The organism is Pseudomonas sp. LBUM1671, from assembly GCF_059695685.1.
The window spans coordinates 5290001-5347031 of sequence record NZ_CP166782.1; the positions used below are offsets into that span (position 1 = coordinate 5290001).

Annotated in this window: 54 protein-coding genes and 1 rRNA gene (2 of these 55 cut by a window edge); 31 read left to right on the forward strand and 24 right to left on the reverse strand. The window is 59.4% G+C overall.

The genetic code is table 11. The features are described 5' to 3' along the window. The 7 genes from ACA060_RS24445 to ACA060_RS24475 form a co-directional block, all read right to left on the reverse strand. Nucleotides 1–716, reverse strand: a 16S ribosomal RNA gene (locus ACA060_RS24445) (it extends 823 nt beyond the left edge of the window). A 543-nt stretch (nt 717–1259) separates the two neighbouring features. Next, nucleotides 1260–1880, reverse strand: a complete 621-nt coding sequence (gene msrQ, locus ACA060_RS24450; protein ID WP_109634857.1) for a protein-methionine-sulfoxide reductase heme-binding subunit MsrQ — start codon at nt 1878–1880, stop codon at nt 1260–1262. Then, nucleotides 1880–2893, reverse strand: a complete 1014-nt coding sequence (msrP, locus tag ACA060_RS24455) for a protein-methionine-sulfoxide reductase catalytic subunit MsrP (RefSeq protein WP_497313711.1) — start codon at nt 2891–2893, stop codon at nt 1880–1882. The genes msrQ and msrP overlap by 1 nt, the downstream gene beginning before the upstream one ends. A 63-nt stretch (nt 2894–2956) precedes the next feature. Further along, nucleotides 2957–3814 carry a CDP-diacylglycerol--serine O-phosphatidyltransferase gene (gene pssA, locus ACA060_RS24460; RefSeq protein ID WP_497313713.1) on the reverse strand — a complete coding sequence of 286 codons (858 nt, stop codon included), beginning with the start codon at nt 3812–3814 and terminating at the stop codon, nt 2957–2959. A gap of 144 nt (nt 3815–3958) precedes the next feature. Next, nucleotides 3959–4975: a ketol-acid reductoisomerase gene (ilvC, locus tag ACA060_RS24465; protein WP_007948647.1), complete on the reverse strand. Its 1017-nt coding sequence runs from the start codon at nt 4973–4975 to the stop codon at nt 3959–3961. 48 nt (nt 4976–5023) lie between these two features. Beyond that, nucleotides 5024–5515 (reverse strand): acetolactate synthase small subunit, encoded by a 492-nt coding sequence (ilvN, locus tag ACA060_RS24470; protein ID WP_003205610.1) that lies wholly within the window; start codon nt 5513–5515, stop codon nt 5024–5026. Nucleotides 5516–5517: 2 nt separating this feature from the next. Beyond that, on the reverse strand, nt 5518–7242 hold the full coding sequence (locus ACA060_RS24475; RefSeq protein ID WP_109636224.1) for an acetolactate synthase 3 large subunit: 1725 nt from the start codon (nt 7240–7242) through the stop codon (nt 5518–5520). Between the two features lie 399 nt (nt 7243–7641). On the opposite strand from ACA060_RS24475, the gene ACA060_RS24480 reads away from it, so the two are divergent. After that, a complete protein-coding gene (locus ACA060_RS24480) occupies nt 7642–8055 on the forward strand; it encodes a DUF4124 domain-containing protein (protein ID WP_497313716.1) in 414 nt (137 codons plus the stop codon). An 18-nt stretch (nt 8056–8073) separates the two neighbouring features. Here ACA060_RS24480 and ACA060_RS24485 read toward each other — a convergent pair whose 3' ends face one another. From ACA060_RS24485 to mrcB, 3 genes are read right to left on the reverse strand one after another with little or no spacing between them, the layout of a single operon-like run. Next, nucleotides 8074–8409 carry a YqcC family protein gene (locus ACA060_RS24485; RefSeq protein WP_497313718.1) on the reverse strand — a complete coding sequence of 112 codons (336 nt, stop codon included), beginning with the start codon at nt 8407–8409 and terminating at the stop codon, nt 8074–8076. After that, on the reverse strand, nt 8409–9143 hold the full coding sequence (locus ACA060_RS24490) for a tetratricopeptide repeat protein (RefSeq protein WP_497313720.1): 735 nt from the start codon (nt 9141–9143) through the stop codon (nt 8409–8411). The genes ACA060_RS24485 and ACA060_RS24490 overlap by 1 nt, the downstream gene beginning before the upstream one ends. A 16-nt stretch (nt 9144–9159) precedes the next feature. Then, nucleotides 9160–11484, reverse strand: coding sequence for a penicillin-binding protein 1B (gene mrcB / locus ACA060_RS24495; protein ID WP_497313722.1), 2325 nt, complete (start codon nt 11482–11484; stop codon nt 9160–9162). Between the two features lie 118 nt (nt 11485–11602). Between mrcB and ACA060_RS24500 the strand changes: the two genes are divergently transcribed. The 3 genes from ACA060_RS24500 to ACA060_RS24510 all read left to right on the forward strand — a co-directional run bounded on the left by ACA060_RS24500 (nt 11603) and on the right by ACA060_RS24510 (nt 14109). Continuing rightward, a complete protein-coding gene (locus ACA060_RS24500; RefSeq protein ID WP_497313724.1) occupies nt 11603–13159 on the forward strand; it encodes a bifunctional aminoglycoside phosphotransferase/ATP-binding protein in 1557 nt (518 codons plus the stop codon). Nucleotides 13160–13250: 91 nt separating this feature from the next. Next, complete coding sequence (locus ACA060_RS24505; RefSeq protein WP_109634870.1) at nt 13251–13595, forward strand: pentapeptide repeat-containing protein; 345 nt, start codon at nt 13251–13253, stop codon at nt 13593–13595. A gap of 241 nt (nt 13596–13836) precedes the next feature. Beyond that, complete coding sequence (locus ACA060_RS24510; RefSeq protein WP_010467623.1) at nt 13837–14109, forward strand: TfoX/Sxy family protein; 273 nt, start codon at nt 13837–13839, stop codon at nt 14107–14109. Between the two features lie 266 nt (nt 14110–14375). Here the strand turns inward: ACA060_RS24510 and ACA060_RS24515 are convergent, their stop codons facing one another. The 4 genes from ACA060_RS24515 to ACA060_RS24530 are packed head-to-tail and all read right to left on the reverse strand — an operon-like array spanning nt 14376 to nt 17920. Continuing rightward, nucleotides 14376–15227, reverse strand: a complete 852-nt coding sequence (locus ACA060_RS24515; RefSeq protein WP_497313726.1) for a ChaN family lipoprotein — start codon at nt 15225–15227, stop codon at nt 14376–14378. 19 nt (nt 15228–15246) lie between these two features. After that, complete coding sequence (locus tag ACA060_RS24520) at nt 15247–16014, reverse strand: heme ABC transporter ATP-binding protein (RefSeq protein ID WP_497313728.1); 768 nt, start codon at nt 16012–16014, stop codon at nt 15247–15249. Next, the gene (locus ACA060_RS24525; RefSeq protein ID WP_178082361.1) at nt 16014–16997 is read right to left on the reverse strand and encodes a FecCD family ABC transporter permease; all 984 of its coding nucleotides are present in this window, start codon (nt 16995–16997) and stop codon (nt 16014–16016) included. Before ACA060_RS24525 ends, ACA060_RS24520 begins: the two co-directional genes overlap by 1 nt. Nucleotides 16998–17047: 50 nt before the next feature. Next, nucleotides 17048–17920 (reverse strand): heme/hemin ABC transporter substrate-binding protein, encoded by an 873-nt coding sequence (locus tag ACA060_RS24530; RefSeq protein ID WP_497313730.1) that lies wholly within the window; start codon nt 17918–17920, stop codon nt 17048–17050. A 165-nt stretch (nt 17921–18085) separates the two neighbouring features. Between ACA060_RS24530 and ACA060_RS24535 the strand changes: the two genes are divergently transcribed. After that, nucleotides 18086–18403, forward strand: coding sequence for a Rieske (2Fe-2S) protein (locus ACA060_RS24535; protein WP_497313732.1), 318 nt, complete (start codon nt 18086–18088; stop codon nt 18401–18403). Here the strand turns inward: ACA060_RS24535 and sfsA are convergent. Next, on the reverse strand, nt 18400–19113 hold the full coding sequence (sfsA, locus tag ACA060_RS24540; RefSeq protein ID WP_497313734.1) for a DNA/RNA nuclease SfsA: 714 nt from the start codon (nt 19111–19113) through the stop codon (nt 18400–18402). The two genes, ACA060_RS24535 and sfsA, sit on opposite strands and share 4 nt — an antisense overlap. Next, nucleotides 19113–20285, reverse strand: coding sequence for a pyridoxal phosphate-dependent aminotransferase (locus ACA060_RS24545; protein ID WP_497313736.1), 1173 nt, complete (start codon nt 20283–20285; stop codon nt 19113–19115). Before ACA060_RS24545 ends, sfsA begins: the two co-directional genes overlap by 1 nt. A 334-nt stretch (nt 20286–20619) precedes the next feature. Here ACA060_RS24545 and dksA point away from each other — a divergent pair, with 334 nt between their 5' ends. The 15 genes from dksA to ACA060_RS24620 all read left to right on the forward strand — a co-directional run bounded on the left by dksA (nt 20620) and on the right by ACA060_RS24620 (nt 40837). Beyond that, nucleotides 20620–21060: an RNA polymerase-binding protein DksA gene (gene dksA, locus ACA060_RS24550; protein WP_109634884.1), complete on the forward strand. Its 441-nt coding sequence runs from the start codon at nt 20620–20622 to the stop codon at nt 21058–21060. Between the two features lie 289 nt (nt 21061–21349). Further along, complete coding sequence (gene gluQRS, locus ACA060_RS24555) at nt 21350–22237, forward strand: tRNA glutamyl-Q(34) synthetase GluQRS (RefSeq protein ID WP_497313738.1); 888 nt, start codon at nt 21350–21352, stop codon at nt 22235–22237. Nucleotides 22238–22313: 76 nt separating this feature from the next. Then, the gene (locus ACA060_RS24560; protein WP_003176118.1) at nt 22314–22490 is read left to right on the forward strand and encodes a hypothetical protein; all 177 of its coding nucleotides are present in this window, start codon (nt 22314–22316) and stop codon (nt 22488–22490) included. Next, entirely contained in the window at nt 22474–25428 is a 2955-nt protein-coding gene (locus ACA060_RS24565) for a sensor histidine kinase (protein ID WP_162556248.1), read from the forward strand. Before ACA060_RS24560 ends, ACA060_RS24565 begins: the two co-directional genes overlap by 17 nt. Nucleotides 25429–25450: 22 nt before the next feature. Next, a complete protein-coding gene (locus ACA060_RS24570; RefSeq protein ID WP_109634889.1) occupies nt 25451–26887 on the forward strand; it encodes a sigma-54-dependent transcriptional regulator in 1437 nt (478 codons plus the stop codon). Nucleotides 26888–27790: 903 nt separating this feature from the next. Beyond that, nucleotides 27791–29191 (forward strand): polynucleotide adenylyltransferase PcnB, encoded by a 1401-nt coding sequence (locus ACA060_RS24575; RefSeq protein ID WP_109634893.1) that lies wholly within the window; start codon nt 27791–27793, stop codon nt 29189–29191. Nucleotides 29192–29194: 3 nt separating this feature from the next. Next, complete coding sequence (gene folK, locus ACA060_RS24580) at nt 29195–29680, forward strand: 2-amino-4-hydroxy-6-hydroxymethyldihydropteridine diphosphokinase (RefSeq protein WP_497313741.1); 486 nt, start codon at nt 29195–29197, stop codon at nt 29678–29680. A 366-nt stretch (nt 29681–30046) separates the two neighbouring features. Continuing rightward, the gene (gene panB, locus ACA060_RS24585) at nt 30047–30847 is read left to right on the forward strand and encodes a 3-methyl-2-oxobutanoate hydroxymethyltransferase (protein WP_497313743.1); all 801 of its coding nucleotides are present in this window, start codon (nt 30047–30049) and stop codon (nt 30845–30847) included. Then, nucleotides 30844–31704, forward strand: coding sequence for a pantoate--beta-alanine ligase (gene panC / locus ACA060_RS24590; protein ID WP_109634898.1), 861 nt, complete (start codon nt 30844–30846; stop codon nt 31702–31704). The genes panB and panC overlap by 4 nt, the downstream gene beginning before the upstream one ends. Nucleotides 31705–31898: 194 nt before the next feature. Continuing rightward, complete coding sequence (panD, locus tag ACA060_RS24595) at nt 31899–32279, forward strand: aspartate 1-decarboxylase (RefSeq protein ID WP_003228271.1); 381 nt, start codon at nt 31899–31901, stop codon at nt 32277–32279. Nucleotides 32280–32504: 225 nt separating this feature from the next. Next, complete coding sequence (gene pgi / locus ACA060_RS24600) at nt 32505–34169, forward strand: glucose-6-phosphate isomerase (RefSeq protein ID WP_109634900.1); 1665 nt, start codon at nt 32505–32507, stop codon at nt 34167–34169. A gap of 194 nt (nt 34170–34363) precedes the next feature. Next, complete coding sequence (gene acs, locus ACA060_RS24605; RefSeq protein ID WP_497313746.1) at nt 34364–36301, forward strand: acetate--CoA ligase; 1938 nt, start codon at nt 34364–34366, stop codon at nt 36299–36301. Between the two features lie 175 nt (nt 36302–36476). Continuing rightward, nucleotides 36477–37493: a class I SAM-dependent rRNA methyltransferase gene (locus tag ACA060_RS24610; RefSeq protein WP_497313748.1), complete on the forward strand. Its 1017-nt coding sequence runs from the start codon at nt 36477–36479 to the stop codon at nt 37491–37493. 93 nt (nt 37494–37586) lie between these two features. Beyond that, nucleotides 37587–40541, forward strand: a complete 2955-nt coding sequence (locus ACA060_RS24615; protein ID WP_497313750.1) for a DUF748 domain-containing protein — start codon at nt 37587–37589, stop codon at nt 40539–40541. Further along, nucleotides 40541–40837, forward strand: coding sequence for a DUF2845 domain-containing protein (locus ACA060_RS24620; protein WP_497313752.1), 297 nt, complete (start codon nt 40541–40543; stop codon nt 40835–40837). Before ACA060_RS24615 ends, ACA060_RS24620 begins: the two co-directional genes overlap by 1 nt. A 283-nt stretch (nt 40838–41120) precedes the next feature. On the opposite strand, the gene ACA060_RS24625 is transcribed toward ACA060_RS24620, so the two are convergent. Then, complete coding sequence (locus ACA060_RS24625; RefSeq protein WP_109634911.1) at nt 41121–41474, reverse strand: BON domain-containing protein; 354 nt, start codon at nt 41472–41474, stop codon at nt 41121–41123. A 311-nt stretch (nt 41475–41785) separates the two neighbouring features. After that, nucleotides 41786–42193: a pilin gene (locus ACA060_RS24630; RefSeq protein WP_010467585.1), complete on the reverse strand. Its 408-nt coding sequence runs from the start codon at nt 42191–42193 to the stop codon at nt 41786–41788. 225 nt (nt 42194–42418) lie between these two features. Here ACA060_RS24630 and pilB point away from each other — a divergent pair, with 225 nt between their 5' ends. Genes pilB through yacG form a run of 5 tightly spaced genes read left to right on the forward strand, consistent with a single transcriptional unit; the run spans nt 42419 to nt 47030 of the window. Continuing rightward, on the forward strand, nt 42419–44119 hold the full coding sequence (pilB, locus tag ACA060_RS24635) for a type IV-A pilus assembly ATPase PilB (protein WP_497313755.1): 1701 nt from the start codon (nt 42419–42421) through the stop codon (nt 44117–44119). Between the two features lie 2 nt (nt 44120–44121). Beyond that, complete coding sequence (locus tag ACA060_RS24640) at nt 44122–45339, forward strand: type II secretion system F family protein (RefSeq protein ID WP_109634915.1); 1218 nt, start codon at nt 44122–44124, stop codon at nt 45337–45339. A 1-nt stretch (nt 45340) separates the two neighbouring features. After that, on the forward strand, nt 45341–46213 hold the full coding sequence (locus ACA060_RS24645) for a prepilin peptidase (RefSeq protein WP_497313757.1): 873 nt from the start codon (nt 45341–45343) through the stop codon (nt 46211–46213). Continuing rightward, complete coding sequence (gene coaE / locus ACA060_RS24650) at nt 46210–46833, forward strand: dephospho-CoA kinase (RefSeq protein WP_109634918.1); 624 nt, start codon at nt 46210–46212, stop codon at nt 46831–46833. Before ACA060_RS24645 ends, coaE begins: the two co-directional genes overlap by 4 nt. Then, entirely contained in the window at nt 46830–47030 is a 201-nt protein-coding gene (gene yacG, locus ACA060_RS24655) for a DNA gyrase inhibitor YacG (RefSeq protein ID WP_307338417.1), read from the forward strand. Before coaE ends, yacG begins: the two co-directional genes overlap by 4 nt. Nucleotide 47031: 1 nt before the next feature. Here the strand turns inward: yacG and ACA060_RS24660 are convergent, their stop codons facing one another. Further along, complete coding sequence (locus ACA060_RS24660; RefSeq protein WP_497313760.1) at nt 47032–47247, reverse strand: hypothetical protein; 216 nt, start codon at nt 47245–47247, stop codon at nt 47032–47034. 63 nt (nt 47248–47310) lie between these two features. Next, nucleotides 47311–48000 (reverse strand): energy-coupling factor ABC transporter permease, encoded by a 690-nt coding sequence (locus tag ACA060_RS24665; RefSeq protein WP_109634921.1) that lies wholly within the window; start codon nt 47998–48000, stop codon nt 47311–47313. 643 nt (nt 48001–48643) lie between these two features. Here ACA060_RS24665 and ACA060_RS24670 point away from each other — a divergent pair. Continuing rightward, on the forward strand, nt 48644–48877 hold the full coding sequence (locus tag ACA060_RS24670; RefSeq protein ID WP_497313762.1) for a DUF2790 domain-containing protein: 234 nt from the start codon (nt 48644–48646) through the stop codon (nt 48875–48877). An 8-nt stretch (nt 48878–48885) separates the two neighbouring features. Here the strand turns inward: ACA060_RS24670 and ACA060_RS24675 are convergent, their stop codons facing one another. The 4 genes from ACA060_RS24675 to ACA060_RS24690 all read right to left on the reverse strand — a co-directional run bounded on the left by ACA060_RS24675 (nt 48886) and on the right by ACA060_RS24690 (nt 53505). Continuing rightward, nucleotides 48886–50154 carry an OprD family porin gene (locus tag ACA060_RS24675; RefSeq protein ID WP_497313764.1) on the reverse strand — a complete coding sequence of 423 codons (1269 nt, stop codon included), beginning with the start codon at nt 50152–50154 and terminating at the stop codon, nt 48886–48888. Nucleotides 50155–50171: 17 nt separating this feature from the next. Further along, the gene (locus ACA060_RS24680) at nt 50172–51392 is read right to left on the reverse strand and encodes a benzoate/H(+) symporter BenE family transporter (protein ID WP_497313766.1); all 1221 of its coding nucleotides are present in this window, start codon (nt 51390–51392) and stop codon (nt 50172–50174) included. Next, the gene (locus ACA060_RS24685) at nt 51389–52756 is read right to left on the reverse strand and encodes an aromatic acid/H+ symport family MFS transporter (RefSeq protein ID WP_497313768.1); all 1368 of its coding nucleotides are present in this window, start codon (nt 52754–52756) and stop codon (nt 51389–51391) included. The genes ACA060_RS24680 and ACA060_RS24685 overlap by 4 nt, the downstream gene beginning before the upstream one ends. 281 nt (nt 52757–53037) lie before the next feature. Beyond that, a complete protein-coding gene (locus ACA060_RS24690; RefSeq protein WP_497313770.1) occupies nt 53038–53505 on the reverse strand; it encodes an FAD/FMN-containing dehydrogenase in 468 nt (155 codons plus the stop codon). 129 nt (nt 53506–53634) lie between these two features. On the opposite strand from ACA060_RS24690, the gene ACA060_RS24695 reads away from it, so the two are divergent. From ACA060_RS24695 to ACA060_RS24715, 5 genes are all read left to right on the forward strand, one after another. Beyond that, complete coding sequence (locus ACA060_RS24695) at nt 53635–54261, forward strand: DUF1780 domain-containing protein (protein ID WP_007970534.1); 627 nt, start codon at nt 53635–53637, stop codon at nt 54259–54261. Further along, nucleotides 54258–54785, forward strand: a complete 528-nt coding sequence (locus ACA060_RS24700; protein ID WP_497313772.1) for an MOSC domain-containing protein — start codon at nt 54258–54260, stop codon at nt 54783–54785. Before ACA060_RS24695 ends, ACA060_RS24700 begins: the two co-directional genes overlap by 4 nt. Before the next feature lie 52 nt (nt 54786–54837). Next, nucleotides 54838–55011, forward strand: coding sequence for a DUF3094 domain-containing protein (locus ACA060_RS24705; RefSeq protein WP_096820886.1), 174 nt, complete (start codon nt 54838–54840; stop codon nt 55009–55011). Nucleotides 55012–55071: 60 nt separating this feature from the next. Then, complete coding sequence (locus ACA060_RS24710) at nt 55072–56370, forward strand: NAD(P)/FAD-dependent oxidoreductase (RefSeq protein ID WP_109634933.1); 1299 nt, start codon at nt 55072–55074, stop codon at nt 56368–56370. 319 nt (nt 56371–56689) lie between these two features. Next, nucleotides 56690–57031: the 5' portion of an HvfA family oxazolone/thioamide-modified RiPP metallophore gene (locus ACA060_RS24715; RefSeq protein ID WP_010467563.1), read on the forward strand. It continues 57 nt past the right edge of the window; only the first 342 of its 399 coding nucleotides appear in the window; its start codon is at nt 56690–56692; its stop codon lies beyond the right edge, outside the window.

A 57031-nucleotide genomic window follows, 5' to 3' on the forward strand; every position in this document is an offset into this window, starting at 1 on the left:
GGTGTTCCTTCCTATATCTACGCATTTCACCGCTACACAGGAAATTCCACCACCCTCTACCATACTCTAGCTTGTCAGTTTTGAATGCAGTTCCCAGGTTGAGCCCGGGGATTTCACATCCAACTTAACAAACCACCTACGCGCGCTTTACGCCCAGTAATTCCGATTAACGCTTGCACCCTCTGTATTACCGCGGCTGCTGGCACAGAGTTAGCCGGTGCTTATTCTGTCGGTAACGTCAAAACACTTACGTATTAGGTAAATGCCCTTCCTCCCAACTTAAAGTGCTTTACAATCCGAAGACCTTCTTCACACACGCGGCATGGCTGGATCAGGCTTTCGCCCATTGTCCAATATTCCCCACTGCTGCCTCCCGTAGGAGTCTGGACCGTGTCTCAGTTCCAGTGTGACTGATCATCCTCTCAGACCAGTTACGGATCGTCGCCTTGGTGAGCCATTACCTCACCAACTAGCTAATCCGACCTAGGCTCATCTGATAGCGCAAGGCCCGAAGGTCCCCTGCTTTCTCCCGTAGGACGTATGCGGTATTAGCGTCCGTTTCCGAGCGTTATCCCCCACTACCAGGCAGATTCCTAGGCATTACTCACCCGTCCGCCGCTCGCCACCAGGTACAAGTACCCGTGCTGCCGCTCGACTTGCATGTGTTAGGCCTGCCGCCAGCGTTCAATCTGAGCCATGATCAAACTCTTCAGTTCAAACATCTTTGGGTTTTTAAGAAACCCTAAACTTGGCTCAGCAATCGTTGGTTACATCTTTGATTTCTCGCGGAGTAACTTGTGATGCTGATAATCTTGTTGACTATCAGTCTGACTCCACAAGCACCCACACGAATTGCTTGATTCAGTTGTTAAAGAGCGGTTGGTTAAGATCTTTCGTCTCAACCGAGGCGCGCATTCTACAGCAGCCTCTGTTGCTGTCAAGCGGTTATTTTCAGAAGTTTCAAAGTTTCCTTTGCAACTTCAACCACTTGCGCTTCCGATCTCTCGTTAGCGGGAGGCGAATTCTACAGCGTTACTCGCTGCTGTCAACACCTCTTTTTCTCCGCTTTCGACCGAGAAGATCGAACCGTCAATCAAGCCACACAAACCCGCTTGATCAACTCCTTCTGGGCTTCGATGACCTGAAGCAACCCGCTGTCGAAAACTGCGTAACTCTTTGTTTACCAAGGAGTTTTCCGTTTCGACTGCGCCGGAAGTGGGGCGAATTATAGACTTCCAGAATCTGCCGTCAACACCTATTTACGCTTTTCTTGCAGAAGGTACCTTTTTAGCTATTAAGCGCGGGATTCGGCGAGCAATCGGGGGAATGCGCAGCACTAATAGCAGCGCGCCTATAGAGGCATAGACAGACCATTCCTTCAAATCCGCTCGAACGATCCAAAGCATATGCAGCAAGCCGAGCCCGAGAATCACATAAGCCAGCCGATGCAACTTCTTCCAACGCACACCCAAGCGTCGCTGACTATAACGATTGGAGGTCACCGCCAATGCCAACAAACCAAGAAATCCCAACGTCCCGACAATGATGTACGGCCGCTTGCGCAACTCGACACCCAGCTGCGACCAGTCAAATCCAAGAATGAACGCTGTATAGCCGCTCAAATGCAGAACCACATAAGCGAAACACCACAGCCCCAGTTGCCGGCGTACAGCGATCCATCCCGCCCAACCGGTAAGTTTCTGCAGAGGCGTCATGCTTAAGGTTATCAATAGCAGGACAAGCGTCCCCAACCCGAGACGGTCAACCAGCACCTTGCCCGGGTCGGGGCCCAGCACATCCTGCCAAGCCTGATACAACCAAAGCAGCGGCCAGATCGCAGCCGCTATAAAGACGCCCACTCGCCAAAACAGATAACGCATCAGTAGTTCTTCCGCAGATCGAGCCCTGTATAGAGAGAAGCGACTTCATCCGAGTAGCCGTTGAACATCTGCGTATCCCGAACATTGGGCTTGAACAGACCGCTCGGCAACCGCCGCTCCCGCGCCTGGGTCCAGCGCGGGTGATCGACCGTAGGGTTCACGTTCGCATAAAAGCCGTACTCATCCGCGGCAATGCTCTGCCAGGTGGTTTTCGGCTGTTCACTGACCAGACTGATCCGCACGATGGATTTGATGCTCTTGAAGCCGTACTTCCAAGGCACCACCAACCGTAGCGGCGCCCCGTTCTGATTCGGCAATTCGCGCCCATACATGCCCACCGCAAGAATCGCCAGCGGATTCATCGCCTCATCCAACCGCAGCCCCTCTACATAGGGCCACTCGATCAAGGCAAAGCCGGAGCGCTGACCTGGCATGCTCTTGGGATCTTGCAGCGTTTCGAAACGGATGAACTTCGCCTTGGACGTAGGTTCGACCTCCTTCAGCAAAGCCGAGAGAGGAAAACCGATCCACGGAATGACCATCGACCAGGCCTCAACACAGCGAAGACGATAAATCCGCTCCTCCAATTGATAAGGCTTCATGAAGTCTTCCAGCGCATACCGCCCCGGCTTACCCACCTCCCCGTCTACTACCACGGTCCAAGGTTCAGTCTTCAACGAACCGGCATTGGCAGCAGGGTCGCCTTTATCAGTGCCGAACTCATAGAAGTTGTTGTAGTGGGTCGCATCCTTGAATGGCGTGATCGCCTCATCCTTGACGTTGACCGCCCCCCACTTGGTAGAAGGAAGCTTTTCGGCAAACCAGGAAGGTGCCTTGCCAGGCTCGACATCGGCGTAACGAGCGGCTTCGTCAGCACTGGCCCAACGCGGCAGACTGCTCACAGCCAGACCGGCTACGGCAGCACCCAATAGATTGCGTCGAGAAAGATAGAAGGATTCAGGCGTGACGTCCGACTCGTGGCAGTCAGACGCTTTGGGGACTTTGATCAGCATGGCAACTCCGCAGCATTGGAGGACAGATGCACCAATAGACTGCGGAGTATGAGGGAAATTACATCACTCGGCTTTTTTGTGCCGACGAAGATGCAACAGGTATTGCACCGGACCGGACGCCGCGTAAGCGAGGAAAACCAGCAGCAGAATGCGCGGTGGATCACTGAAGACCACGGCAAACACCAGCACCACCGCCAGGATCGCGACAAAAGGCACTCGTCCCTTCAAGTCCAGCTCCTTGAAGCTGTTGTACTTGATGTTGCTGACCATCAGCATGCCGGCGGCGGCCACCATCAGCGCAACCAGGAAGGACATCTTGGACCCCTGAATGCCGTAATCGCTGAACGCCCAGACAATCCCCGCGACCACACCCGCGGCAGCCGGGCTGGCCAGACCGATGAAGTAGCGTTTGTCCGCAGTGCCGACTTGCGTATTGAAGCGGGCCAGACGCAATGCCGCGCCAGCAACATAGATGAAGGCAACCATCCAGCCGACCTTGTCCATGTCGCCCAAGGCCCAACCAAACGCCAGCAATGCCGGCGCGACACCAAAGGCGACCATGTCCGACAGCGAGTCGTACTCGGCGCCGAAGGCACTCTGGGTATTAGTCATACGGGCGACTCGACCATCGAGGCCGTCGAGCACCATGGCGACGAAAATCGCGATAGCGGCAAACGCGAAATACTTGCTCGCGCCAACCGAATCACCGGCACTCAAGGCGCTCTGGGCGCTCATCGAACTTATGATGGAATAAAACCCTGCGAACAGGTTCGCAGTGGTGAACAGATTCGGCAGAAGATAGATACCACGATGCCGGACTTTACGACCTTCAGCGTCGTGCCCTTCCTCGATGTGCTCATCGATGGGCAGCAGGCTTTCGGCGTCAGAAGCCTTGTTTGGCTCTTCGGGACGTTCGCTCATGGACATTACCTTGCAACGGGGTGGAAAGTTTCGACAGGTGTCTGGGACGACGGTTCGGCCGCAAACGATGCAGCTTTATACCAGAACCGGCCACCCAAACGAAAAAACGCGGCCTAAGCCGCGTTTTTCGTACAAGTGCGCGACTTAGTTTTTAGCTTTGTCGACGATCTTGTTGGCACCGATCCACGGCATCATGGAGCGCAGTTGCTCGCCGATGATTTCGATACCGTGAGCGGCGTTGTTACGACGCTTGGCGGTCATCGAAGGATAGCCGGTCGCGCCTTCGCTGATGAACATCTTGGCGTATTCGCCGTCCTGAATACGTTTCAGGGCGTTGCGCATGGCCTGACGGGATTCGGCGTTGATCACTTCCGGACCGGTCACGTACTCGCCGTACTCAGCGTTGTTGGAGATCGAGTAGTTCATGTTGGCGATGCCGCCTTCGTACATGAGGTCAACGATCAGCTTCAGTTCGTGCAGGCATTCGAAGTAAGCCATTTCCGGCGCGTAGCCAGCTTCAACCAGGGTTTCGAAACCGGCTTTGACCAGTTCAACGGTACCGCCGCACAGAACGGCTTGTTCGCCGAACAGGTCGGTTTCGGTCTCGTCCTTGAAGGTGGTTTCGATGATGCCGGTACGACCGCCACCCACGCCTGCGGCGTAGGACAGTGCAACGTTTTTGGCGTTGCCCGAAGCATCCTGGTAGATAGCGATCAGGTCAGGGATACCGCCGCCTTTGACGAACTCGGAACGCACGGTGTGGCCCGGTGCTTTCGGCGCGATCATGATCACGTCGAGGTCAGCGCGCGGAACAACCTGGTTGTAGTGGATCGCGAAGCCGTGGGAGAAGGCCAGGGTGGCGCCTTTCTTGATGTTCGGCTCGATTTCGTTCTTGTACAGGGCAGACTGGAACTCGTCCGGGGTCAGGATCATGACCAGGTCGGCCGCAGCAACAGCGGAAGCAACGTCGGTCACTTTCAGGCCGTGGGCTTCGGCTTTGGCAACAGTGGCCGAACCTTTACGCAGACCGACAGTCACGTCAACGCCGGAGTCTTTCAGGTTGCACGCTTGAGCGTGGCCTTGGGAACCGTAACCAATGATGGCAACTTTCTTGCCCTGGATGATCGACAGGTCGCAGTCTTTTTCGTAATAAACTTTCATGAAATTCCCCTATATATCCAGGCCGTTCAGGCCGTTCGCTAATTTGGTTTAGATGCTGAGTACTTTGTCGCCGCGAGCGATGCCGGTCACGCCGCTACGGACGGTTTCCAGGATCGAGGCGGTGCCAATGGACTGAATGAAGCTGTCGAGCTTGTCGCTGGTACCGGTCAATTGAACGGTATACACGCTAGCGCTGACATCGACGATCTGCCCACGGTAAATATCGGTGGTGCGCTTGATCTCGGCGCGCTGGGCGCCGGTGGCCTTGACCTTGACCAACATCAGTTCGCGCTCGATGTGAGCACTCTCCGACAGGTCGACCAGTTTGACCACTTCGATCAGCTTGTTCAGGTTCTTGGTGATCTGCTCGATGATTTCATCGTGGCCGACAGTGGTCAGCGTCAGACGCGACAAGGTCGGGTCTTCGGTAGGGGCCACGGTCAGGCTTTCGATGTTGTAGTTGCGCTGCGAGAACAGGCCGACTACACGAGACAGAGCACCGGGTTCGTTTTCCAGAAGCAGGGAAATAATATGTCGCATGATTAAGTACGCTCCGTCTTGCTCAGCCACATATCGCGCATGGAGCCGTCTTTGATCTGCATCGGGTAGACGTGCTCACCGGCGTCGACCTTGATGTCGATGAACACCAGACGATCCTTCATCGCGAACGCTTGCTCCATCATCGGCTTCAAATCCTTCAAGTCCGTGATGCGCATCCCCACGTGACCGTAGGCTTCGGCCAACTTGACGAAGTCCGGCAACGATTCCATGTAGGAGTGCGAGTGACGCGCGCCGTAGCTCATGTCCTGCCACTGACGGACCATGCCGAGCACGCCGTTGTTGAGCAGGATGATCTTCACCGGCAGGTCATGCTGCAGGCAAGTGGACAGCTCCTGGATGTTCATCTGGATGCTGCCTTCACCAGTCACGCAAGCCACGTCCGCTTCCGGGAAGCTCAGTTTCACGCCCATTGCTGCCGGGAAACCGAAGCCCATCGTGCCCAGGCCGCCGGAGTTGATCCAGCGATTAGGCTTGTTGAAGCGGTAGTACTGCGCCGCGAACATCTGGTGCTGACCCACGTCGGACGCAATGTAGGCGTCGCCCTTGGTCACTTCGTGCAGGGTTTCGATAACGGTCTGCGGCTTGATGATGCTGCCGTCCCCTTTGTTGTAAGGGAACATGTCGCGATCACCGCGCCACTCTTCAACCTGCTTCCACCAGGCAGCAACCGAGTCCTTGTTCGGGGTCTCGCCGATTTCCTTGAAGGTAGCGACCATTTCGGTCAAGACGCTTTCCACCGGGCCGACGATAGGAACGTCGGCCTTGATGGTCTTGGAGATCGAAGCCGGGTCGATATCGATGTGGATGATCTTGGCGCTTGGGCAGAACTTCGATGCACCGTTGATAACACGGTCATCGAAACGTGCGCCCACGGCCATGATCACGTCCGCATGGTGCATCGCCAGGTTGGCGGTGTAGCTGCCGTGCATACCAAGCATGCCGAGGAACTGACGGTCGCTGCCCGGATAGGCGCCGAGGCCCATCAAGGTATTGGTGACCGGCACGTTCAGCAGTTGCGCCAATTCGGTCAACGGCGCGGAGCCGTTGCCCAGAATGACGCCGCCGCCGGCATAGATGATCGGCCGCTTGGCCGCCAACAGCATTTCCACCGCTTTGCGGATCTGGCCCGAGTGACCACGAACCGCCGGGCTGTAGGAACGCAGCTTGGCTTTTTTCGGGAAGATGTATTCGAACTTCTCGGCCGGGTTGGTCATGTCTTTCGGGATGTCGACAACGACAGGACCAGGACGACCGGATTGCGCGAGGTAGAACGCCTTTTTCATGATCTCCGGGATTTCCGAAGCATGCTTGATCATGAAACTGTGTTTCACGATCGGCCGGGAGATACCGATCATGTCGGTTTCCTGGAAGGCATCGGTACCGACCATGGTGCTAGGCACCTGGGCGGTCAGGATCACCATCGGGATCGAGTCCATGTACGCAGTAGCAATACCGGTAATGACGTTGGTCGCGCCGGGACCGGAGGTCACCAGTACGACGCCGGCCTTGCCGGTAGCGCGCGCATAGCCGTCAGCCATGTGAGTGGCAGCCTGCTCATGACGAACGAGAATGTGTTGAACGGCTGGTTCTTTGAACAGCGCGTCATAGATATGCAATGCGGCACCACCCGGGTACCCATAGATATATTTAACGCCTTCGTCACGCAAAAAGCGGACGAGCATCTCACCGCCAGATAAAAGCTCCACGTTGTTCACCTCTAAAACGCCAGAATACCGCCCACATCAAAGAGGACGGGTCTTAATAGGTTTACTTCTCAGCAGAGCATGAGCGACGGTGGTCGCCGACTACGTCAGCACTGACTGAGCAAGTATTGGGATCGTCCCAAGTGTTGCGGGGCTTTCCCACCCAGCGCGAGGTAACGCGTTGCGGGTGTAACAGGTCGGCGCGGATGTGCGCCTCATGATCTGCTGAGTGGGCCTGCTTCTGGCAGTCCCTCTACAGCGGACTTTGGATTCTTCTGTTTCGTCCCCTGCAAGTCAAGCCGTCTATGTGCTTTATTGAAGTAAGCACATGAGAAAGCAAGAAAAAACCGCTAAACCGCAACTGTGTTAGCTTCAATTGCGCAACTCTGGCAAGGAAATGGCATGCGAACGTTCTTAATGGTCAGTCTGCTGATCAGCCCTTTGTGTATGGCCGGTCAGATCTATAAATGGGTCGACGCTCAAGGTGTAACCCACTTCGACGCGCAACCGCCGCAAGGCCAGGAGGCGACCACGGTGCTGACGCCCTCCCCGCCTGCCGGCAAACCCGCCGCGCCAAAGCGCAGCACCGCGATTGGCGATCAACAGGCCATCGACAACACAGTGAAAAAGCAGGTCGCAGAGCAGCAAGCCCAGCTAAAGATATTCTGCGAGCAGGCGCGAACGAACCTGGCCCAACTGCAGAACAATCCGCGATTGCGGGAGGATGTCGACGGTGAGAGGCGCCGTCTGACCGATGAGCAACGTCAGGAGCGCACGACCGAAGCACAGAAACAGATTGCGGATAACTGCCAGTAGAACCTGGCAGTTTCCGTTTCAGCGAGAGGCGGTGATGAGCAGGTCGAACTCTTTGAGCAAGACCTGCAAATAGCGATCTTTGCCCTGGACATTGCGGGCGGCGAAGACCATTTCGGCCATCTCCTGAATCCCCGACGCGTTGGGCAGCGGCAGATCCTGTTCGAGGATGATCTTCATCTTCGGCAGGAAGATCCATTGCAGCCACTGCTCGAAATCCAGTGTATCCACCGAAAATGGCTCAACGCTGGACAACGCTTCCGCAGAGGGTGAAACCTCGTCCCACCAGCCCTGAACCCGCAACTCACGCTCGATCAACAGCAGTTGCTCGGCAATTTTCGGAAAACGTGCGTCCATCACGACGAAACCTTGGCCTTCTGACGGGCCAGTGCAGCACCTGAGGAATCACCCTGTTTCTCACGCGCCTGGGCGATCAATTCCCACAGGCTGGCCTGAAGCGCCGGACGACCACTTGCGAACGTCAGGCCACGACGGGCGAATTGTTCAGCCTGGGGTGCATCGCCTTGGGCCATGCGTACCTGAGCCAGTCGATAAAGCACTTGCGGCTCACGCGGCGCAACACGCTGGGCGCGCTCGAGACTGGAGGACGCACCATTGAGGTCGCCGCCGGCCTGTTGCTGCTGAGCCGTGGTCAACAACGCGAGTACCGGACCGTCCAGTTGCTCGTCGGCAGACAAGCCCCCGGAGCTCGCCGAAGGAATCCCGCTCGGCGTCGACGGCATGCTGTAGCTGCCCTGATTGACCGGTGCCGACTGCACCGGCGAGGTATCGATCGGGCCTGGGGTAATCGGACCCGGCGTAATCGGCCCGGTGCTGATCGGGGCCGATGCCACTGCGCCGCCACCCGGGACCATCACGACGACACCGGTGTCACCTTGCGGAATCGCCTGAGTCTGAGCTTGCACAGGGCGTTTTGAGGTCGTCTGACGGAAACCGCCATTTGCCGACACTCGCTCACTGTTGGAGACAGCGCTGCCGGAATCCACAACCGGGATCGAACCGCGCTGTACGGAGGAGCAACCGCTGAGCAAAGCCACGGCGGTAACCGCTGGAATCAACCACTTGTTCACTTGAAACCCTCTTTGCTTAATTCATCCAGCCCTTGACCCAATCCATCACCGTTTCGCCGGATGCAGGGCTTTCGCCACCGCACGCAGCACCGGGAGGCGGTTCGCTGCCGCGAATATACGGCATCTGCACAGCGCCTGGGCAGCTGCCTTCGGAACCTTGCCCGGTCCGCGAATCCACCCAAGCTTGAACAACATTATCCGGCTGCGGCATGTCCAACGGCAGCGGATCGGCCTTGCGCATGAAACTGGTCCAGACCTGCAATGCACCGGTGGCACCGGTGAACGGCGTCTTGCCGTTGTCATCGCGCCCCAGCCACACCACCGCCAGCAAATCCTGGCTGAAACCGGCGAACCAGCTGTCTCGCGAGTCGTTACTGGTACCGGTTTTACCCGCCAGCGTCAGGGTTTTCGGCAGCACGTTATAAACCGAACTGCCGGTCCCTTCACGCATGACCCGCTGCATGGCGCTCTGGATCAAGTAAATGGAGGCCGGGTCGAAACGTTGCTCGATCTGGAACGGATAACGCTTGAGCGGCTCGCCTTCGGCGGTGAGTACGCTACGAATCCCGCGCATCGGTGTATTGAAGCCACCGTTGGCCAGCGTCTGGTACATGGTCGCCACTTCGATCGGCGTCAGACCACCGGCCCCCAGCAGCATCGAAGGGAACGCCGGGAACTCGCGACTGACGCCCAGGCGTGCCAGTGTCTTCAGGACATTCGGCACGCCCACCGCCAACCCGAGACGCGCCGTCGACAGGTTGTAGGAATGGGCCAGTCCCTGGTACAGGAACACCGTACCGTGGGAACGGCGATCATAGTTCTGGGGTTTCCAGACCTGACCGTCCGCGCCTTTGACCGAAAAGGATTCGTCCGACAACCAACTGGTCAGCGTGTACTGGCTCGGTTTCTCAAGGGCTGTCAGATAAACCGCAGGCTTGATCAGCGAGCCGATCGGTCGCACCGCATCAAGCGCCCGGTTGAAACCGGCAAAACTCGCCTGACGACTACCGATCATGGCCTGGACTTCACCGGTTTCCGGGTTGGTCACGACCATCGCCGCTTCAACCTCATCGGACCCCTTGCGCCCGGACAGGCGTTTAAAGGTGTCGTTGACCGAAGCTTCGGCTTTCATCTGCAGGATCGGGTCGAAACTGGTGAAGATCCGCAGGCCTTCTTCGGTCAAGTCTTCGTCGCGGTAGTCTTCGCGCAACTGGCGTTTAACCAGGTCGAGGAAGCCCGGGAAAGAACTGTCCGCCAGCTTGCCGCGCGTCGTCACGCCCAGCGGCATTTTCTTCGCGGCGGCGACCTGCTCGGCGGTGGCCACGCCTTGCTGCTCAAGCACATCGAGCACCAGATTGCGTCGCTCCATCGCCCGTTCCGGGTTGCGACGCGGATTGTAATAAGACGGCCCCTTGACCATCCCCACCAGCATTGCGACTTGATGCAGTTTCAGCTCGGACAATGGCTGCCCGAAGAAGAACTGGCTGGCCAGGCCGAAACCGTGCACCGCGCGCTGGCCATCCTGACCGACGAACACTTCATTGAGGTACGCCTCAAGAATTTCCCGTTTGTCGTAATGCAGCTCAAGCAGCATCGCCATCATGGCTTCGGTGAGTTTTCGGGTCAGGCTGCGTTCGCTGGTCAGGTAGAAATTCTTTACCAACTGTTGGGTCAGCGTACTGCCGCCCTGGGTCATCTTGCCGCCGGAGGTGTTGACCCACACGGCGCGGGCAATCGACTTGGGCGACACGCCCCAGTGGCTATAGAAATCCCGGTCTTCCACCGCCACCAAGGTTTCCAGCAGATACGGCGGAACCTGATCAATCTTGATCAGAATGCGATCTTCGAGGTTTTTCGGGTAGATCCCGCCAATCAGCAGTGGCTCCAGCCGCACGACCGAAAGCTTCGAACCGTTGGTCGCCGAAAGTTCGGCTACATAGTCGCCGGAGAACCGCACGCGCACCGGCTGAGCGCTCTCCAAACCTTCATAGAACTGGAAGCCACGGGTATTCAAGTCGACGGTGTTGCCGTTGACCGCCGCTGCGCCGGGGCCGTTGCTCACCGCTTCACGGCGATAGCCCAAGGCGTCGAGCTCGGTCAGGAAGTCTTCCTTGCTCAGCTTCTGGCCGGTGAACAGCTCGAGCGGGCGCGCATACACCTTGGCCGGGATGGTCCAGCGCTTGCCGGAGAACTTCTCCTGGACCACGGCGTCGAGGTACACCGCGACCCCGGCGAGCACCACGAGGCCGACCAGACTGAGTTTAAGGGCCCAGCCCAGCCAAGGGCTCAAGCCCTTGGAAGGTGGTTTTTTTGGGGTACGGGGGGATCGAGTACGAGTCATGGCGGCGGATTATACGCACTTTATTCATACTCAACAGGAGCCCTCCGAGGTTTGCGTCAGGCGGACTTGCAGCCATAATGGCGGCCGTGAATTTTCCCCAGTCTTTGAAGGATCGCCTGTGAGCCAGTCCCTGATCGCCGCCCTGCAAAACCCGGCCCTCTACCCGCATCCGGTAGACGGATTCCAGGTCATCGAGACCCATATTTCCTGGGTCATCCTCACAGGTCCCTTTGCCTATAAAGTGAAGAAGCCCGTGAATTTCGGCTTCCTCGACTTCACCAGCCTCGATGCGCGCGAGCATTTCTGCGGCGAAGAGCTGCGCCTCAACCAACGCCTGACCAACGATTTGTATCTGGAAGTGTTGCCGATCACCGGCAGCGCAGAAGCACCGCAACTGGGCGGCGACGGTCCGGTGGTCGATTTCGCGCTGAAGATGCGTCAGTTCCCACAGAGCCAGTTGCTCAGCACCTTGCAAGCCAACGGCGAATTGACCACCGCGCACATCGACGAGATGGCCGCGCAGATCGCCCAATTCCACCTCACCGCACCGAAAGTGCCTGGCGAACACGAAGCCGGCACCCCGGACAGCGTGATGGCGCCGGTACGCCAGAACTTCGAACAGATCCGCCCGTTCCTCAGCGACAAGGCCGACCTGCTGCAACTTGATGCCCTGCAAGCCTGGGCCGAAAGCAGCTTCGAACGCCTCAAGCCGCTGTTTGCCCAGCGCAAGGCAGAAGGCTTCATCCGCGAATGCCACGGCGATATCCACCTGGGCAACGCCACCGTCATCGACGGCAAGGTCGTGATCTTCGACTGCATCGAGTTCAACGAACCGTTCCGCTTCACCGACGTGTATGCCGACACCGGTTTCCTGGCTATGGACCTGGAAGACCGTGGCCTGAAAAGCCTGGCACGTCGCTTCATCAGCCAGTACCTGGAACTGACCGGCGACTATCAGGGCCTTGAGCTGCTGAACTTCTATAAAGCCTACCGCGCTCTGGTTCGCGCCAAGGTCAGCCTGTTCAGCATGCCGGCCGAGGCCGACCCGGTGCAACGCGCCACCACCCTGCGCCAGTACCGCAACTACGCCAACCTGGCGGAAAGCTACAGCACCATCCCGTCGCGCTTCATGGCCATTACCCACGGCGTATCCGCTGTCGGCAAGAGCCACGTGGCCATGCGTCTGGTGGAAGCGTTGGGCGCCATTCGCCTGCGTTCCGATGTTGAACGCAAGCGCCTGTTCGGCGAGCAAACCGTCCCGAATGACCCGCAGGCCGGCATTTATAGTGCCGATGCCAGTGCCGCCACTTACAGCCGCCTGCATGAGATTGCCGCGGTCATCCTGCGCGCTGGTTTCCCGGTGGTCATCGATGCGACGTACCTCAAGCGCGACCAGCGAGACGGCGCAGCGAAAATCGCCGAGGCTACCGGTGCACCGTTTCTGATCCTCGATTGCAATGCGCCACAAGCGGTCATCGAGAGCTGGCTGGCCTTGCGTCAGGCAGACAAGAAGGATCCGTCCGACGCCAACCTCGCCGTTATCGCCGCCCAGCAAGCGAGCCGTGAGCCCCTGACACCAGCAGAGATTCTGTGCAGCAAACGCGTCCAGACCAATGAAAGCGGGACGCTCGATACCGTCGTTGCGCAGATCCGCCAGCGTATGCCAGGCCTGTAAAAAACTATTTCAGCCGTGGAGCCTTTGCCGGCTTCACGGCTGTCAAATAGTGGCACTATACTGGCGTCATAAAACCATCAGGTGATGCGACATGAGCCAGCCGAAACTTCTCGACACCCCGCTTTATGCCTTGCTGCACAAAGACGACATCACAGGCTTCAATGCCGAACGCGCCAGTCATGCCTCGGTCGACATGGTAGGCGGCGATTTCCGTGGCCTGGACCTGCGTGAGCTGAACGCCGATGGCGTCGACTTCACCGATGCCTATTTCCGCTCCGCCGATTTGCGCGGCATCGACTTCCGCAACTCATGCCTGGAAGGCGCGAGCCTGGCTCACGCACAGATCTCCGGCGCCTACTTTCCGCCGGAACTGAGTGCTGACGAGATTTTGATGTCGATGAATTTCGGGACACGCCTGCGTTACCGCACCCGCTAAAAACGACGTTCTACCGGACAAGTCCAGCGCCCCCGCTTTGCGCTGGACGCCGGTTTTTCTGTCCGGAAGTTGATTCCTCCGCACTTCCCTACCTCTCCCTCAGACGTTCACGCAGCTCTTTGAGCTGCGCTTCTTAGAAGCTTTTGCGTCGAAACCGACCAAACAATCACGCTTTTCCTACTGATGGCTACACTCCTGAGAGGCTCGCCCACGCACCGTTCGGCCGTCGCAAGGAGGCTTGATGAATGATGAACTGCAACACCTGAAGAATCTTGGCAAGACGTCGGCACAGTGGCTGCATGCCGTGGGCATCCACAGCGCGTCGGACTTGCGCCGCCTGGGAGCGGTGGATGCTTATCGGGCCGTGCGTACGCGCGGGTTCCGGGCGTCCAAGGTGTTGTTGTATGCGATCGAAGGCGCGCTGATGGACGTGCACTGGAACGACATTCCAGCCGATCGCAAAGAAGCCTTGAACAAACAACTGGAAGCCATCTCGTCCCGCCACAAGAACTGAACAGGCAGATTCACTTCAGGATTTAGTGCTCTGGGCACAATGATCATGGGCTCTTGAGCAAGAAAACAGAGGACTGCAAAGAAATCAAAAAAACAGCGGTTGACTTGGTAATGAGAATCGCTATGATTATCACAACTGGTCGCGAGACTGGTCGATATTTGAAAAGCCCTTGGTTCGGACTCTCAGATATCTCCTCATCAGGCTAATCACGGTTATTTGACCCGGCTCTTGCCGGGTCTTTTTTTGCCTGTGGAAAAGTCGCCCGTTTACTTGCCGAACTGCTTACGCATTTGTGCGCAGTAATCCTGCGCCGGTGTGGCGGGTGTGTACCAGACGAAATCAGCCATGGCCGGCGTGACCTCGCCACCCTGCTCCGCCAGCATCAGAACCGTGGGGGCTTCAGGCTCTCCAAGATCAAGCACGTGGATCGGCACGCCAACATCCTTGCGCGCGTGGTAGGCGCCAGCCAACAGCAGCGAAGGCATCGGAGCCGACAGCAAGCGCTCGGCCATCCGCCGATCACGTTGCTGCTGGACCGCCAGCATCGCGGGCATCTGCGATGTTGGCAGCAGGCCGCAATGGGAGTCATTGATCTGCGCCAGCAACTCATCCTTGACTGACGAGGCGTTGGAACGCGAACCGCTTACTGTCGGCGGTTTGCAATAAACAGTACGGACTTCATGATTGTCCAGGTTGGCCGCCAACAGCGGGTAGGGTTGAGTCAGGACAAAGCGCACGATCGGCCCGTAAAGATTCCAGTCCCAGCCCGACTGCCAGTTGAGCGCGCCGGACAGATCTGCAGGTAGCGTCGAGGCACGGCGCACTTCATCGATGCGCGGTTGTTGATCCGGCGTAAGCATTTCCAGCAGCAGACTGCCTTGGGGTCGACGCTCACCCAGCGACTGCAACAACCACAATTGAAGTTGATGGTGATCAGGGTTGTCATGCTGCTCGCCGACGATCAGCCGTGACGACTCGGCAAGTCGTTCAACCAACTCATGGGGCGTCAGGATCTGGCCGCTGCGCAGGTCCTGAATCTCACCGACAACCGGAGGCGGCACCGAGACGTGCTGGCAGGCACTCAACAACAATACCGCCAGTAGCAAAATCCCTCGCATACTCACCTCAATGTCATTTTCAACGGGCGATGATCAGCGGATGCCCACGTTCCGGGTGCTGCTGCACCAAAACCTCCAGCCCGAACACGGCCTTGAGGGGTTCCGGACGCAAGACCTGCTCCGGCGTATCAAGCGCCACCGGTCGCCCACCTTCGAGTAGCAACAGGCGATCACAATAGCGCGCCGCCAGGTTCAGATCATGCAGGATCACCAGCACCGCCGCGCCGTGATCGGCGAATTCACGCACCGCTTGCAGGGTGGTGTGCTGGTGCAGCGGATCGAGCATCGAGGTCGGCTCATCGAGCAACAGCGTTTGCCCCGCTTCGCCCGGCCAGAGCTGCGCCAGCACCCGCGCCAGATGCACCCGCTGACGCTCGCCGCCGGACAGCGCCAGATAACTTCGACCACTCAGGTGTCCCGCATCGGCAGCGTGCAAGGCGGCGGCGACGATCTCGTCATCCCGCACTCGTCCGCTCTGGTGCGGCAAACGGCCCATGCCGACTACTTCTTCGACACGAAAGGCGAAGTCCAACGTCGACACCTGCGGCAATACCGCCAGCCGCTGGGCTCGCTGCGCGCCGGGCCAATGCCTCAACTCGCGATCATCGAGCCAGACGCTGCCGTGGTCAGCCTTCAACTCGCCACACAAGGCGCCGAGCAAGGTGCTTTTGCCGGCACCGTTGGGGCCCAGCACGCCAAGGACTTCGCCCGGATTGAGTTCAAGTGTGATGTCCGTCAGAACGATCTTGGTGCCTCGACGGATTTGCAGGCTCTGGGTTCGCAACATCAGGCTCGCCCTCTGAGCAGTAAATACAGGAAGAACGGCGCACCGATGAAGGCCGTAACGATCCCGATCGGCAGCTCCGCCGGCGCCAGCGCTAACCGCGCCACCAGATCGGCAAATAGAAGAAGACTGGCACCCGCCAGCACCGAGGCCGGCAACAACACTCGATGATCAGGGCCGGCCAGCAGGCGCACCAGATGCGGCACTACCAGGCCGACAAACCCGATCATCCCCGCCGCCGCCACGGCCGCGCCAACGCCCAGCGCAGTGCAAAATACCAGTTCGCGCTTGAGCCCTTCGACGTCAATGCCCAAGTGACCGGCCTCCGATTCGCCGAGCAACAACGCGTTCAAGGCCTTGGCCCGACGCGGCAACCAGAGTGCCACACCGGCGCTCACCAACAGTAACGGCCAAAGGCGCGAATAGCTGGCGCCGTTGAGGCTGCCCAGGTTCCAGAACGTCAGTGTGCGCAAGGTCGCGTCGTCGGCCAGATAGGTGAACAAGCCGACCGCTGAACCCGCCAGCGCAGTCAATGCAATGCCGGCCAGAAGCATGGTTGCCACGTTCGTCTGCCCGTTACGCCGCCCTAGCCGATAGACCAGCGCCGTCACGCCCAGCCCGCCGAGAAATGCGCATACCGACAACAGATAAGGTCCGAACGATTCAGGCAGTCCGCCAAACACCGAACCGCCGACAATCGCGATAGCGGCGCCCAACGCTGCACCACTCGACACCCCGACCAACCCCGGATCAGCCAGAGGGTTACGAAACAATCCCTGCATCGCCACGCCGGACAATGCCAGCACGCCACCCACCGCCAGGCCCAACAAGGTTCGAGGCAGGCGGATTTGCCCGAGGATCAGCTCGGCCTGTTCCAGTCCATCGGGTGCAATGGGCACGCCGATCATGCGCAACGCCGCACGCAAGGTATCGAATAACGGCAGGCTCACCGGCCCCAGCGCCAACGACAACCAGATCGCCAGCAAACACAGCAGGCTCAAGCCAATGAACAAGGCACGGGGTTTAACCAGAATGGTCATTGGGTGGCTTTACCGGGGTAGAAACCTTCAGACAGCGTTTTCAACGCATCGGGCAAACGCGGTCCCAATCCACCCACCAACAAGGTCGGATCAAGCTCCATGACGCGCCCGTCCCTGGCCGCGCGGGTCGCGGACAGAATCGGGTTTTCCTTGAACAACGCCGCACGCGCGGCATCGCCGGTCAGCGCTCGGTCCGCAAACACCAAGACGTCCGGGTCAAGACTGACCAGCGATTCAACAGAAAAGGGTTTGTAGCCGGTGTGCGTGGCCAGATTGTGCCCGCCCGCCTGCTGGATCAACCAATCGGCAGCGGTGTCCTTGCCGGCGATGAGCGGTTTGCCGCCCGCATGGCCGAGCAGCATCAGCACGCCCGGCGATTTTTCCTTCAACTGCGCGCGAGTGACCCGGACCTTCTGCAGCTCAAGTTGCTGCTGATAGGACTGGAGCAACTGCGCAGCCTTATCTTCAGCCCCGAGCAACTTGCCCAGATGCGCCAGGTTGCCCTGCAACGTCGGCAGATCGGGCTTGGCCGAGAACAGCTCAACCTGCACGCCCGCGCTACGAACCTGCGACAGCACCGGCGGCGGCCCCATTTCCTCGGTGCCGATCAGAATCTTTGGGCGTAAGCTCAAGATGCCCTCCGCCGACAGTTGCCGCTGATAACCGATGCTCGGCAGCGCCTTCAACGATTCCGGATGCTGACTGGTGGTATCGACGCCGACCAGTTTCGACTCGCCGCCCAGCGCGCTCACCCACTCCGACAGAGCGCCACCGGCACTAACCCAACGCTGTGGCAGCTCGGCCGCTGCGGCGTGGTGGCTGACGAAGAGTCCGACACACAGCGCAGCAACGCGGGTACTCAGGCGCATAAACAGCTTCCTTTTAAGTTTCCCCAGGCATCGAGATGACAGGCCAAGTATCCTCGGCATCCGGCACCTGCGCCCGATGGGCGAAGCGGCCATTTGATAATTGTTTGCATTTGAACGTCAAGCTCGGACATATCCGGTCACGAGCCGCCGGAATTGAGGATAGACATGAAGTGGCTTTGCACAGGTGCCGAATTGGCTGACAACAGCAGTCGCGGATTCGACGTGGACGGTCAGAAACTCTTCGCCGTGCGCCGGGGCGGCCAAGTGTACGTTTACATCAATCGCTGCCCGCACCGGGGCGTCGAGCTGGAATGGAAACCCGACCAGTTTCTCGACCCCAGCAACAGCCTGATCCAGTGCGCCACCCACGGCGCACTGTTCCTGATCGAAGACGGCGAATGCGTCGCCGGCCCGTGCGCCGGGCAATCTTTGACCACCGTTGCCAGCCGCGAAGACGAACAAGGGATCTGGATCAGCCTTTAGCCGTTCAGCAGCACTTCCAGACGTCGATCGACCACCATTTCTTCGTGGGTCAATCGCACACCATATGCCAGCACCTCGACTCCGCACGCCACTGCCTCACGCAAGGCCGCCGCGTAGGCCGAATCGATCTCTTCTGCCGGACGCACCGCTTCAATGCCGGTCAGGTTGACGCAATACAACTGCACCGCGCGAATCCCGTCCCGGGCCAGATGCGCCAGCTCCCGCAAATGCTTGGCGCCACGTTGCGTCACCGCATCGGGAAACGCCGCCACCGATGACCCGTCGAAGCCCAGGGTTACGCTTTTGACTTCCACATACGCCGGCCCGCCCGGGTAATCGAGACGAAAATCGATGCGGCTGCTTTCCTGTCCGTAGGCCACTTCGGTTTTCAACCCGGTAAAGCCGTTCAGTTCGGTAATCACACCCGCCCGCAACGCTTCTTCGATTAGCCCGTTGGCGCGTCCAGTGTTTACGCAAAACTGCCGGCCCTGCGGGGTTTCACCGATTTCCCAAGTGCCAGGCAACTTGCGTTTCGGGTCGTTGGAGCGACTGAACCAGACCTGCCCGCCCTCCACCTGGCAATTGAGCATCGAGCCGGTGTTGGGGCAGTGAATTGTCAGCAACTCGCCGTCAACGGTTTCGATATCGGCAAGAAAACGCTTGTAACGTCGGATCAGACGACCTTCTTCGAGGAGAGGAGAAAAACGCATCAGCCTTGCCAGCTCCGCAATCCACGAGCGATCCGCTCAACCGCTTCTTCCAGGCGCGGCAGGCTTTGAGTGTAGGCAAAACGCACATGATGCCCGGCCTGATAGCGCCCGAAGTCCAGCCCCGGGGTAATTGCCACGTACTCGGTTTCAAGGAAATGTCGGCAGAATGCGAAGGCATCACCGCCGAACTTGCTGATATCGGCGTACAAATAGAACGCGCCTTCAGGCTCAACGGCGATCCCGAAGCCCAGCTCCCGCAGGGCCGGCAACAGGAAATCCCGACGACGACCGAATTCGGCGCGACGCTCCTCCAGGATACTGATCGTGGCCGGTTCAAAGCAGGCCAATGCGGCATGCTGGGCCATGCTCGGGGCGCTGATGTAGAGGTTTTGCGCGAGTTTTTCCAGCTCGCCGACCGCCGCTTCAGGCGCGACCAGCCATCCCAACCGCCAACCAGTCATGCCGAAATACTTGGAAAAACTATTCAAGACGAAGGCGCTGTCATCGACTTCCAGCACACTGGCGGCATCGGTGCCGTAAGTCAGGCCATGGTAGATCTCGTCCACCACCAGATGACCGTGGCGCGCCTTGATCGCCGCCGACAAGCCGGCCAGCTCGTCGCGGGTCAGGATGGTTCCGGTCGGGTTGGCGGGCGAGGCCACCAAGGCGCCGACGCTGTCTTGATCCCAATGGCGCGCCACCAAGTCCGGCGTGAGCTGATAACGCACATCCGGGCCGACCGGCACCAATTGCGCAGCGCCTTCGACCAAGCGCAGGAAGTGCCGGTTGCACGGGTAACCCGGGTCCGCCAGCAGCCAGTGTTTGCCAGGGTCGACCAGCAAGGCGCTGGCCAGCAACAGCGCGCCCGAACCGCCAGGCGTGATGAGGATTCGCTGCGGATCAATGCTCAAACTGTAACGCTGTTGATAGAAATTCGAGATCGCTTCACGCAACTCGGGGATGCCGCGCGCAGCGGTGTAACGGGTCTTCCCCGCCGTCAGTGCGGCCTGGCCGGCCTGGATGATCGGTTCGGCGGTGGTGAAGTCCGGTTCGCCGATTTCCAGGTGGATCACATCGTGACCCGCAGCCTGCAGTTCATTGGCCCGCGCCAGCAGCGCCATGACGTGGAAAGGTTCGATCGCGCGACTGCGGGCACTGTAGGACTGAGCCATTAGCCTTCCTTACAACGGAGAAAAGAATCGATTCTACCCAAGCGCCGGAACGAGCGAGAACCTAAAGCGGTCAGAGCCGATATATCCCTGACCACAAACGACTCAAGCGTGTACCCCAGGTTTGACTAAAATCAATAATTGATCAGGCCTCCAACGCCGCCAGACAAGGCTTTGCAATCATTTGCAAGCCCTTGGGGCCACTACCTCGACATCCGGGAGTAGCGCGCCCCGATTTGATCTGGTAAGTTCGCCCGCTTGCAGCCGCAGGGCCGGCAGGTGTCGGTGATGGAGCAATCCTGCGCAATGGATTACAAGAGTAGAGGCGGTCCATTTCATGCCCACCCAAGCAAAGCAGCAAAATACGTCGATCAGCGGCTTCGAACCCTACAAAGAAGTAAAGGGCGAGGAGTACATGGGCAAACCCATGCGCGCTCACTTCACCAAGATCCTGAATAAGTGGAAACAGGACTTGATGCAGGAAGTCGACCGTACGGTTGATCACATGAAAGACGAAGCGGCCAACTTCCCGGACCCGGCAGACCGTGCCAGCCAGGAAGAAGAGTTCAGCCTTGAACTGCGAGCCCGCGACCGCGAGCGCAAGTTGATCAAGAAGATCGACAAGACGCTGCAGCTGATCGAAGACGAAGAATATGGCTGGTGCGAGTCCTGCGGCGTCGAGATCGGCGTCAAGCGACTGGAAGCCCGTCCTACCGCCGACATGTGCGTTGACTGCAAGACCCTGGCGGAAATCAAGGAAAAGCAAGTCGGCAAGTAATGTCGCCTTGAACGAACAACGGAGCGTGCGAACGCTCCGTTTTTGTTTCTGAAATTCGCCCCAGCAAAAAACCTGAGGGAGGGAGCCTTTGTGGCGAGGGGATTTATCCCCGTTGGGTCGCGTAGCGGCCCCAAACGCTGCAATCGAGAGGCGTCAGAAAAAACGCATCCACCGGGTTTGCGACTGCTCCGCAGCCGAACGGGGCGGTGCGACGTTTCGATAAATCCCCTCACCACAAAGGCTCGCTCCCACAGCGACTTGCGTACGCCGGACAACATAGATCGCCTTTATGACCGCCACCACCTACATCGGTCGCTTCGCCCCCACGCCCAGCGGCCACTTGCACTTCGGTTCGCTGGTCGCCGCGCTGGCCTCGTACCTCGACGCGCGTGCGGTGGGCGGTCGCTGGTTAATGCGCATGGAAGACCTCGATCCGCCACGGGAAGAACCCGGCGCTCAGACGGCCATTCTCAAGGCGCTAGAGAGCTACGGCTTCGAATGGGACGGCGAAATGGTCCGCCAGAGCGATCGGCACGAGGCTTACGCTGAAGTACTCAATCGCCTGTTCAATCAAGGCCTCGCTTACGCCTGCACCTGCTCGCGCAAACAATTGGAGCCATATCACGGCATCTACCCGGGCCTGTGCCGAAACGCCGGCCATGGCACTGAAGACGCGGCGATTCGCCTGCGTGTACCCGAGCTCGACTACCACTTCATCGACCGCGTGCAAGGCGAATTCCGCCAGCATCTGGGCCGGGAAGTCGGCGATTTTGTGATCCGCCGCCGTGACGGGCTCTACGCCTATCAACTGGCCGTGGTGCTGGACGATGCCTGGCAAGGCATCACCGATATCGTGCGCGGCGCCGATCTGCTGGACTCCACACCGCGCCAGCTCTACCTGCAAGAACTGCTTGGCTTGCGGCAACCGCGCTATCTGCACATCCCGCTGATTACCCAGCCCGATGGCAACAAGCTCGGCAAATCCTACCGCTCGCCGCCATTGACCGCCGATCAGGCCACACCGTTGTTACTGCGTGCGTTACGCGCACTCGGGCAAAACCCGGGCAAGGAACTGGCCTATGCGTCACCACGAGAAGTGCTGGATTGGGGCATCGCCCACTGGGATGCGTTATTAATCCCGCGCACACTCACCCTGCCCGAAGCGCAACTACAGTGATCACACTTGCAGTGGCGCGCCCATCCGTTACCATCGCCGCACGTTTTCGGGCACACGCCTAAAAAGAGAGGCCGGGATGTACATCTATCGCTTGGTCCTGCTCCTGGTAGTGGGGATTTATCTGTTCTCCCCGGCCATCATGGATTGGTGGATCGACGCCACTGGCGCCTGGTATCGCCCTTATCTGCTCTGGCTGATTCTGATCGTCGTGACCTTCATCCTGCAGAGCCAAAAAGATGCCGATGAGCTTTAGCCTGACCCAGATGATCCTGATCAGCGCCGCCTACCTGGCGGTGCTGTTCGGCGTGGCCTGGATCAGCGAACGGGGCATGATCCCCCGGGCGATCATTCGCCACCCGCTGACGTACACCCTGTCGCTGGGCGTGTATGCCAGCGCCTGGGCGTTTTACGGCACGGTGGGCCTGGCCTATCAGTATGGCTATGGCTTTCTGTCCAGCTACCTGGGGGTTTCCGGGGCATTTTTGCTGGCACCGGTGTTGCTGTACCCGATCCTGAAAATCACCCGCACCTATCAACTGTCGTCCCTCGCCGACCTGTTCGCCTTCCGTTTCCGCAGCACCTGGGCCGGGGCACTGACGACGATTTTCATGCTGATCGGCGTGCTGCCGTTGCTGGCGCTGCAGATTCAGGCGGTCGCCGACTCCATCGGCATCCTCACGCGCGAGCCGGTGCAGCACCGCGTGGCCCTGAGTTTCTGCGCACTGATTACCCTGTTCACGATCTTCTTCGGCTCGCGCCACATCGCCACCCGCGAGAAGCATGAGGGCCTGGTGTTCGCGATTGCTTTCGAGTCGGTGATCAAGCTGATCGCCATCGGCGGCGTCGGCCTCTATGCCCTTTATGGGGTATTCGATGGCCCGCAACAGCTGGAGCTGTGGCTGCTGCAAAACCAGACCGCCCTCGCCGCTTTGCACACGCCGTTGCAGGAAGGCCCATGGCGCACGCTGCTGCTGGTGTTCTTCGCTTCGGCGATCGTGATGCCGCACATGTACCACATGACCTTTACCGAAAACCTCAACCCGCGCTCGCTGGTCAGCGCGAGCTGGGGTCTGCCGTTGTTCCTGCTGCTGATGAGCCTGGCGGTGCCGCTGATCCTCTGGGCCGGCCTGAAACTTGGCGCCACGACCAATCCGGAATATTTCACGCTGGGCATCGGCATCGCCGCCAACAGCAAAGCCCTGGCATTACTCGCCTATATCGGTGGATTGTCGGCCGCCAGCGGGCTGATCATCGTCACCACCCTGGCGCTGTCCGGGATGGCGCTGAACCACTTGGTGCTGCCGCTCTATCAACCACCGGCCGAAGGCAACATCTATCGCTGGCTGAAGTGGACCCGCCGCGCACTGATCGTTGCGATCATCATGGCCGGTTACGGCTTCTACCTGTTGCTGGGCGCCGAACAGGACCTGGCCAACCTCGGCATCGTCGCGTTTGTCGCCACGCTGCAATTCCTGCCGGGCGTGTTGTCGGTGCTGTATTGGCCGACCGCCAACCGTCGTGGATTCATCGCCGGTTTGCTGGCGGGGATTCTGGTGTGGCTGGTGACCATGCTGTTGCCGCTGGTCGGCAATCTGCAGGGCTTTTACATTCCGCTGCTGAACATGATCTACGTGCTGGACGACACCAGTTGGCACATGGCCGCAATCGCATCCCTGGCCGCCAACGTGCTGATGTTCACCCTGATCTCGCTATTCACCAACGCCAGCCCCGAAGAGGCCAGCGCTGCCGAAGCCTGCGCCGTGGACAACGTGCGCCGGCCGCAACGCCGCGAGCTGCACGCTGCCTCGCCTCAGGAATTCGCTACGCAACTGGCCAAACCATTGGGCGCGAAAGCCGCACAAAAAGAAGTCGAACAGGCACTGCGCGATCTTTATCTGCCGTTCGACGAGCGCCGGCCGTACGCCTTGCGCCGTTTGCGTGACCGTATCGAAGCCAACCTGTCCGGCCTGATGGGCCCGAGTGTGGCGCAAGACATGGTCGAAACCTTCCTGCCGTACAAGGCCGGCGGCGAAAACTACGTCACCGAAGACATCCATTTCATCGAAAGCCGCCTTGAGGACTATCACTCGCGCCTCACCGGCCTTGCCGCCGAACTCGATGCCCTGCGCCGCTATCACCGCCAGACCTTGCAGGAATTGCCGATGGGCGTGTGCTCGCTGGCCAAGGATCAGGAAATCCTCATGTGGAACAAAGCCATGGAGGAGCTGACCGGGATTGCCGCGCAGCGTGTGGTCGGTTCACGCCTGAGCACCATCGCCGATCCGTGGAAAGAACTGCTGCAAGGCTTCATCAATCTGCCGGACGAGCATTTGCACAAGCAGCACCTGGCGCTTGATGGCCAGACGCGCTGGCTGAACCTGCACAAAGCGGCGATCGATGAACCGCTCGCGCCGGGTAACAGTGGCCTGGTGCTGCTGGTGGAAGACCTGACCGAAACCCAGATGCTCGAAGACAAACTGGTGCATTCCGAGCGCCTGGCCAGCATCGGCCGCCTCGCCGCGGGGGTGGCCCATGAAATCGGCAACCCGATCACCGGCATCGCGTGCCTGGCGCAGAACCTGCGCGAAGAGCGTGAAGACGATGGCGAGCTGAAGGAAATCAGCGGGCAGATCCTCGAGCAGACCAAGCGCGTGTCACGCATCGTTCAGTCGCTGATGAGCTTCGCCCACGCCGGCAGCCATCAGCACAGCGACGAGCCCGTCTGTCTGGCCGAAGTGGCCCAGGATGCCATCGGTCTGCTGGCCCTGAACCGACGCAATTTCGAAGTGCAGTTCTATAATCTGTGCGACCCCGATCACTGGGTCGAAGGCGATCCGCAGCGCCTCGCCCAGGTCTTGATCAACCTGCTCTCAAACGCCCGTGACGCCTCGCCTCCCGGCAGTGCGGTACGGGTCAAAAGCGAAGCCGGCGAACACACGGTCGATCTGATCGTGGAAGACGAAGGCAGCGGTATTCCGAAGAACATCATGGACAGATTGTTCGAACCTTTCTTCACCACCAAGGATCCTGGCGAAGGCACCGGTCTGGGCCTTGCACTGGTCTATTCCATCGTTGAAGAGCATTATGGACAAATCACCATCGACAGCCCGGCTGATGTACAAAGCCAACGCGGCACCCGTATCCGGGTGACTTTGCCGCGTCATGTCGAAGCGACGTCCGCTGTGAACTGAGACCGTCGAGAGTATCGAATCAATGCCGCACATTTTGATCGTCGAAGACGAAACAATTATCCGCTCCGCCTTGCGCCGCCTGCTGGAACGTAACCAGTACCAGGTCAGCGAAGCCGGTTCAGTGCAGGAAGCACAAGAACGCTTCACCATTCCCACGTTCGACCTGATCGTCAGCGACTTGCGTCTGCCGGGCGCCCCGGGCACCGAGTTGATCAAACTCGGCCAGGGCACTCCGGTGCTGATCATGACCAGCTACGCCAGCCTGCGTTCGGCCGTAGATTCGATGAAGATGGGTGCGGTGGATTACATCGCCAAACCTTTCGACCACGACGAAATGCTCCAGGCCGTCGCCCGAATCCTGCGTGACCGCCAGTCGCTGCCAGCCAGCGGCGAACCGGTCACTGGCAAAGCCGGCAATGGCGCGGCGAAACCGGGTGTCGATAACAGCAACGGCGAAATCGGCATCATTGGTTCATGCCCGCCGATGCAGGACCTGTACAGCAAGATCCGCAAAGTCGCGCCGACCGATTCCAATGTCCTGATCCAGGGCGAATCCGGTACCGGTAAAGAACTGGTGGCCCGCGCCCTGCACAACCTGTCCCGACGCGCCAAGGCGCCGATGATTTCGGTGAACTGCGCGGCCATTCCGGAAAGCCTGATCGAGTCCGAACTGTTCGGCCACGAAAAAGGCGCGTTCACTGGCGCCAGCGCCGGGCGTGCCGGTCTGGTGGAAGCGGCGGACGGCGGCACCTTGTTCCTCGACGAAATTGGCGAATTGCCATTGGAAGCCCAGGCCCGCTTGCTGCGCGTGTTGCAGGAAGGCGAAATTCGCCGGGTAGGTTCTGTGCAGTCGCAGAAGGTCGATGTGCGTTTGATCGCCGCGACTCACCGCGACCTCAAGAGCCTGGCGAAGATCGGCCAGTTCCGTGAAGACTTGTATTACCGCCTCCACGTGATCGCCCTGAAACTGCCGGCCCTGCGCGAGCGCGGTGCCGACGTCAACGAGATCGCCAATGCCTTCCTGGCGCGACAGAGCGCGCGGGTCAACCGCACCGACCTGAAGTTCGCCGCGGATGCCGAACAGGCGATTCGTCATTACTCCTGGCCGGGTAACGTTCGTGAACTGGAAAACGCCGTCGAGCGCGCCGTCATCCTGTGTGAGAGCCCGGAGATTTCCGCCGAGCTGCTGGGGATCGACATCGAACTGAGCGATCTGGAAGACGACGATTTCATCGGCCTGCCCCCGCAACAGGGCAACGGCGCCAGCAACAACAATCATGAGCCGACCGAAGACCTGTCGCTGGAAGACTACTTCCAGCACTTCGTGCTTGAGCATCAGGACCACATGACGGAAACCGAACTGGCGCGCAAACTCGGGGTGAGCCGTAAATGTCTGTGGGAACGTCGTCAGCGCCTGGGCATTCCGCGGCGCAAGACCGGGGTGGCCAGCGAGAGCTGAACGTCACCTGTAAGGTGTGCGGGTAACACGTGACTTTGTGAAAAAACTGTTACCCCAGTCTTTTCACGTAACAGAAGCCGGGGCTTACGGTAACGAAGCCCCGGTTTTTTTGGGCCTCGAAAAACCCCATCAACCCGCCTAACCCCTTGTTTTACTGGGTCTCGCAAAAGTTGGCACGCACCCTGCTATATGTTTAGTACAAGAACAATAACAAGCAATGCACAAGACAATAAAAATAAGACGAATCGACTCACGCACAATAAAAACAAGACGGCGAGAGGCGCAGCTAACTGATTCTTTTGGAGAGGCGTTGTATTTGGGGCTTGCCCCACGACCAGGCCGAGAATAATAAAAAACTGTCCTAAGACAGTGCCTGAACTGGTTGGATCGCAAGATCACTGCAACACAGCGACCAAAGCAATCCGTTTGCTCTTGGCTCCCGATTGGGAGGGTCATGAAGGAAAAGCTTCATGGCGAGGGCACTTAATAAAAACAAAAAGCCCGAATCAAAAATAAAAATAGAGCATGCAACTACTTTCTTGGGGAGCTTCGGCTCCCCTTGTAGTTTCTGGCGTTTGAGCTCTTGTAGCAGCTGCCCTGTGGCGAGGGGATTTATCCCCGTTCGGCTGCGCAGCAGTCGTAAAACCTGAACACATCGTCTGCCTGACGCATCCAGTTATCTAAATTCACGACTGCTTCGCAGCCGAACGGGGATAAATCCCCTCACCACAGCGCGCGGCTCGACAGCTGCTACACGGTTCGCTACACAAACTCGCCTTCCAGACATGCCCTTCAAGTGCTTGCGCAGCTTCCTACACCATCCCCCGACTAAATGCTAGAATCCCCGCCCATCATGCGGTCATTCTTCGTTATGGCCGAACATTCCTTCAAACAGTGCATCCCATGCTGAAGAAGTTGTTCCAGTCATTCCGTTCTCCCAAGCGTCATACGCAACACATTCGCAGTACGCCTGAAGTGCTCAACAGCGGCCAACATTCGCTGCAAAAGGGTCAGTTCAGCCGTTACGCGGTGAACATCGTCGAACGCCTGCAGAACGCCGGTTACCAGGCTTACCTGGTTGGCGGCTGTGTGCGTGACATGCTGCTTGGCATCACGCCAAAAGATTTCGACGTCGCCACCAGCGCCACCCCTGAACAGGTGCGAGCCGAATTCCGCAATGCGCGGATCATCGGTCGCCGCTTCAAACTGGTGCATATCCACTTTGGCCGCGAAATCATCGAAGTCGCGACCTTCCGCGCCAATCACCCGCAAAACGACGACGAAGAAGACAGCAACCAGTCTTCCCGTAACGAGAGCGGGCGTATCCTGCGCGACAACGTCTACGGCACGCTGGAAGAAGACGCGCAACGCCGCGACTTCACCATCAACGCCCTGTATTACGATCCGGTCAGCGAGCGCATTCTCGATTACGCCAATGGCGTACACGACATTCGCAATCACCTGATCCGTCTGATCGGCGACCCGAAGCAACGCTACCAGGAAGACCCGGTACGGATGCTGCGGGCCGTGCGTTTCGCCGCCAAGCTTAATTTCGGCATCGAAAAACACAGCGCCCAGCCGATCCGCGACTTGGCGCCGATGTTGCGCGAGATCCCGTCAGCCCGTCTGTTCGAAGAAGTGCTCAAGCTGTTCCTCTCTGGCCATGCCGCGGACACCTTCGAGATGCTGGTCGACCTGCAGCTGTTCGATCCGCTGTTCCCGGCCAGTGCCGAGGCGCTGGAATACAACCCGACGTACACCCACACCTTGATCAGCGAAGCGTTGATCAATACCGACCTGCGCATCAAGCAGAACAAACCGGTGACCCCGGCGTTCCTGTTTGCAGCCCTGTTGTGGCCTGCCCTGCCGGCCCGCGTACTGCGCCTGCAAGAACGTGGCATGCCGCCGATTCCGGCGATGCAGGAAGCGGCTCATGAGCTGATTGCCGAACAGTGCCAGCGGATCGCGATCCCGAAACGCTTCACCATGCCGATCCGCGAAATCTGGGACATGCAGGAACGTCTTCCGCGCCGCAGCGGCAAGCGGGCCGACCTGTTGCTGGATAACCCGCGGTTCCGCGCCGGTTACGACTTCTTGCTGCTGCGCGAAAGCGCTGGCGAGCAGACCGATGGCCTGGGCGAATGGTGGACTGACTATCAGGACGCCAACGACAGTGAGCGTCGGGACATGATCCGCGACCTCAGCGGCAAGGATGAAGGCACCGGCGCTCCACGCAAACGTCGTCGCAGCGGTGGCGCCAAGCGCAAACGCGCGGCCGGCGCACCGAGTGCCACGGGCGAGTAATCCATGGAACGCATCTACATCGGCATGGGCAGCAATCTGGCTGACCCCGCCGAACAATTGCGCAGCGCCGTCGAGGCGCTGGCGCAGTTGCCGCAGACCGAACTGGTCGGTGTGTCCGGGTTTTATCAAAGCGACTCGCTCCTGCCCGGCCAACCGCGTTACACCAACGCGGTCGCCGCCCTCGACAGCACGCTCGCGCCGCTGGACTTGCTTGATGCGCTGCAAGCCATCGAGAACGGACAGGGACGCGAGCGTCTTGAGCGTTGGGGGCCGCGCACGCTGGACCTCGACATCGTGCTGTTTGGCGATCGGCTGATCGACGAACCACGCCTCAAGGTGCCGCACTATCACATGCAGGAACGGGCTTTCGTACTGTATCCGCTGGCCGAACTCGCGCCGACGGAGCTGCATCTGGCCGATGGCCGCAGCCTGAAGGCACTACTCGCCGATTGCCCGTTCGTCGGCCTGGAACGCCTCTCCCAAAATTGACAAAAATCCCCTGTGGGAGCGGGCTTGCTCGCGAATGCGGTGTGTCACTCAGCATCAATGTTTACTGTCACACCGCATTCGCGAGCAAGCCCGCTCCCACATTGTTTTTGTGTCGCACACCAGATTGCAGCTGCTGAAACGCATCAGTTACCCCGGTAACACCGACCGCGTAACAATGCGGTAACACATGCAATTGACTTCCCGAGTTCTCCTCACGACTATAGGCGTCCCGCTGCCGCCAACACGGCATTGAAGGGCGCAATCCAGGCCTTAAAAGCACGACAACAGACCGTGCGCCTGTATTTAACGAAGAATCACGCGCGTTACTCGCAGTAGTTTCCACAGCGCCTGAATGAGGAACTTTTCATGCCAGCCATTACCCTGACCACTCTGCAAGGTCTCAAGCAAAAAGGTGAAAAGATCACCATGCTGACCTGCTATGACGCGACCTTCGCCCACGCCTGCAATCAGGCTGGCGTCGAAGTGCTGCTGGTGGGCGACTCCCTCGGCATGGTTCTGCAGGGTCACGACAGCACCTTGCCGGTGACCACCGCGGAAATGGCTTACCACGTCGCAGCCGTCAAACGCGGTAACGCCGATGCGCTGATCCTCGCCGACCTGCCGTTCATGGCCTACGCCACCACCGAACAAGCCATGGGCAACAGCGCCCTGTTGATGCAGGCCGGTGCGCACATGGTCAAGGTTGAAGGGGCCTTGTGGCTCGCCGACTCGATCCGTCTGCTGGCCGAACGCGGCATCCCGGTGTGCGCGCACATGGGCCTGACGCCGCAATCGGTGAACATCCTGGGCGGTTATAAAGTCCAGGGCCGCAGCGAGAACCAGGCACGGCAAATGCGCGCCGACGCCATCGCCCTGGAGCAGGCCGGTGCAGCCATGTTGCTGCTGGAGTGCGTACCGAGCGAACTGGCCCAGGAAATCACCCAGGCGGTAGGCATTCCGGTGATCGGCATCGGCGCCGGCAGTGGTACCGACGGCCAGGTCCTGGTCCTGCACGATATGCTCGGCCTGTCGATTACCGGCCGTGTGCCTAAATTCGTAAAAAACTTCATGAACGGCCAGACCAGTATTCACGCTGCGTTGAGCGCCTACGTTTCTGAAGTCAAGGCAGCCACTTTCCCTGGGATCGAACACGGATTCTCTGCATGAACACCGTAAAAACCGTACGCGAACTTCGGGCCGCCGTCGCCCGTGCCCGCAGCGAAGGCAAGCGCATCGGCTTCGTGCCGACCATGGGCAACCTGCACAGCGGTCATATCGCGCTGATTACCAAAGCGACCCAACGGGTGGATTTCGTGGTCGCGAGCATTTTCGTCAACCCGCTGCAATTCGGCGCCGGCGAAGACCTCGACAAGTACCCGCGGACCCTGGCCGCCGACCAGGAGAAATTGCTCCAGGCCGGTTGCCACCTGCTGTTCGCGCCAAGCGTCGAAGAGATGTACCCCGACGGCATGGCCGGCCAGACCCGCGTCAGCGTCCCGCAACTCTCCGAAGGCCTGTGCGGCGCCAGCCGTCCCGGGCATTTCGAAGGGGTGGCGACGGTGGTCAGCAAGCTGTTCAACATGGTCCAGCCGGACCTGGCGATCTTCGGCCAGAAAGATTTCCAGCAACTGGCGGTGATCAAATCCCTGGTCCACGACCTGAATATGCCGATCCAGATCATTGGCGAACCGACCGTACGTGCGCCCGATGGCCTGGCGCTGTCGTCGCGCAATGGTTTCCTCAGCGAAGAGCAACGGGCCGTTGCGCCGACGGTATATCGCGGCCTGAGCCAGATTGCCGAGGCGATCAAACAGGGCGACCGGGATTTCCCGGCGCTGATCGACGCACAGATCAAGCAGCTCGAAGCGGCGGGATTGCGCCCTGATTACCTGGAGATTCGTCACGCGCAAACTTTGCGCCCGGCGACCCCTGAGGATCGGGACCTGGTGATTCTGGTGGCGGCGTTCCTGGGGACTACGCGGTTGATCGACAACCTGCACCTGAACCTCGACGCCACCGCCTGAACACCACAAAACCCCTGTAGAAGCGAGCCTGCTCGCGATGAGGCCATCACTTCAACATCTATGTTGAGTGGAAAGCCGCCATCGCGGGCAAGCCCGCTCCCACAGGGGATCTGCGTCAGTTTTTACATCGTATTGCTGCCTCTGAAGCCTTCGGGCAAACTGCCCGCCGTTCGATTCCGACCTGGGAAACCCTCATGCACGCCATCATGCTCAAAGCCAAGCTGCATCGCGCCGAAGTCACTCACGCCGTACTCGATTACGAAGGTTCTTGCGCCATCGACGGCGAATGGCTGGACTTGTCCGGTATCCGTGAATACGAACAGATCCAGATTTATAACGTCGACAACGGCGAACGCTTCACCACCTATGCGATTCGTGGTGAAGAAGGCTCGCGCATGATCTCGGTCAACGGCGCCGCCGCGCACAAGGCCAAGGTCGGTGACCGGGTGATCATCTGCGCCTACGCGCATTACAGCGAAGCCGAGTTGCTCAACTTCAAGCCGCGCATGCTCTACATGGCGCCGGGCAATGAACTGAGCCACACCAGCAATGCCATTCCGGTTCAGGTCGCCTGATCGAACCGCCGCCCCTCCCGCTTGTCGAAACGTTCCCTGCTTTGTGTATAAAAAAGTACCGGGAACGTGTTAGACAAAGTCAAGACAGATCGCAGCGCGAGGTTTACTGTATTCGCCCTGTGTCATTGAAATCGTGTCGACGCAGTTGACCGGACGCCTGCCCACGGCGCTCCGGGATTTTCAGTGTTCAAAAAAGCCGTTCAAGTAAAAAGGAAACCCGCAGCGATGGCGTACTACCGCACTCCTCATGACGTTACCGCTCTGCCCGCCTGGCAAGCGTTGAATGACCACCGCCAAGCCATGCAGGATTTCAGCATGCGCGAGGCCTTCAATGCCGATCCGCAGCGCTTTACTCAATTCACCCTCAGCAGTTGCGGCCTGTTTCTCGATTACTCGAAGAACCTGATCAACGCCGAGACCCGCAATCTGCTGGTGGGCTTGGCCAATGAAGTCGACCTCAAGGGCGCGATCAAGTCGCTGTTCGACGGCGAAATCGTCAATTCCTCGGAAGGTCGCCCGGCCCTGCACACCGCCCTGCGCCGCCCGGTCGGCGACAAACTGTCGGTGAACGGCGTCAACGTGATGCCTGAAGTGCACAAGGTGCTGAATCAGATCACCGACCTCGTCGGCCGCATCCACGACGGTCTGTGGCGCGGTTATACCGAGAAGCCGATCACTGACGTGGTGAATATCGGCATCGGTGGCTCGTTCCTCGGCCCTGAGCTGGTCTCTGAAGCGTTGCTGTCCTACGCCCAGAAAGGCGTGCGCTGCCATTACCTGGCAAACATCGACGGCAGTGAATTCCACGAACTGACCATGAAGCTGCGCGCCGAGACCACGCTGTTCATCGTTTCGTCGAAATCCTTCAATACCCTCGAAACCCTGAAGAACGCGCAAGCCGCTCGCGCCTGGTACCTGGCTCAAGGCGGTTCAGAAGCCGAGCTGTATCGTCACTTCATCGCCGTCTCCAGCAACAACGCGGCGGCGGTGGCATTCGGTATCCGCGAAGAAAACATCTTCCCGATGTGGGACTGGGTCGGCGGCCGTTACTCGCTGTGGTCGGCTATTGGTTTGCCAATCGCACTGGCCATCGGCATGTCGAACTTCAAGGAACTGCTGTCCGGTGCCTACACCATGGACCAGCACTTCCAGAGCGCGCCTTTCGACCAGAACATGCCGGTACTGCTGGCCTTGCTCGGCGTCTGGTACGGCAACTTCTGGGGCGCGCAAAGCCACGCGATCCTGCCGTACGACCACTACCTGCGTAACATCACCAAGCACTTGCAACAGCTGGACATGGAGTCCAACGGCAAGAGCGTACGCCAGGACGGTACGCCAGTGTCCACCGACACCGGCCCGGTCATCTGGGGCGGCGTGGGTTGCAACGGTCAGCACGCGTATCACCAGTTGCTGCACCAGGGCACCCAACTGATTCCGGCCGACTTCATCGTGCCGATTGTCAGCTTCAACCCGGTCTCCGACCACCACCAGTGGCTGTATGCCAACTGCCTGTCGCAGAGCCAGGCGTTGATGCTCGGCAAGACCCTGCCGGAAGCCGAAGCCGAACTGCGCGACAAAGGCATGAGCGAAGAAGACGTGCATAAAATCGCGCCGCACAAGGTGATCCCGGGCAACCGTCCGAGCAACACCATTGTGGTCGAGCGCATCAGCCCGCGTCGTCTTGGCGCGCTGGTGGCGATGTACGAACACAAAGTCTTCGTGCAAAGCGTGGTCTGGGGCATCAACGCCTTCGACCAGTGGGGTGTGGAGTTGGGTAAAGAGCTGGGCAAGGGCGTCTACAACCGTCTGGTCGGCAGCGAAGAAACCCCGGCTGACGATGCTTCCACCCAAGGCCTGATCAACTACTTCCGCGGTCGTCACCGCGGTTGATCTGACGCCACACGGTAACCTCTGTGGGAGCGAGCCTGCTCGCGATAGCGGTCTAACAATCGACATCTGTGTTGAATGTTAAGCCGCCATCGCGAGCAGGCTCGCTCCCACAGTTGTTTAAGCGCACGGCTTGAACCCTTCGGTCACTCGGCGCATCTTTATTACTTGTCGCAAAACAAGAATAAGGAACCGTCATGTTCGATATCAGCACATTCCCCAAAGCCGATGCCGTCCGCCGGGCTGCAAACCTGAGTCAAGATGACTACCACCGCCTCTACCGCCAATCCATCGAACACCCCAGCACCTTCTGGGCCGAGCAGGCGAGCCGCTTTCTCGACTGGAGCACGCCATGGGACACCGTCCAGCGCTATAACCTGAAAACCGGTGAGGCCAGCTGGTTTGCCGGTGGCAAATTGAACGTCAGTTACAACTGCATCGACCGTCATCTGGAAAAACGCGGCGATCAGATCGCCATCCTCTGGGAAGGCGACGACCCCGCCGAATCCGCCCAGATCACCTACAAAAAACTCCATCACAACGTCTGTCGCCTGGCCAACGTGCTCAAAAGCCGTGGCGTGAAAAAGGGTGATCGTGTGTGCATCTACATGCCGATGATTCCCGAAGCGGCCTACGCCATGCTCGCCTGTACGCGGATCGGCGCGGTGCATTCAGTGGTGTTCGGTGGCTTCTCTCCAGACTCGGTACGCGACCGGATTCTCGACGCCGACTGCCGCACGGTGATCACCGCCGACGAAGGCGTGCGCGGCGGCAAATTCGTGCCGCTCAAGCAGAAGGTCGACGAGGCGCTGCAAAGTTGCCCGAACGTCAGCACCGTCATCGTTGTCGAGCGCACCCAGGGCCAAGTGGATTGGGTTGAAGGTCGCGACCTCTGGTATCACCAGGCGCTGCGCGACGTCACCGACGATTGCCCGCCAGAACCCATGGACGCCGAAGACCCGCTGTTCATCCTCTACACCTCCGGCAGCACCGGCAAACCTAAGGGCGTGCTGCACACCACCGGCGGCTATCTGCTGCAAGCGGCAATGACCTTCAAGTACGTGCTCGATTACCGCGAGGGCGAAGTCTTCTGGTGCACCGCCGACGTCGGCTGGGTCACCGGTCACAGTTACATCGTGTACGGCCCGCTGGCCAACGGCGCGACCACGCTGATCTTCGAAGGCGTGCCGAGCTACCCGAGCAGTTCGCGGTTCTGGCAGGTGATCGACAAACACCACGTCAACATTTTCTACACCGCCCCGACCGCGCTGCGTTCGCTGATGCGCGAAGGCCCGGAACCGCTGAAGGAAACTTCGCGCCAGAGCCTCAGATTACTCGGCAGCGTCGGTGAGCCGATCAATCCGGAAGCGTGGGATTGGTACTTCAACGTCGTCGGCGAGCAGCGTTGTCCGATCGTCGACACCTGGTGGCAGACCGAAACCGGCGGCATCATGCTCAGCCCGCTGGTCAGCGCGCAACGGATCAAACCCGGCTGCGCCACGCAACCGATGTTCGGCGTGCAGCCAGTGTTGCTGGATGAAACGGGCAAGGAAATCAAAGGTGCCGGCAGCGGCGTGTTGGCGATCAAGTCCAGCTGGCCGGCGCAGATCCGCAGCGTCTATGGCGACCCGCAACGCATGGTCGACACCTACTTCAAACCCTACCCCGGCTACTACTTCACCGGCGATGGCGCGCGGCGCGATGAAGATGGCGATTACTGGATCACCGGGCGCATCGACGACGTGATCAACGTCTCCGGGCACCGCATCGGCACCGCCGAAGTGGAAAGCGCCCTGGTGCTGCACGACAGCATTGCCGAGGCCGCCGTGGTCGGTTATCCCCACGACGTCAAAGGCCAGGGTATCTACGCCTTCGTCACGCCCATGAACGGCACCGAGGCCAATGACGAACTGAAAAAAGAACTGCTGGCCCACGTCACCAAGGAAATCGGCAGCTTTGCAAAACCGGACTTGATCCAGTGGGCACCGGCTTTGCCGAAAACCCGGTCGGGCAAGATCATGCGGCGCATCCTGCGCAAGATCGCCTGCAACGAACTGGACAGCTTGGGGGACACCTCGACCCTGGCCGACCCGAGCGTGGTGCAGGGGCTGATCGACAAACGTCTGAACCAGTAACGCACCTGACAGCATCGCGAGCAGGCTCGCTCCCATATTGGCTTTGTGCGAAACGCAAAACGCTCAGCCAACAATTAGCTCTGTGGGAGCGAGCCTGCTCGCGATGGCAACACCTCGACTTCACGCCAATGCTGTTAAACTCCCGCGCCAAATTCCCTCCTGCAAGGCGCACTGCATGTCTTCCTTGAATCAGGCGCTGCGCGCCGCCCTCGATCATCGCCAGGACCTGCTCGCCGAGCTGCATCAGCAAGGCACCGATTGCTATCGCCTGTTTCACGGCAGCCAGGAAGGCGCCGGCGGCCTGACCATCGACCGCTACGGCCCGCAACTGCTGGTGCAAAGCTTCCACCAGGCACTGGAGCGTGAGGCGCTGCTGCAACTGCACGAGATCATCAATCAACACCTGGGCCTCGAAACGCTGCTGGTCTACAACGACCGCTCCCGGGGCAACTCGCGCATCGACCGCGAAGACACCGTCTACCGCGCCGACGAGGCCGCCCTGCAAGACTTGATCGGCCACGAATGGGGTCTGGACTACCGGGTTCGCGGGCGCCATGCCGGCCAGGATCCGCTGCTGTTCCTGGACCTGCGCAACACCCGCGGCTGGGTCAAGGAACACAGCAAACACAAAAGCGTACTCAACCTGTTTGCCTACACCTGCGGCGTCGGCTTGAGTGCTGCCGCCGGTGGGGCAAGCGAGGTGTGTAACCTGGATTTTGCCGAGGGCAATCTGGCGGTCGGCCGTGAGAACGGTCTGCTCAATCCGCAGTTGCCGGCCATGGAATTCATCCAGTCCGATTACTTCCCGGCCATCCGACAACTGGCGGGCCTGCCGATCAGCCAACGGCGCGGGCAGAAACTGCCGAGTTACCAACGTCTTGAGCAACGTCAGTACGACCTGGTGCTGCTCGATCCACCGGCCTGGGCCAAGAGCGCGTTTGGCACGGTCGATCTGCTGCGCGACTACCAGAGCCTGCTCAAACCCGCGCTGCTGACCACCGCCGACAACGGCGTGCTGATCTGCTGCAACAACCTGGCAAAGGTCAGCATGGACGATTGGCGCGAACAGGTTTTGCGTTGCGCCGAGAAGGCCGGCCGGCCCGTCCGCGAGTGGACAGTGATGAAACCTGGCGCGGATTTCCCGTCGATGGATCAACAGCCGCCGCTGAAAACACTGATTCTGCAACTCTGAAATTTCACCGCAAAATCAGATTAATCCTATAAAGCAGGATCACTTCGGAACCGGATTCGCGTGCCATACTCCAACGCACTCCGATTCAGACAGATGAAGCCGCACATGCCCAAAGGATTGATTCGCGCTATTGGCGCATTGTTGACTGCTCTGGCCCTTTATAGCCTGCTGGGGTTTCTGATTTTGCCGGGCATCGCGTTGCGGGTTGCCAACCAACAATTGGCCAACTACGCCACGATGCCCGCCACGATTTCCCGCATCGAACTCAACCCTTTCAGCCTGGAAGTGACCCTTTGGGGCTTGGTCATCGGCGAGCCGGGCAAAGAACAGGTCGGCTTTGAACGCCTGTATGCCAACTTGCAGATCGACAGCCTGTGGACCAAAGCGCTGCACCTGTCCGATATCGAACTGGACAAACCCAAGACCGAAATCCTCTTCGGCAAGGACGGCAAACTCAATCTGTTGGGCCTGTTCAAGATCCCCGCCAGTGAGCCAACTCCCGCCGACCCGGACGCCAAGCCGTTTCCGTTGCGCATCGAGCGGATCAAACTGGCTGGCGGCAATGTGCACTTTCAGGATTTGCGCCCCAGCGAACCCATCGAGTTTCTCTACGACAAACTCGACTTCGAGCTGAAGAACCTCAGCACCCTGCCCGAAGACAGTGCCGACATGACCCTGGTGGCCGTCGGCCCGGCCGGTGGACAGCTCGACTGGACCGGTAACTTCAGCCTGATCCCGATTGCCTCCGAAGGTAAGTTGAAGATCACCGACGGCAAGATGAAAGCCTTTTGGCCCTATGTGCGTGACGCATTGCCGCTGGTGCTGGAAGACGGCGTCGTCAACCTGAGTACCGACTACAAGCTCAACTTGTCCAAGGAAACCGAACTGCTGCTGAGTAACGTCGCCGTCAGCGTCGCGCCCTTCGCCATCAAGGCTCCGGACGGTCGACCGCTGGCGAAACTCGAGCGTCTGGACATCAGCGAAACCACCGTGGATCTGGCCAAACAGCAAGTGGTGGTCGGCAAGATCCGTAGCAATAAACTGGAAACCTGGGCCGCCCTGGAAGCGGATGGCCAACTCGACTGGCAGAAACTGTTCGCCAGTCAGCCTTCCAAGGCGACGGTCAAAGCCAACGCCGAACCAACCAGCACTCCAGCTGCCGCTGATTCACCGAAACCTGAACCCGCGCCACCCAGCAAACCGTGGCAAGTGCTGCTCAAAGACGTGCAACTGCGCAATTACCAGGTGCATCTGGCCGATCGCAAGGCACAACCCGTCGTGGCGCTGGATGTCGGCCCCCTGAACCTGGACCTGCAGAATTTCGACAGCCTCAACGGCTCGCCTTTTAACCTCAAGCTCGACACCGGCGTGGGTAAACAGGGCAAGCTCATGGCCGACGGAGTGGTCAATCTTGCACCGGTCAGCGCCAAACTGAACGTGCAGACCAAGGACATCGACCTGCGTGTCGCCCAGTCCTACATAAACCCGTTCATTCGCCTGGAACTGCGCAGTGGCATGCTCGGCAGTGATCTGGCGGTCGACCTGAAAAGCACCGAGCCATTGGCGTTCAGCGTCACCGGCAAAGCACAGGTCGATCAACTGCATACCCTCGACACCCTCAAGACTCGCGACTTCCTCAAGTGGCAGCAACTGGTGCTCGAAGGACTGAATTATCAACACGGCGACAGCCTGACGATCGACAAGGTCAACCTGTTCCAGCCTTACGTGCGCTTCATGATCAACGATGACCGCACCACCAACGTGGATGACCTGCTGATCCCGCAACCGGCCGACACCGGGGTTGCCAAGACCGCCGCTGCCAAACCCGCCAGCAAGGACAAACCGCTGGGCATCCACATTGGCGGCATTGCGATCAATGACGGTTCGGCGAACTTCGCCGACTTCAGCCTGACGCCGAACTTCGCCACGGCCGTGCAACAGCTCAACGGGCAGATCGGCACCATCGACAGCCGTCAGGCAAAACCGGCCACCGTCGATATCAAAGGCAAGGTCGACCGCTATGCGCCCGTGACCATCAAGGGGTCGGTCAACCCGTTCGACCCGATGGCCAGCCTCGACATCGCCACCAGTTTCAAACGCGTGGAACTGACCACGCTGACGCCCTACTCCGGCAAGTTCGCCGGTTACCGTATCCGCAAGGGTCGGCTCAATCTCGACCTGCACTACATCATCGTCAAGGGCCAGCTCAAGGCCGAGAACAAAGTAGTGGTCGAGCAACTGCAACTGGGTGAAAAAGTCGACAGTCCGGACGCTGTCAGCCTGCCGCTGAAACTGGCGATCGCCTTGCTCAAGGACGTCGATGGCAAGATTTCCATCGAGCTGCCGGTGACCGGCGACTTGAACAACCCGCAATTCAGCGTCATGCCGATCGTCTGGCAGACCCTGCGCAACCTGATCGTCAAAGCCGCTGCCGCCCCGTTCAAAATGATTGGCGGGCTGGTCAGTGGCAGTGGTTCGCAAGATCTGGGCACTGTTTCGTTTGCACCGGGTTCAAGCGATCTGAGCAAGGACGCCGAGGCTTCGTTGGTCAAACTGTCCCAAGCCCTCAAGGAACGTCCTGCCCTGCGCCTGGAAATCGAAGGCACGGCCGCCGCCAGCAGCGACGGCCCACTGATTGCCGAACAACGGCTTGAACGCGAATACCAGTACAACTACTACAAAATGCTCCAGCGGCGCGGTGACAAGGTTCCGGCCCAGGCTTCCTTGGTGCAGGTGCCGGACGGCGAGAAAGGTCCGCTGCTGGAAGGGATCTACCGCACCCGCCTGAAGACCCAGCCACCCGCAGAATGGAAGGACCTGGGCAAGGAAGAACGCACCGCAAAAATGCGCGCAGACGTGATCAAGTTCTGGAGCTCCAGCGATGTGCTATTGCGCCAGCTCGGTCAGGAGCGCGCCAGCAGCATCAAGGATTACCTGGTGGACAAGACGCAGATGGCCGATGACCGCGTCTACTTCATCGACGCCCAACTGGGCGAGGCAGAAAGTGACGGTCGGGTGGTGACGCCAATGCACCTGGATGCCGAGTGATGATCAGACGAGTGCTGATGAGCCTGACCCTGGCACTGGCGGCCAGCCAGGCCTCGGCGGCCGATACCTTGCGCTGCGGCAGTCAATTGGTCAGCGTCGGCGACCGGTCCAGCGAAGTGCTGCAGAAATGCGGTGAACCGGTCAGCCGCGATCTGCTGGGCTACAAGCGCAGCGCCAACCGACGGGAAGAGTTTCAGGTCGAGGAATGGACCTACGGGCCCAATGGCGGGATGTATCAGTACCTGCGGTTTGAAGGCAATCGGCTGAGACAGATCACCAGCAAACGCGGGAACTGAACCCACCATCCAAAGTGGGCACTTACAAATGTGTGAGCGGGCTTGCTCGCGAAAGCGGTGCGTCATTCAGCATTGATGTTGGCTGACACACCGATTTCGCCAGCAAGCCCGCTCCCACAGTGGTTTTTGCGGCGCCCACAATAGAACAGGCCCCCGACACGAATGTCGGAGGCCTGTAATGACCACATCCTTGTGGCCTTTCGCATGAACTCTCCAGATGCGGCAGGCGTATTGCTCGGCCCGCCTGCCGCGCCTTCTCCCAGTCCAGGCGAGAAGTCTTGCCTTACTCGGCTTTCAGGCCGTCAGCGGAGACCGCCTGGACGCCTTTGATTTTCTTGGCGATAGCCACGGCGGTGGCTTTCTGAGCGTCAGTCACCGCAACGGTGGACGACAGAGACACAACACCTTTGTTGGTTTCGACTTTGATGTCGGTACCAGGAATGCCTTTTTCGGTTACCAGGTCTGCTTTGACTTTGGTGGTGATCCAGGTGTCGGAGGTAGCTTCTTTGGCTTGGGTCACTTCACCGGCGGCCAGGACCATTGGCGCCTGGGTCGCCTGGGTTTGAGCGAATGCAGCGTTGGCCATGGTCAGGGTCAGCGCGGTAGCAGCAGCGGCAGCGATAGCGAACTTCTTCATACGAGTAACTCCTGTTTTTCTAGAAAGTCTGCTGTGTGTCTTGTCAGCAGGGTTACTGGGTATGTTGCGAACGCTGTGCCAACTTTGAGACAGGCAATAAATCCTTATAAAACAGTCACTTATGAAATACCCCGATTTTCGGAATCATGCAAATTGCATGACTTCGAGATTCTCTACATGCAAGTTGCGGGTTTTGAGGCGGGCCTAAGGCCATGAATTGTCGAGAATTTCTTTCTATTAAGAGTTTTTCCCTTCGACAGAAAAAAAATGCCCCACCTCGTGAAAGGCGGGGCATTTGTTAACCGCGAGTATCAGACGCCTGTGCAGCCTTTAGGCGCGTACTCCTGAGCGACTGTGGTGGCGCAAGTCCAGCCAGTCAGAGAGCGCGTCAGGGTAATGGTTTTGCTCAAGACCGGACCTGGAGCGTTGAGAATCGTGCAACCGATGGTGCCGGTACCATCAGTCGCGACACCCGCTGCCGTGGTCGTGCAATTGGAGGTCGTGGCGGTTCCGCCAACCTTCGTCAGATCCGGATTGGTGCCGGAGTTCATAAGGTCCTCAAACGGGACTTTCAACGCCGTGATCTCTGCCAGGCCGGCCGTCACCTTGGCACGCGCTTGATACTTCGAGTAAGCCGGCAACGCAAACGTCGCCAGAATCCCGATGATCGCCACCACGATCAGCAGTTCGATCAGGGTAAAACCTTTTTGAGTATTCATAGACAGGCTCCATGCATGAGTCGAAATCTCATGATCTGAATGAGCTTGAGCACAGCCCGTGCCAAGCGCTGCACTCCCTGTTTTCGGGGCACAAAACCAGGGCATGGAGCCTTCCTACCCCCAGGATCCGCACTATCTGACACTATTTGTCACCTGACGGCCGCTGGTTTGGCTCAGCTCCTTGACTAGGCTATAAGTCATGAACTGTCTGCGTCCGGTATCCCAATGAATGACATCGCCCTTAGCGGTCTGGCCAAGCAATTGGTTCTGGCCGAACTGCTCACTGACCAAAGCGCGCAACAGGCGTATCAGCAAGCTCAACGCAGCAAAATTTCCCTGGTCAGTTATCTGGTGCAGAACAGACTGGTGAAGAGCCGACAGGTCGCCGAGATTGCCTCGGAGCATTTCGGCATGCCGCTGCTCGACCTCAATTGCCTGGATAAAGAAACCCAACCCCGAGGGCTGGTCAGCGAGAAACTGATCCGTCAGCACCACGCCCTGCCCCTCTGGCGTCGTGGCAACAAGCTGTTCGTGGGGGTTTCCGACCCGACCAATCATCAAGCCATCAATGACATCCAGTTCAGCACAGGACTGAACACCGAAGCCATTCTGGTGGAGGACGATAAACTCGGCGATGCCATCGATAAATTCTTCGACAGCCAATCCACCGGCCTGGAAGACATGGCCGATGTTGACCTTGACGGGCTGGATATCGAGTCGGTCGATGACAATAAAAAGGACTCCATCGCAGGCCAGGATGCCGATGACGCGCCGGTGGTGCGCTTCGTCCACAAGATGTTGCTCGATGCGATCAAGAGCGGTTCGTCCGACCTGCATTTCGAGCCCTACGAAAAAACCTACCGGGTGCGGATGCGCACCGACGGCATGCTGCGCGAAGTCGCCAAGCCGCCGAGCCAACTGGCCAACCGCATTGCGGCGCGACTGAAAGTCATGGCCAGCCTCGACATCTCCGAGAGGCGCAAACCCCAGGACGGACGGATCAAGATGCGCCTGTCCAAGACCAAATCCATCGACTTCCGGGTCAACACCCTGCCGACCCTGTGGGGCGAGAAAGTGGTGATCCGGATCCTCGACCCGTCCAGCGCGCAAATGGGCATCGACGCCCTCGGCTACGAGCCGGAACAGAAAGCCTTGTACATGGCTGCGCTGAAGCAGCCACAGGGCATGATCCTGGTCACCGGGCCGACCGGTTCGGGCAAGACCGTGTCGCTCTACACCGGGCTGAACATCCTCAACACCGTGGACATCAACATCTCTACCGCCGAAGACCCGGTGGAGATCAACATGGAAGGCATCAATCAGGTCAACGTCAATCCCAAGCAAGGGCTGGATTTCGCCCAGGCGCTGCGCTCGTTTCTGCGTCAGGACCCGGACGTGATCATGGTCGGTGAAATCCGCGACCTCGAAACCGCCGAGATCGCCATCAAGGCCGCCCAGACCGGGCACATGGTGCTTTCCACCCTGCACACCAACAGCGCCGCGGAAACCCTGACCCGCTTGCACAACATGGGCATTAAGGGCTTCAACATTGCCACCTCGGTGACCCTGATCATCGCCCAGCGGCTGGCGCGCAAACTGTGCAGCCATTGCAAGAAACCCATCGAGATTCCCCGCGAGGCGTTGCTCAAGGAAGGCTTCCCCGAGGAACGCATCGGCTTGTTCACGATCTATGAGCCGGTCGGCTGCGATCAGTGCAACCGCGGTTACAAAGGGCGAGTGGGGATTTATGAAGTGGTGAAGAACACACCGGACCTGCAACGGCTGATCATGGCCGAAGGCAATTCACTGGAAATCGACATCCAGATGCGCAAGGACGGTTTCAACGACTTGCGCACTTCGGGATTGAGCAAGGCCATGCAAGGCATCACCAGCCTTGAAGAAATCAACCGGGTCACCAAGGACTGAACATGGCGGTCAAAGCAGCAAAAATCAGTGTCTACGCCTGGGAAGGTACGGACCGCAAAGGCTCCAAAATGACCGGCGAGTTGAGCGGACTCAACCCAGCGTTGATCAAGGCTCAGCTGCGCAAGCAGGGAATCAACCCCGGCAGGGTGCGCAAGAAATCCGCCTCGATTTTCAGCTTCGGCAAACGTATCAAGGCTCAGGAAATTGCCCTGTTTACCCGGCAGATGGCGACCATGATGAAAGCCGGCGTGCCACTGCTGCAGTCGTTCGACATCATCGGCGAAGGCTTCGACAACCCGGCCATGCGCAAACTGGTGGACGAGGTGAAACAGGAAGTCGCGGCGGGTAACAGCTTCGCCGCGTCCCTACGCAAAAAGCCGCAGTATTTCGATGAGTTGTACTGCAACCTCGTTGATGCCGGTGAACAGGCCGGCGCGCTGGACACCCTGCTGGAACGGGTAGCGACCTACAAGGAAAAGAGCGAAAGCCTGAAAGCGAAGATCAAGAAAGCCATGACCTACCCGCTGGCCGTGGTCTTCGTGGCGATCATTGTCACCGGGATTCTGCTGGTCAAGGTGGTGCCGCAGTTCGAGTCGGTGTTCAAGGGCTTTGGCGCGGAGTTGCCGGCCTTCACCGTAATGGTCATAGGCCTGTCGGAGTTCATGCAGGCGTGGTGGTGGATGATGCTGGGCGTGTTGGTCGCCGCCATCTTCGGTGTGCGCCACGCCTTTAAAACCTCCCAGGGCTTTCGGGACCGGATGGACACCTGGCTACTGAAGCTGCCGCTTATCGGCACGTTGATGTACAAGTCCGCCGTGGCCCGTTACGCCCGCACCCTGTCGACCACGTTCGCCGCCGGCGTGCCGTTGGTCGAAGCCCTGGAGTCAGTGGCTGGCGCGACCGGCAACATCGTATTCAAACGTGCAGTGCTGCGCATCAAGCAGGACGTGTCGACCGGCATGCAGCTGAATTTTTCCATGCGCACCTCGGGCATCTTTCCCAGCATGGCGATCCAGTTGACCGCCATTGGCGAAGAATCCGGTGCACTGGACGACATGCTCGATAAGGTCGCGAGCTTCTACGAGGATGAAGTGGACAATATGGTCGATAACCTCACCAGCCTGATGGAGCCGTTCATCATGGTGGTGCTGGGTGTTATTGTCGGTGGCCTGGTGGTTGCGATGTACCTGCCCATTTTCCAACTCGGCTCAGCGATCTGACATGCCCTTGAACGAAATCCTGATCCTCTATCCGCTGGTGTTCGTAGGCATCGCCCTGGCGGTCGGCCTGCTGGTTGGCAGCTTCCTCAACGTGGTGGTCTGGCGCCTGCCGAAAATGCTCCACCGCGAATGGCGGCTGCAAGCCCATGACGTGTTGGGCGTGCCGCCCGAGGCGCCGGGCCCGGCCTATAACCTGATGCTGCCTCATTCCCACTGCCCGCATTGCGACCATCAAATCCGCGCCTGGGAAAACATTCCGCTGCTCAGCTATCTGTTTCTACGGGGGCGATGCTCGAACTGCGCCACGGCGATCAGCAAGCGTTATCCGCTGACTGAACTGGCCTGTGGTCTGCTCTCGGCGTTTATTGCCTGGCATTTCGGCTTCGGCTGGCAGGCCTGCATGGTGCTGGTGCTGACCTGGGGCTTGCTGGCAATGAGCCTGATCGACGCCGAGCACCAACTGCTGCCGGATGTACTGGTGTTGCCGCTGCTGTGGCTGGGGTTGATCGTCAACAGCTTCGGGTTGTTCGTGTCATTGCATGAGGCGTTGTGGGGCGCGGTGGCCGGTTATATGACGTTGTGGACGGTGTTCTGGCTGTTCAAGCTGCTCACCGGCAAGGACGGCATCGGTCACGGCGATTTCAAGCTGCTGGCCATGATCGGCGCTTGGGGCGGCTGGCAGATATTGCCCCTGACCCTTCTCCTTTCATCCCTTGTGGGGGCCATCATCGGCGTGATTTTACTGCGCCTGCGCCACGCAAAAACCTCGACACCGATCCCCTTCGGACCCTTTCTGGCGATTGCCGGCTGGATTGCCTTGCTCTGGGGTGGTCAAATAACCGGCTTCTATTGGCAGTTTGTCGGTTTGAAATGAATACCCCTGTGGAAAAACCCTGGATTCTCGGCCTGACCGGCGGCATCGGCAGCGGCAAAAGCGCGGCTGCCCAGCACTTTATCGACCTCGGTGTACACGTTGTGGACGCCGATCATGCGGCGCGCTGGGTGGTGGAACCGGGTCGCCCGGCATTGGCGCAAATCGCTGAACACTTTGGCCCCGGCGTGTTGCAAGCCGACGGGCAACTGGATCGCGCTGCGTTGCGCAAGCTGATCTTTGAAGTGCCGGAGGAACGCCGCTGGCTCGAAGCGTTGCTGCATCCGCTGATCGCCAAGGAAATCGCCGATCACCTGGCCAAGGCACAATCGCCTTACGCGATTCTGGTTTCGCCGTTGCTGATCGAGTCCGGGCAGTACGCCATGACCCAACGGGTCCTGGTGATCGATGCCCCGGAACAGCTACAGATCGAACGCACCTTGCAGCGTGACCAGACCAGCGAGCAACAGGTCCAGGCGATCCTCAAGGCGCAATCCAGCCGCCAGGACCGCGTGAGCCACGCCGACGATGTGGTGGTCAACGACCGCGACCTCGCCTGGCTGCACAGCGAGGTCGAACGCCTGCATCACTTTTACCTTACATTGCGTGGAGGCCAGTCATGAGCCAAACCCCAACCGTCGATTGCCCAACCTGCGGAGCCCCTGTTGAATGGAGTCCCGAGAACAAATTCCGGCCATTCTGTTCGGACCGTTGCAAGCTGATTGACCTGGGCGCCTGGGCCTCGGAAGAACACAAGATCCCGGTCAGCCCGGACGCCGAAGACGATATGTTCAGCGAAGACTTCGAACCGCGTCACTGATTCAAGGCCGCATAAAGCCGTAGTCCTGGTCTTCATCGAGGTTTTCCGCGAGAAAGCGCAACTCGTCGGCCAGGTCTTCGGCACTGCGCACGGTCTTGCTCTGCTGCACCACCGCACTGAGCAAGGCGCGCAGGCTCAATCCCGGATCAAACCCCACTTCCTGCGCGCCATCCAGACTCTGACGCAACTCCTGCCTTGCCCATTCGTAGACACTCATTTCGATGCTCCTGAAGGTTTTGCGGAGCATGGAAGCGTCAGCGATGGTTGGATTTGATGTGGATCAAGACTTGGGATCGTCGTCTTTCCAGGGCGCCGAAAGGTAACGTGTGCGGTTGAAGGTCTCCAGCCACTCGGGGCAGAACACCACTAGTGCGCTGACCACCATGCCGTTGATGAACGCCTCCGGAAAAATGATCAGCCACAGGTAACCGACAAAATCCTCGAGCCAATAAGGCATGGCGAAACGCTCGTCATACCACAGCAACGTCAGCGCCAGCACCAGGCACAACAACGCCGAAAGCGCTGCAGCCGAGAACCCGGAAACAAAGATATACACGAAGGGATTACGCGGCTGCGCTCGCTCCACCAGGATCGCGCAGCATTCGGTGACCAGCACAGGCAGCAGAATAAACAGCGCACCATTGACCCCCATCGCCAGCAGATCCTGGCGCCCGAGCAGCACTAACCCCGCTTGCGCGACCAACCCGCCGACAATCGCCAGTGGCCAGTCGAGCAACAGCGTCACCGCGGTCATGCCGATGAAGTGGTAGGACACGCCGGTATCGAAATCGCGACGCACCAGCCACAGCATGAACAGCGCGAACACCGTGCCGAACAGCAGATGCTGGCGGCGCCTGTCGCTGAACAGCTCGACCCACGGCGCTCGCGCAACGGCCCAGACCAGCACCGGTATATAGATCAACCACCCTGCTGCGAGGGTTTCAGGTGACAGTAACTCGGCGCCGATCATGTCTGGGCACACTCCTTTGTCTTGCCAAAAGAGAACAGGCCCTCAGTCTACACCGGGCTTTGAGTGCGCTTCGATTTCGGGAGGGGGCTCCATGATTGGGGGCGTATCCGTTCCTGCGGTAACGGCTGCTATTGGTTCCGGCCTTCCGACGGGCCAGATCAAGATCAAAAGCAAAATCGAGTCTGTAGTCCCGCCCTCCCTTCAAGTCTAAACATACAAGCGAGCCTGCTCGCGAAAGCGGACTGGCATCCGCCATGATGTCGACTGACACGGCCCCTTCGAGAGGCCGAGTGGAGGTTCTGCGCAGCGGGCAACCCGGCAAGGATGCCGGGTTAGCCGCCCCCGGCCATGGATGGCCGATGGCGGCGGGCCCACGGAGCAGGACCGGAGCGAGGGCATGCCGAGCCTGGGCGAGGCACCGAACGTAAGGGGCAAGAGCCCTTTGGTTACTTTGGGGCTTTTCCAAAATGACCCGCCGTAAGGGCGGAACCAATAGCTGCCGTTACCGCAGAAACGGATATGACCTCAACCAAAAACAGCGATTGTTACGTTCCCTGCAACGCTGAATCAAACCCAGCCCCCTTTATCACTCACTGCCAAAGACTAAACTTCAAACATCAGAATCAACCCCGAGCCCACAAAAATGAAAACCCTGACCAGCCTGTTTCTGACCCTGATCGCAACCTCCGCCATAGCTGCCAGCAACGAGCCGGCCGCCCCCCCATCACAGTCGCTGGACATCGCCGAAGTGGTGTCAGTAACAGACACCGCAACGGCCTGCGACGTCGTGCCAGCCACCATGGTCTACATCGATCACCAGGGCCAGACGCATCAAGTGACCTATCAAGTCATGGGCAACTGCACGAGCAACCTGTAACTAGCGCCTCATAGCAACGTCCACGTATAGCTGAGGATCAAACGGTTCTCGTCGATATCGCTGCGGTAGTTGGAACGCGCCATCACGTTGCGCACGCGAATCCCGAGGCCTTTGAGGCTGCCGCTCTGCAACACATAGCCGAGATCGAGATCGCGCTCGCGGTCCTTGCCCTCGAACCCTTGCCCGGTATCGACATTGCCCCCGCTGATGTAGCGCACGGTGCTGGTCAGCCCAGGCACGCCAAGCGCGGCAAAATCGTAGTCGTAGCGCGCTTGCCAGGATCGCTCGTCGGTGTAGGCGAATTCATAGGTTGGCACCTCGTTGCCCAGCGGTGAGATGTTGGCAAACACCCTCGGGAACGCGCTGTCGCCGAACATGCCCTGATAGCCGAGATAGAACGTGTGCCCACCGCGCTTGGCTGACAGCAAGGAGAAGAACGCCTGGTTGTCGATGTTACCCAGCAGTTTTTTGCCGTCTTCGCGCGAATCGTAATAACCAAGGTTGGCGCCCAGGATCCAGTTACCGAGTGGTTCGCTGTGCTTGAGGCCCAGAAAACGCTGGTTGTAGATATCTTCCAGTTGCCCGAACCAGGCGCTGACCGAGCTGCGTTTATCGTTGAAGGCGTAATCGGCGCCGGCAAAGTTGAAGCCGTCGCTGCTGACTTGTCGCTGCGGTACGTGACCGAACATGGCTTGCATCTTTTCGTCGCCGGCCTCGTTGCGCAGGCTGGTCGAGTTCAAATGCCCTCCTTGCACCGTCAGGCCATTGATCTCGTTCGAGCTGATGCTTGCGCCCTGATAGCTGGGCGGTAGCAAACGGATATCGCTGAACGCCAGCACCGGCAAATTGGGTTGCAGCTCACCCACCTTCAGTTCGGTTTTTGAAAAACGCACTTTCAATGCGCCCTCCAGACGGCTGTAATTATCCGCCGCGCGCCCGTCATCCTTTACCGGCAGCAAACCGGTATTGACCCGGTCCGGGCTGCTGTCGAGCTTGAGGCCGAGCAGGCCAATGACATCCACACCAAAACCGACGGGGCCTTGGGTATAACCGGATTTGACGTTGAGGATGAAGCCCTGCGCCCACTCTTCGGCCTTCGATTGTTGGTTGGCCCCGACGATGTCGGAGAAGTCCCGGCTGAAGTAGTAATTGCGCGCTTGCAAGGTGGCCGTAGTGTCTTCGATGAAGCCACCCTCGGCCGCCATCGCGCCGGAGGAGAAACCCGAGACGACCGCCATGGACAACACCGAACCGGTTGTTGGAAAAATCTGTTTCATCGTTATTTCTCTTATTTTTATTGATCGACAGGTTGAAGTGCTTCAGCCGTAGCGCATTCGCGGCGAGGAACGGGACGACGGGCGTTTAACAACAGGTGCGTGACCATGCCGAAAATCAGCCCCCAAAAGGCGGCGGACAACCCCAGCAACGACATGCCCGACGCTGTGGTCAGAAAGGTCACCAATGCGGCTTCGCGATCGCTCGGCACGGCCATTGCGCCGGCAAATGCCCCGGCAATCGCGGCGAACAGCGCCAGCCCGGCCAGGGCTGCGATCAGTTCCTTGGGAAAGGCCGAAAACAGAGAAACCAGGGTGGCGCCGAAGATCCCCAGCACCAGGTAACACAGCCCGCCGACAACCCCGGCCACATAGCGTTTGCCGGGATCTTCATGGGCCTCGCGCCCGGTACAAATGGCCGCGGTAATCGCCGCTAGATTCAGCCCGTGACAACCGAACGGCGCCAACAGCGCTGTGCCTAGCGCACTGCTGGCGATGATCGGGCTGGCCGGCGTTTGATAGCCGCTGGCACGCAGCACCGCCATGCCGGGGACGAACTGGCCGGTCAACGCCACCATCACCAACGGCAAGGCGATATTCAGCGTCGCGCTCAGGCTGAACACGGGCGTGATCCACACCGGCGTGGCCAAACCGATCACCAAGGCTTCGCGGTGCAAATCACCGGAAAGAACAGCCATCGAGCAGCCCACCAGCAGCACCATCACCACCGCATAACGCGGCATCAGCCGCTTGCAGATCAGGTACGTGGCGAACATCGCCAGTACCAGCAACGGCTTGCCCTGCAGCGACACGAACAAACCGGTGCCAAAGCTGAACAGAATCCCCGCCAGCATCGCTGCCGCAATCGCCGCCGGCAGTTTGCCAATGATCCGGTCAAACGCCCCCGACACCCCGACCAGGAAAATGATCAGGCTGCTGACCAGATAGGCCCCCACCGCCTCCGGCATGGAGATCCCCGGCAACAGCGCCACCAGCAACGCCGAACCGGGCGCCGACCACGCGATGATCACCGGGACGCGGTAACGCAGACTCAAGCCGATACCGAGCACGGCGCTGCCGATGGAAATCGCCCAGACCCAGGACGACAACACCTCTCGCGAGAGATGCGCCGTCTCGGCAGCCTGAAAGATGATCACCAGCGGCCCGGCGTAGGAAATCACCGTGGCGATAAATCCGGCGACCGCCGCAGACAGGGAAAAATCCCGGACTAACGCTCTCATGAAACGTCGCCAACAGACCCGTCGATCGAACCGTGGCGCAAGCCCGACAGCGCTTGTTTAGCGCTGCGCCGACTGCTGATGGCAAACACGGTCATGGCAATCGCGGCCACCGCCCCGGGCAAGGCAAAGGCCATGAAGTTCAGTTGCAGCGGCAGGCTGATCCCGAGCAACGCACCGCCCAGCAGCGGCCCGACAATGGCACCGTTGCGCCCGATACCCGAGGCCCAGCCCAGACCGGTGGAACGAATGGTCATGGAGTAGAACTGCGCGGCGCAGGCGTACAACAGGATTTGCGAGCCAATCGTTGTGGCGCCGGCAATCGCGATCAGCAGGTACAACAGCGGCATCGGGCTGTTGAAACCCAGCAAGGTGATCGACACGGCTGCCACGGCGAAAAACACCGCCAACACCCGTGGCAGGTTGAGTTTGTCCCCCAACACACCGCCGCCTACCGCGCCGAAAATGGCGCCGAAGTTGAGCACTAGCAGGAATGACAGACTCGAGCCCAGGCTGTAACCGGCATTGGCCATCAGTTTCGGCAGCCAGGAACTCAAGGCGTAGACCATCAGCAGGCAGCAGAAAAACGCCAGCCACAACATCAGCGTGCGCAGCGCGCGACCTTCGCGAAACAGTTGCAACACCGGCGTGCCGGTGCCCTTCACTTCGCTCATGTGCAGCTGATCGCCGGTTTGCGCGACGTAAGCCGGGTCAATCCGCTGCAGGATGTTGCGAGCCTCTGCATTGCGCCCCTGACGCAGCATGAAACCCACCGACTCGGGCAGGAAGTACATGATCAGCGGCAACAACAGCAACGGCAGCACTGCCACGTAAAACACCGATTGCCAGCCAAAACTCGGGATCAGCACGATGCCGAGCCCCGCCGAGAGCATGCCGCCCACCGAGTAGCCGCTGAACATGATCGCCACCAGCGTGCTGCGGATTTTCTTCGGCGCGTATTCGTTCATCAACGCCACGACGTTGGGCATCACCCCGCCGATGCCGAGCCCGGCAATGAATCGGCAGAGGCCAAATTCGGTGGGATTGCGGGCAAAACCGTTGAGCACGGTAAACCCGCTGAACAGCATCACGCAGATCGTGATGGCTTTTTTGCGACCGATCCTGTCCGACAGCGGACCGAAAAACAGCGCGCCGAACATCATGCCGAACAGTGCGTAACTGCCCAGTGCGCCCGCTTGCAGGGGACTGAGCCCCCACTCTTTCATCAGCATCGGCAACACCACGCCGTAGATCACCAGATCGTAACCGTCGAAAATGATGATCAGGGCACACCAGAACAGCACCATCCAGTGAAAGCGGTTGAATCGTGCGTTGTCGATAACCTCATGTACGTCAATCTTGCGCATGGCATTGATCTCTTGTTGTTGTTTTTTTAAGAGCGTCGGTAACGCGGCGAACGTCCGTACAGCCGAGGGTAAAGGTGCCAGGCACGGGGCAATATCCGCTTTGCGCAGATCGCTATCCGTTTTGTGCGTTGCCCTGAACCGGGCGGGGATGAGGAGTGTTGCGGGGATTTCAGGTGGTAAATCCGGCAGATCGGAACCTCTCCGATGGACTGCCTACGCCAAGCGCAGCCCTGTGGATGACCCGGATGTCAGCCTTTGCGGTCGCGGGAGCCCTGTGTCAATCAAGGCAGGGCCTTCTCCAGCGCCTCATGCAATTGCGCCGCCGTGGCATACTCGGACTGCCCCACCAATTGACCGTTCCTGAGCTGCAGCCACAACACTTTATCCACGGACCCGGGGTAGCGCGGCGCCACACGACCATCACGGTCAAGCATCACCCGATAGGAGTAATCGCGCATGGCCGGCACCGCGAACATTTTCGCGATCAATCGAGGCATGCGCTGGATGTCCGCGACAAATATGGCGTGCCGAGCCTCCAGGTAGCCCTTGGGCTGGCCCTGCAGAGCGGCGGCGACCAGTTTGGCGGCGTCCATGCTGCGCGCTACCAGCAGCGTCTGAGTCTGGTTATCGAGCGTATAGGCCTGATCGAACTGATCAAGCAAGGTCCACGGCGCCAGCCGCTCACCCACCTGCAACGCCTGCGCCCAAAGAGGCAGAAGACTGAGCAACAACACGGGCCAATATTTCACGTTCTACTCCTCGTTCGAGCGCCTAGGCGCAATGGCCATCAGTCTACACCGCCCGTTCCAAGCCTCCTGTCCTACTGTTTACCGTTTCACGCTTTCTGCTTGTCGCAAATGAACGCTAAGCTTGGGCCTATGGATGACTCAGATTATTTACGCCTGCTGACCATCGCGGCCGAGCAAGCCAACGCGTTCCTGTCCAATGCCCGCAAATGGGAGCGTGAGCGTTGGGTCTGCCAGCGCCTGCTGCAAGGCTTGAACATTCCCTATCGCGCCGACGAGTTCGCCCCGGCCGGGGAGCCGCCGGACGTGCTGTTTCGTGACGCCAGTTTCGAGGTGTTCTTCGTGCTCGACGAAGGCCGGCGCCTCAATGACGAATGGCGCGATGAGCTGCAACGTCGGCGCAGCGCGTTTTCCTTGAGCCAGCTGGTGCGTCGCGAGGCCAAGCCCCGGCGCATCCCCGCCAATGAGTTTTTGCTGAGACTGGCGCCGACCTTGCGTAAAAAAGCACACAACTACAAAGAGCGCGGCATGGACCTGGGGGAACTGGACATCATCGCGTTCGCCAGCCTCAAGCGTGAAGTGCTGGACCTCAACAGCCATTTCCCGCCGCCCACCGAATACCTGCGTCAAGGCTGGCGTTCGCTGTCGCTGGTCGGTCCGACCTTCGCCCGTGTGCTGTTTGCCCACCCGGACGCCCCGGATTTCCTGCGTAGCAACCTGGGTCGCAGCATCGTCTTCGACGTCGGGATCAGCCTGTGAGCCCGATGCAGGAATTAATCGCCGAAGTCCCGCAAACCGGCCGCGTGCGCTGGATCGGCGTGCGCCCGGAACCCCATGTGCCGATGATCGAACTGGATGCCGTAGAGGCGCGACTTGAAGCCGGTTTGACCGGCGATCGAGCCCGCCCCGGTGTACGTAACGCGCGGCAGGTGACGTTGATTCAGTGGGAGCACCTGGCGGTGATCAGTTCGCTGATGGGCCGCCCGCACGATAAACCGGTATTGCCTAATGATTTGCGGCGCAACCTCGTTATCAGCGGTATCAACCTGTTCAGCCTCAAGGGTCGGCGCTTCCGCATCGGCCAGGCGATTTTCGAAACCACCGGTTGGTGCCAGCCGTGCGCACGCCTGCAAAACAACCTCGGCTCCGGGACGTTTCAGGCGGTGCGCGGACATGGCGGAATCACGGCCCGGGTGTTACAAGGTGGAATTATTCGCCTGGACGATACGGTGAGCGTCGAGCCTGTTCCAGCCAGCGGCTATGCTCCGTTCAACGTTCGTTGAGTCACTCTGTAGCTTCTACACATTCAGCAACGTCTACCTGACGAGGCCCAATATGACCAGCCGCCTGAACCCCGACGACCAGAAGCATGTCGAAGAGTACCTGCAACTGTCCCAGCACCGAGTCGAGCGCCGGCCCTTCCGGCCGTGGATGCTCCTGGTGGTGGTGTTGGCAGTGACCATTGGATTAGGCCTGTTGAGCCGATTTATCAGTTACCTGACGCTATGAGCTGCCTCGCGCTCGCTCGGTTGACTGCACCGATTTCTTTTAGCCTTGCGAGATATCCCTATGACTCATCGTATTGTCATCGTTGGCGGCGGCGCCGGCGGTCTGGAGTTGGCTACCCGTCTGGGTAAGACTCTGGGCAAACGTGGCACGGCCAGTGTGATGCTGGTCGACGCGAACCTGACCCACATCTGGAAGCCGTTGTTGCACGAAGTGGCGGCCGGGTCGTTGAACTCTTCCGAAGACGAACTCAACTATGTTGCCCAGGCGAAATGGAACCACTTCGAGTTCCAGCTCGGGCGCATGAGCGGGCTTGATCGCGCGCAGAAGAAAATCCAGCTGGCCGCCACTTACGACGAAGCCGGCCTGGAACTGGTGCCAGCGCGTGAAGTGGCTTACGACTCGCTGGTGATTGCTGTCGGCAGTACCACCAACGATTTCGGCACTCAAGGCGCGGCGCAGCATTGCCTGTTCCTCGACACCCGCAAACAGGCCGAGCGTTTCCATCAGCAATTGCTCAATCACTACCTGCGCGCCCATGCCGGACAAACCGACAAGGTCGAGCAGATCAGCGTCGCCATCGTCGGCGCCGGTGCCACCGGGGTTGAGCTGGCCGCAGAGCTGCACAACGCCGCGCATGAGTTGGCGGCTTACGGCCTGGACCGGATCAAACCGGAAAACATGCACATCACCCTGATCGAAGCCGGCCCACGGGTACTGCCAGCCCTGCCGGAACGCATCGGCGGGCCTGTGCATAAAACCCTGGAGAAACTCGGGGTCAATGTGATGACCAATGCCGCGGTCAGCGAAGTGACTGCCGACAGCTTGATCACCGCCGACGGCAAAGTGATCAACGCCAGCCTGAAAGTCTGGGCCGCCGGCATTCGTGCACCGGGTTTCCTCAAGGACATCGATGGCCTGGAAACCAACCGCATCAACCAGCTGCAAGTGCTGCCGACCCTGCAAACCACCCGCGACGAAAACATCTTCGCCTTCGGTGACTGCGCGGCGTGCCCGCAACCGGGTACCGATCGCAACGTACCGCCGCGCGCGCAGGCCGCGCATCAGCAGGCTTCGTTGCTGGCCAAATCGCTGAAACTGCGGATCGAAGGCAAGGCGTTGCCGGAGTACAAATACACCGACTACGGCTCGCTGATCTCGCTGTCGCGTTTTTCGGCTGTGGGTAACTTGATGGGCAACCTGACCGGGAGCGTGATGCTCGAGGGCTGGCTGGCGCGGATGTTTTACGTGTCGCTGTATCGCATGCACCAGATGGCGCTGTATGGCGCGTTTCGTACGGCGATGTTGATGTTGGGCAGCAAGATCGGACGCGGGACTGAGCCGCGGTTGAAGCTGCACTAATCCCAACCACTGTGGGAGCGGGCTTGCTCGCGAAGAGGGAGTGTCAGTCGACCTACAAGTTGTCTGACCCACCGCTTTCGCGAGCAAGCCCGCTCCCACATTTGGTCTGCATTGTTTCTGGAGATCTGTGTCTCACTGTATCTCCCGCCACGAATTCTCCCCTTCGCTTACAAACTCCCCCTTGCGCGACACAGTAGCGATACACCCCGCCCTTTAAATGGCCACATCCGAGCAAGGCAACTCGCCCGCTACGGTTATCGCCGCACTCACGTGGCGTCCTTTATCGAACGGTTGTGTCGTGCAACCCAGGAGTATTGAAATGTCCCGTACTACCAAAAACACTATTGGTCTGCTCGGCGCTGTGCTGGCCGGCGGCATGATGTTGTCCGGTTCCGTATTCGCTGCGCAGCCGTTGACCCAGGGCTACCTGCTGGCCTCGGCTGAACAAGTGGTGAAAACCCCTGAAGGCAAGTGTGGCGAAGGCAAGTGTGGCGATGCGTCGATGGCGAAGACCGATACGGATGGCGACGGCAAAGTCTCCCGCGCCGAATTCCAGAAAGTCGCGCCGAAGTCCAACTTCGACAAGATCGACACCAACCATGACGGCTTCATCGACGAGCAAGAGGCTTACGACAACGTGAAAGCCAACTTCGAAGCCAAT

What these genes read in the sequence shown, in the direction of transcription:
- msrQ (WP_109634857.1), bottom strand. Translation starts at nt 1,880, where the DNA reads ATGCGTTATCTGTTTTGGCGAGTGGGCGTCTTTATAGCGGCTGCGATC.
- msrP (WP_497313711.1), bottom strand. Translation starts at nt 2,893, where the DNA reads ATGCTGATCAAAGTCCCCAAAGCGTCTGACTGCCACGAGTCGGACGTC.
- pssA (WP_497313713.1), bottom strand. Translation starts at nt 3,814, where the DNA reads ATGAGCGAACGTCCCGAAGAGCCAAACAAGGCTTCTGACGCCGAAAGC.
- ilvC (WP_007948647.1), bottom strand. Translation starts at nt 4,975, where the DNA reads ATGAAAGTTTATTACGAAAAAGACTGCGACCTGTCGATCATCCAGGGC.
- ilvN (WP_003205610.1), bottom strand. Translation starts at nt 5,515, where the DNA reads ATGCGACATATTATTTCCCTGCTTCTGGAAAACGAACCCGGTGCTCTG.
- ACA060_RS24480 (WP_497313716.1), top strand. Translation starts at nt 7,642, where the DNA reads ATGCGAACGTTCTTAATGGTCAGTCTGCTGATCAGCCCTTTGTGTATG.
- ACA060_RS24485 (WP_497313718.1), bottom strand. Translation starts at nt 8,409, where the DNA reads ATGGACGCACGTTTTCCGAAAATTGCCGAGCAACTGCTGTTGATCGAG.
- mrcB (WP_497313722.1), bottom strand. Translation starts at nt 11,484, where the DNA reads ATGACTCGTACTCGATCCCCCCGTACCCCAAAAAAACCACCTTCCAAG.
- ACA060_RS24505 (WP_109634870.1), top strand. Translation starts at nt 13,251, where the DNA reads ATGAGCCAGCCGAAACTTCTCGACACCCCGCTTTATGCCTTGCTGCAC.
- ACA060_RS24510 (WP_010467623.1), top strand. Translation starts at nt 13,837, where the DNA reads ATGAATGATGAACTGCAACACCTGAAGAATCTTGGCAAGACGTCGGCA.
- ACA060_RS24515 (WP_497313726.1), bottom strand. Translation starts at nt 15,227, where the DNA reads ATGCGAGGGATTTTGCTACTGGCGGTATTGTTGTTGAGTGCCTGCCAG.
- ACA060_RS24520 (WP_497313728.1), bottom strand. Translation starts at nt 16,014, where the DNA reads ATGTTGCGAACCCAGAGCCTGCAAATCCGTCGAGGCACCAAGATCGTT.
- ACA060_RS24530 (WP_497313730.1), bottom strand. Translation starts at nt 17,920, where the DNA reads ATGCGCCTGAGTACCCGCGTTGCTGCGCTGTGTGTCGGACTCTTCGTC.
- ACA060_RS24535 (WP_497313732.1), top strand. Translation starts at nt 18,086, where the DNA reads ATGAAGTGGCTTTGCACAGGTGCCGAATTGGCTGACAACAGCAGTCGC.
- sfsA (WP_497313734.1), bottom strand. Translation starts at nt 19,113, where the DNA reads ATGCGTTTTTCTCCTCTCCTCGAAGAAGGTCGTCTGATCCGACGTTAC.
- ACA060_RS24545 (WP_497313736.1), bottom strand. Translation starts at nt 20,285, where the DNA reads ATGGCTCAGTCCTACAGTGCCCGCAGTCGCGCGATCGAACCTTTCCAC.
- dksA (WP_109634884.1), top strand. Translation starts at nt 20,620, where the DNA reads ATGCCCACCCAAGCAAAGCAGCAAAATACGTCGATCAGCGGCTTCGAA.
- gluQRS (WP_497313738.1), top strand. Translation starts at nt 21,350, where the DNA reads ATGACCGCCACCACCTACATCGGTCGCTTCGCCCCCACGCCCAGCGGC.
- ACA060_RS24560 (WP_003176118.1), top strand. Translation starts at nt 22,314, where the DNA reads ATGTACATCTATCGCTTGGTCCTGCTCCTGGTAGTGGGGATTTATCTG.
- ACA060_RS24565 (WP_162556248.1), top strand. Translation starts at nt 22,474, where the DNA reads ATGCCGATGAGCTTTAGCCTGACCCAGATGATCCTGATCAGCGCCGCC.
- ACA060_RS24570 (WP_109634889.1), top strand. Translation starts at nt 25,451, where the DNA reads ATGCCGCACATTTTGATCGTCGAAGACGAAACAATTATCCGCTCCGCC.
- ACA060_RS24575 (WP_109634893.1), top strand. Translation starts at nt 27,791, where the DNA reads ATGCTGAAGAAGTTGTTCCAGTCATTCCGTTCTCCCAAGCGTCATACG.
- folK (WP_497313741.1), top strand. Translation starts at nt 29,195, where the DNA reads ATGGAACGCATCTACATCGGCATGGGCAGCAATCTGGCTGACCCCGCC.
- panB (WP_497313743.1), top strand. Translation starts at nt 30,047, where the DNA reads ATGCCAGCCATTACCCTGACCACTCTGCAAGGTCTCAAGCAAAAAGGT.
- panC (WP_109634898.1), top strand. Translation starts at nt 30,844, where the DNA reads ATGAACACCGTAAAAACCGTACGCGAACTTCGGGCCGCCGTCGCCCGT.
- panD (WP_003228271.1), top strand. Translation starts at nt 31,899, where the DNA reads ATGCACGCCATCATGCTCAAAGCCAAGCTGCATCGCGCCGAAGTCACT.
- pgi (WP_109634900.1), top strand. Translation starts at nt 32,505, where the DNA reads ATGGCGTACTACCGCACTCCTCATGACGTTACCGCTCTGCCCGCCTGG.
- acs (WP_497313746.1), top strand. Translation starts at nt 34,364, where the DNA reads ATGTTCGATATCAGCACATTCCCCAAAGCCGATGCCGTCCGCCGGGCT.
- ACA060_RS24610 (WP_497313748.1), top strand. Translation starts at nt 36,477, where the DNA reads ATGTCTTCCTTGAATCAGGCGCTGCGCGCCGCCCTCGATCATCGCCAG.
- ACA060_RS24615 (WP_497313750.1), top strand. Translation starts at nt 37,587, where the DNA reads ATGAAGCCGCACATGCCCAAAGGATTGATTCGCGCTATTGGCGCATTG.
- ACA060_RS24620 (WP_497313752.1), top strand. Translation starts at nt 40,541, where the DNA reads ATGATCAGACGAGTGCTGATGAGCCTGACCCTGGCACTGGCGGCCAGC.
- ACA060_RS24625 (WP_109634911.1), bottom strand. Translation starts at nt 41,474, where the DNA reads ATGAAGAAGTTCGCTATCGCTGCCGCTGCTGCTACCGCGCTGACCCTG.
- ACA060_RS24630 (WP_010467585.1), bottom strand. Translation starts at nt 42,193, where the DNA reads ATGAATACTCAAAAAGGTTTTACCCTGATCGAACTGCTGATCGTGGTG.
- pilB (WP_497313755.1), top strand. Translation starts at nt 42,419, where the DNA reads ATGAATGACATCGCCCTTAGCGGTCTGGCCAAGCAATTGGTTCTGGCC.
- ACA060_RS24640 (WP_109634915.1), top strand. Translation starts at nt 44,122, where the DNA reads ATGGCGGTCAAAGCAGCAAAAATCAGTGTCTACGCCTGGGAAGGTACG.
- ACA060_RS24645 (WP_497313757.1), top strand. Translation starts at nt 45,341, where the DNA reads ATGCCCTTGAACGAAATCCTGATCCTCTATCCGCTGGTGTTCGTAGGC.
- coaE (WP_109634918.1), top strand. Translation starts at nt 46,210, where the DNA reads ATGAATACCCCTGTGGAAAAACCCTGGATTCTCGGCCTGACCGGCGGC.
- yacG (WP_307338417.1), top strand. Translation starts at nt 46,830, where the DNA reads ATGAGCCAAACCCCAACCGTCGATTGCCCAACCTGCGGAGCCCCTGTT.
- ACA060_RS24660 (WP_497313760.1), bottom strand. Translation starts at nt 47,247, where the DNA reads ATGAGTGTCTACGAATGGGCAAGGCAGGAGTTGCGTCAGAGTCTGGAT.
- ACA060_RS24665 (WP_109634921.1), bottom strand. Translation starts at nt 48,000, where the DNA reads ATGATCGGCGCCGAGTTACTGTCACCTGAAACCCTCGCAGCAGGGTGG.
- ACA060_RS24670 (WP_497313762.1), top strand. Translation starts at nt 48,644, where the DNA reads ATGAAAACCCTGACCAGCCTGTTTCTGACCCTGATCGCAACCTCCGCC.
- ACA060_RS24675 (WP_497313764.1), bottom strand. Translation starts at nt 50,154, where the DNA reads ATGAAACAGATTTTTCCAACAACCGGTTCGGTGTTGTCCATGGCGGTC.
- ACA060_RS24680 (WP_497313766.1), bottom strand. Translation starts at nt 51,392, where the DNA reads ATGAGAGCGTTAGTCCGGGATTTTTCCCTGTCTGCGGCGGTCGCCGGA.
- ACA060_RS24685 (WP_497313768.1), bottom strand. Translation starts at nt 52,756, where the DNA reads ATGCGCAAGATTGACGTACATGAGGTTATCGACAACGCACGATTCAAC.
- ACA060_RS24695 (WP_007970534.1), top strand. Translation starts at nt 53,635, where the DNA reads ATGGATGACTCAGATTATTTACGCCTGCTGACCATCGCGGCCGAGCAA.
- ACA060_RS24705 (WP_096820886.1), top strand. Translation starts at nt 54,838, where the DNA reads ATGACCAGCCGCCTGAACCCCGACGACCAGAAGCATGTCGAAGAGTAC.
- ACA060_RS24710 (WP_109634933.1), top strand. Translation starts at nt 55,072, where the DNA reads ATGACTCATCGTATTGTCATCGTTGGCGGCGGCGCCGGCGGTCTGGAG.